At 49.1% G+C, this 57,671-nt stretch carries 52 protein-coding genes and 1 pseudogene (1 of these 53 only partly in view); 38 read left to right on the plus strand and 15 right to left on the minus strand.

Annotated elements, in window-relative coordinates:
• Window positions 1-1,091: 1,091 nt before the first annotated feature.
• The 5 genes from C2M17_RS07460 (at window position 1,092) to C2M17_RS07480 (ending at window position 6,095) form a co-directional block, all read left to right on the plus strand.
• Window positions 1,092-2,348, plus strand: a complete 1,257-nt coding sequence (locus C2M17_RS07460) for an HlyD family efflux transporter periplasmic adaptor subunit (protein WP_105200200.1) — start codon at window positions 1,092-1,094, stop codon at window positions 2,346-2,348.
• A 180-nt stretch (window positions 2,349-2,528) separates the two neighbouring features.
• Window positions 2,529-2,678, plus strand: a complete 150-nt coding sequence (locus C2M17_RS07465; protein WP_105200201.1) for a class IIb bacteriocin, lactobin A/cerein 7B family — start codon at window positions 2,529-2,531, stop codon at window positions 2,676-2,678.
• Window positions 2,679-3,045: 367 nt separating this feature from the next.
• Complete coding sequence (locus C2M17_RS16200) at window positions 3,046-3,492, plus strand: CPBP family intramembrane glutamic endopeptidase (RefSeq protein WP_105200202.1); 447 nt, start codon at window positions 3,046-3,048, stop codon at window positions 3,490-3,492.
• A 33-nt stretch (window positions 3,493-3,525) separates the two neighbouring features.
• Window positions 3,526-5,670, plus strand: a complete 2,145-nt coding sequence (locus C2M17_RS07475) for a peptidase domain-containing ABC transporter (RefSeq protein WP_105200203.1) — start codon at window positions 3,526-3,528, stop codon at window positions 5,668-5,670.
• Between the two features lie 239 nt (window positions 5,671-5,909).
• Window positions 5,910-6,095 carry a hypothetical protein gene (locus tag C2M17_RS07480; RefSeq protein ID WP_105200307.1) on the plus strand — a complete coding sequence of 62 codons (186 nt, stop codon included), beginning with the start codon at window positions 5,910-5,912 and terminating at the stop codon, window positions 6,093-6,095.
• Between the two features lie 2,407 nt (window positions 6,096-8,502).
• Here C2M17_RS07480 and suhB read toward each other — a convergent pair.
• A complete protein-coding gene (gene suhB, locus C2M17_RS07490; protein WP_105200205.1) occupies window positions 8,503-9,306 on the minus strand; it encodes an inositol-1-monophosphatase in 804 nt (267 codons plus the stop codon).
• Between the two features lie 214 nt (window positions 9,307-9,520).
• Here suhB and trmJ point away from each other — a divergent pair, with 214 nt between their 5' ends.
• The 13 genes from trmJ (at window position 9,521) to C2M17_RS07555 (ending at window position 21,439) form a co-directional block, all read left to right on the plus strand.
• On the plus strand, window positions 9,521-10,252 hold the full coding sequence (trmJ, locus tag C2M17_RS07495; protein WP_105200206.1) for a tRNA (cytosine(32)/uridine(32)-2'-O)-methyltransferase TrmJ: 732 nt from the start codon (window positions 9,521-9,523) through the stop codon (window positions 10,250-10,252).
• A 163-nt stretch (window positions 10,253-10,415) separates the two neighbouring features.
• Window positions 10,416-10,907, plus strand: coding sequence for a Fe-S cluster assembly transcriptional regulator IscR (gene iscR, locus C2M17_RS07500; RefSeq protein WP_105200207.1), 492 nt, complete (start codon window positions 10,416-10,418; stop codon window positions 10,905-10,907).
• Between the two features lie 32 nt (window positions 10,908-10,939).
• Window positions 10,940-12,157 carry an IscS subfamily cysteine desulfurase gene (locus C2M17_RS07505; RefSeq protein WP_105200208.1) on the plus strand — a complete coding sequence of 406 codons (1,218 nt, stop codon included), beginning with the start codon at window positions 10,940-10,942 and terminating at the stop codon, window positions 12,155-12,157.
• A 34-nt stretch (window positions 12,158-12,191) separates the two neighbouring features.
• Window positions 12,192-12,575, plus strand: a complete 384-nt coding sequence (gene iscU / locus C2M17_RS07510; protein WP_105200209.1) for a Fe-S cluster assembly scaffold IscU — start codon at window positions 12,192-12,194, stop codon at window positions 12,573-12,575.
• Between the two features lie 9 nt (window positions 12,576-12,584).
• A complete protein-coding gene (gene iscA / locus C2M17_RS07515) occupies window positions 12,585-12,908 on the plus strand; it encodes an iron-sulfur cluster assembly protein IscA (RefSeq protein ID WP_105200210.1) in 324 nt (107 codons plus the stop codon).
• Between the two features lie 92 nt (window positions 12,909-13,000).
• Window positions 13,001-13,528, plus strand: coding sequence for a co-chaperone HscB (hscB, locus tag C2M17_RS07520; protein ID WP_105200211.1), 528 nt, complete (start codon window positions 13,001-13,003; stop codon window positions 13,526-13,528).
• Between the two features lie 39 nt (window positions 13,529-13,567).
• Window positions 13,568-15,430: a Fe-S protein assembly chaperone HscA gene (gene hscA, locus C2M17_RS07525; protein ID WP_105200212.1), complete on the plus strand. Its 1,863-nt coding sequence runs from the start codon at window positions 13,568-13,570 to the stop codon at window positions 15,428-15,430.
• Between the two features lie 3 nt (window positions 15,431-15,433).
• Window positions 15,434-15,772: an ISC system 2Fe-2S type ferredoxin gene (gene fdx / locus C2M17_RS07530; RefSeq protein ID WP_105200213.1), complete on the plus strand. Its 339-nt coding sequence runs from the start codon at window positions 15,434-15,436 to the stop codon at window positions 15,770-15,772.
• A gap of 71 nt (window positions 15,773-15,843) precedes the next feature.
• Complete coding sequence (locus C2M17_RS07535; protein WP_105200214.1) at window positions 15,844-17,277, plus strand: NAD-dependent succinate-semialdehyde dehydrogenase; 1,434 nt, start codon at window positions 15,844-15,846, stop codon at window positions 17,275-17,277.
• Window positions 17,278-17,368: 91 nt separating this feature from the next.
• On the plus strand, window positions 17,369-18,256 hold the full coding sequence (locus C2M17_RS07540) for an NTP transferase domain-containing protein (protein WP_233997933.1): 888 nt from the start codon (window positions 17,369-17,371) through the stop codon (window positions 18,254-18,256).
• 22 nt (window positions 18,257-18,278) lie between these two features.
• Window positions 18,279-19,397, plus strand: a complete 1,119-nt coding sequence (locus C2M17_RS07545; RefSeq protein WP_105200215.1) for a phosphotransferase enzyme family protein — start codon at window positions 18,279-18,281, stop codon at window positions 19,395-19,397.
• Between the two features lie 130 nt (window positions 19,398-19,527).
• Window positions 19,528-20,910 carry a Gfo/Idh/MocA family protein gene (locus C2M17_RS07550; protein WP_105200216.1) on the plus strand — a complete coding sequence of 461 codons (1,383 nt, stop codon included), beginning with the start codon at window positions 19,528-19,530 and terminating at the stop codon, window positions 20,908-20,910.
• A gap of 289 nt (window positions 20,911-21,199) precedes the next feature.
• Entirely contained in the window at window positions 21,200-21,439 is a 240-nt protein-coding gene (locus C2M17_RS07555; RefSeq protein ID WP_105200217.1) for a hypothetical protein, read from the plus strand.
• 13 nt (window positions 21,440-21,452) lie between these two features.
• Here C2M17_RS07555 and C2M17_RS07560 read toward each other — a convergent pair whose 3' ends face one another.
• Entirely contained in the window at window positions 21,453-21,713 is a 261-nt protein-coding gene (locus tag C2M17_RS07560; protein WP_105200309.1) for a YfhL family 4Fe-4S dicluster ferredoxin, read from the minus strand.
• A 265-nt stretch (window positions 21,714-21,978) separates the two neighbouring features.
• Here C2M17_RS07560 and C2M17_RS07565 point away from each other — a divergent pair, with 265 nt between their 5' ends.
• Window positions 21,979-22,848: a kinase gene (locus C2M17_RS07565; protein ID WP_105200218.1), complete on the plus strand. Its 870-nt coding sequence runs from the start codon at window positions 21,979-21,981 to the stop codon at window positions 22,846-22,848.
• Window positions 22,849-22,850: 2 nt separating this feature from the next.
• Here C2M17_RS07565 and trhP read toward each other — a convergent pair whose 3' ends face one another.
• Window positions 22,851-24,203 carry a prephenate-dependent tRNA uridine(34) hydroxylase TrhP gene (gene trhP / locus C2M17_RS07570; RefSeq protein ID WP_199776006.1) on the minus strand — a complete coding sequence of 451 codons (1,353 nt, stop codon included), beginning with the start codon at window positions 24,201-24,203 and terminating at the stop codon, window positions 22,851-22,853.
• 282 nt (window positions 24,204-24,485) lie between these two features.
• Between trhP and ndk the strand changes: the two genes are divergently transcribed.
• The 9 genes from ndk (at window position 24,486) to der (ending at window position 35,279) form a co-directional block, all read left to right on the plus strand.
• Complete coding sequence (gene ndk, locus C2M17_RS07575) at window positions 24,486-24,917, plus strand: nucleoside-diphosphate kinase (RefSeq protein WP_105200219.1); 432 nt, start codon at window positions 24,486-24,488, stop codon at window positions 24,915-24,917.
• A gap of 168 nt (window positions 24,918-25,085) precedes the next feature.
• Complete coding sequence (locus tag C2M17_RS07580; protein ID WP_105200220.1) at window positions 25,086-26,216, plus strand: bifunctional tRNA (adenosine(37)-C2)-methyltransferase TrmG/ribosomal RNA large subunit methyltransferase RlmN; 1,131 nt, start codon at window positions 25,086-25,088, stop codon at window positions 26,214-26,216.
• A gap of 92 nt (window positions 26,217-26,308) precedes the next feature.
• The gene (gene pilW, locus C2M17_RS07585; protein ID WP_105200221.1) at window positions 26,309-28,426 is read left to right on the plus strand and encodes a type IV pilus biogenesis/stability protein PilW; all 2,118 of its coding nucleotides are present in this window, start codon (window positions 26,309-26,311) and stop codon (window positions 28,424-28,426) included.
• Window positions 28,423-29,364 (plus strand): RodZ domain-containing protein, encoded by a 942-nt coding sequence (locus C2M17_RS07590; protein WP_105200222.1) that lies wholly within the window; start codon window positions 28,423-28,425, stop codon window positions 29,362-29,364. Before pilW ends, C2M17_RS07590 begins: the two co-directional genes overlap by 4 nt.
• Before the next feature lie 5 nt (window positions 29,365-29,369).
• Window positions 29,370-30,488: a flavodoxin-dependent (E)-4-hydroxy-3-methylbut-2-enyl-diphosphate synthase gene (gene ispG / locus C2M17_RS07595; RefSeq protein WP_105200223.1), complete on the plus strand. Its 1,119-nt coding sequence runs from the start codon at window positions 29,370-29,372 to the stop codon at window positions 30,486-30,488.
• Between the two features lie 110 nt (window positions 30,489-30,598).
• Window positions 30,599-31,873 (plus strand): histidine--tRNA ligase, encoded by a 1,275-nt coding sequence (gene hisS / locus C2M17_RS07600; protein ID WP_105200224.1) that lies wholly within the window; start codon window positions 30,599-30,601, stop codon window positions 31,871-31,873.
• Window positions 31,874-31,894: 21 nt separating this feature from the next.
• Entirely contained in the window at window positions 31,895-32,530 is a 636-nt protein-coding gene (locus C2M17_RS07605; RefSeq protein ID WP_105200225.1) for a YfgM family protein, read from the plus strand.
• An 11-nt stretch (window positions 32,531-32,541) separates the two neighbouring features.
• The gene (bamB, locus tag C2M17_RS07610; protein WP_105200226.1) at window positions 32,542-33,714 is read left to right on the plus strand and encodes an outer membrane protein assembly factor BamB; all 1,173 of its coding nucleotides are present in this window, start codon (window positions 32,542-32,544) and stop codon (window positions 33,712-33,714) included.
• A gap of 89 nt (window positions 33,715-33,803) precedes the next feature.
• A complete protein-coding gene (der, locus tag C2M17_RS07615; protein WP_105200227.1) occupies window positions 33,804-35,279 on the plus strand; it encodes a ribosome biogenesis GTPase Der in 1,476 nt (491 codons plus the stop codon).
• Window positions 35,280-35,351: 72 nt separating this feature from the next.
• On the opposite strand, the gene C2M17_RS07620 is transcribed toward der, so the two are convergent.
• The 4 genes and pseudogenes from C2M17_RS07620 to C2M17_RS07635 form a co-directional block, all read right to left on the minus strand.
• Window positions 35,352-35,609 carry a hypothetical protein gene (locus C2M17_RS07620; protein ID WP_158683993.1) on the minus strand — a complete coding sequence of 86 codons (258 nt, stop codon included), beginning with the start codon at window positions 35,607-35,609 and terminating at the stop codon, window positions 35,352-35,354.
• 98 nt (window positions 35,610-35,707) lie between these two features.
• Window positions 35,708-35,950 (minus strand): annotated as a pseudogene (locus tag C2M17_RS16205) (glycosyltransferase family 25 protein); the annotation flags it as partial.
• Window positions 35,946-36,236: a glycosyltransferase family 25 protein gene (locus C2M17_RS16210; RefSeq protein WP_105200230.1), complete on the minus strand. Its 291-nt coding sequence runs from the start codon at window positions 36,234-36,236 to the stop codon at window positions 35,946-35,948. The gene C2M17_RS16210 and the pseudogene C2M17_RS16205, both read right to left, overlap by 5 nt.
• A 56-nt stretch (window positions 36,237-36,292) precedes the next feature.
• Window positions 36,293-37,984, minus strand: a complete 1,692-nt coding sequence (locus C2M17_RS07635; protein ID WP_105200231.1) for a dipeptidyl-peptidase 3 family protein — start codon at window positions 37,982-37,984, stop codon at window positions 36,293-36,295.
• 327 nt (window positions 37,985-38,311) lie between these two features.
• Here C2M17_RS07635 and C2M17_RS07640 point away from each other — a divergent pair, with 327 nt between their 5' ends.
• Window positions 38,312-39,151 (plus strand): HDOD domain-containing protein, encoded by an 840-nt coding sequence (locus C2M17_RS07640; protein ID WP_105200232.1) that lies wholly within the window; start codon window positions 38,312-38,314, stop codon window positions 39,149-39,151.
• A gap of 150 nt (window positions 39,152-39,301) precedes the next feature.
• Here the strand turns inward: C2M17_RS07640 and rdgC are convergent, their stop codons facing one another.
• Entirely contained in the window at window positions 39,302-40,210 is a 909-nt protein-coding gene (rdgC, locus tag C2M17_RS07645) for a recombination-associated protein RdgC (protein WP_105200233.1), read from the minus strand.
• A 67-nt stretch (window positions 40,211-40,277) separates the two neighbouring features.
• Window positions 40,278-42,038: a sensor histidine kinase gene (locus C2M17_RS07650; protein WP_105200234.1), complete on the minus strand. Its 1,761-nt coding sequence runs from the start codon at window positions 42,036-42,038 to the stop codon at window positions 40,278-40,280.
• Window positions 42,039-42,612: 574 nt separating this feature from the next.
• On the opposite strand from C2M17_RS07650, the gene thrA reads away from it, so the two are divergent.
• The 4 genes from thrA (at window position 42,613) to ung (ending at window position 48,026) form a co-directional block, all read left to right on the plus strand.
• Window positions 42,613-45,030, plus strand: a complete 2,418-nt coding sequence (gene thrA, locus C2M17_RS07655; RefSeq protein ID WP_105200235.1) for a bifunctional aspartate kinase/homoserine dehydrogenase I — start codon at window positions 42,613-42,615, stop codon at window positions 45,028-45,030.
• 9 nt (window positions 45,031-45,039) lie between these two features.
• Window positions 45,040-45,981, plus strand: a complete 942-nt coding sequence (gene thrB, locus C2M17_RS07660) for a homoserine kinase (RefSeq protein ID WP_105200236.1) — start codon at window positions 45,040-45,042, stop codon at window positions 45,979-45,981.
• Complete coding sequence (gene thrC / locus C2M17_RS07665) at window positions 45,981-47,264, plus strand: threonine synthase (protein WP_105200237.1); 1,284 nt, start codon at window positions 45,981-45,983, stop codon at window positions 47,262-47,264. The genes thrB and thrC overlap by 1 nt, the downstream gene beginning before the upstream one ends.
• Before the next feature lie 96 nt (window positions 47,265-47,360).
• A complete protein-coding gene (ung, locus tag C2M17_RS07670; RefSeq protein WP_105200238.1) occupies window positions 47,361-48,026 on the plus strand; it encodes a uracil-DNA glycosylase in 666 nt (221 codons plus the stop codon).
• A 52-nt stretch (window positions 48,027-48,078) separates the two neighbouring features.
• Here ung and C2M17_RS07675 read toward each other — a convergent pair whose 3' ends face one another.
• Both C2M17_RS07675 and tal read right to left on the minus strand, forming a co-directional pair.
• Window positions 48,079-48,264, minus strand: coding sequence for a DUF3545 family protein (locus C2M17_RS07675; protein WP_105200239.1), 186 nt, complete (start codon window positions 48,262-48,264; stop codon window positions 48,079-48,081).
• A gap of 159 nt (window positions 48,265-48,423) precedes the next feature.
• Complete coding sequence (gene tal / locus C2M17_RS07680) at window positions 48,424-49,374, minus strand: transaldolase (protein ID WP_105200240.1); 951 nt, start codon at window positions 49,372-49,374, stop codon at window positions 48,424-48,426.
• A gap of 306 nt (window positions 49,375-49,680) precedes the next feature.
• Between tal and yaaA the strand changes: the two genes are divergently transcribed.
• The gene (gene yaaA, locus C2M17_RS07685) at window positions 49,681-50,460 is read left to right on the plus strand and encodes a peroxide stress protein YaaA (RefSeq protein ID WP_105200241.1); all 780 of its coding nucleotides are present in this window, start codon (window positions 49,681-49,683) and stop codon (window positions 50,458-50,460) included.
• A gap of 80 nt (window positions 50,461-50,540) precedes the next feature.
• Here the strand turns inward: yaaA and C2M17_RS07690 are convergent, their stop codons facing one another.
• Both C2M17_RS07690 and C2M17_RS07695 read right to left on the minus strand, forming a co-directional pair.
• Entirely contained in the window at window positions 50,541-50,777 is a 237-nt protein-coding gene (locus C2M17_RS07690; RefSeq protein WP_105200242.1) for an EF-hand domain-containing protein, read from the minus strand.
• A gap of 88 nt (window positions 50,778-50,865) precedes the next feature.
• Window positions 50,866-51,117, minus strand: a complete 252-nt coding sequence (locus C2M17_RS07695) for a hypothetical protein (RefSeq protein WP_105200243.1) — start codon at window positions 51,115-51,117, stop codon at window positions 50,866-50,868.
• Between the two features lie 253 nt (window positions 51,118-51,370).
• Here C2M17_RS07695 and C2M17_RS07700 point away from each other — a divergent pair, with 253 nt between their 5' ends.
• From C2M17_RS07700 to C2M17_RS07715, 4 genes are read left to right on the plus strand one after another with little or no spacing between them, the layout of a single operon-like run.
• The gene (locus tag C2M17_RS07700) at window positions 51,371-52,789 is read left to right on the plus strand and encodes a sensor histidine kinase (RefSeq protein ID WP_105200244.1); all 1,419 of its coding nucleotides are present in this window, start codon (window positions 51,371-51,373) and stop codon (window positions 52,787-52,789) included.
• Window positions 52,790-52,799: 10 nt separating this feature from the next.
• Complete coding sequence (locus tag C2M17_RS07705) at window positions 52,800-53,351, plus strand: hypothetical protein (RefSeq protein ID WP_105200245.1); 552 nt, start codon at window positions 52,800-52,802, stop codon at window positions 53,349-53,351.
• On the plus strand, window positions 53,341-54,690 hold the full coding sequence (locus C2M17_RS07710; RefSeq protein WP_105200246.1) for a sigma 54-interacting transcriptional regulator: 1,350 nt from the start codon (window positions 53,341-53,343) through the stop codon (window positions 54,688-54,690). Before C2M17_RS07705 ends, C2M17_RS07710 begins: the two co-directional genes overlap by 11 nt.
• Before the next feature lie 43 nt (window positions 54,691-54,733).
• Window positions 54,734-55,234: a DUF1543 domain-containing protein gene (locus C2M17_RS07715; protein WP_105200247.1), complete on the plus strand. Its 501-nt coding sequence runs from the start codon at window positions 54,734-54,736 to the stop codon at window positions 55,232-55,234.
• 16 nt (window positions 55,235-55,250) lie between these two features.
• Here the strand turns inward: C2M17_RS07715 and C2M17_RS07720 are convergent, their stop codons facing one another.
• Window positions 55,251-55,463, minus strand: coding sequence for a hypothetical protein (locus C2M17_RS07720; protein WP_105200311.1), 213 nt, complete (start codon window positions 55,461-55,463; stop codon window positions 55,251-55,253).
• Between the two features lie 218 nt (window positions 55,464-55,681).
• Window positions 55,682-57,671, minus strand: the 3' portion of a protein-coding gene (pdsS, locus tag C2M17_RS07725; protein WP_105200248.1) for a proteobacterial dedicated sortase system histidine kinase. Its footprint extends 143 nt past the window's final position; 1,990 of the gene's 2,133 nt are visible here — the last part of the coding sequence; its start codon lies beyond the right edge, outside the window; its stop codon occupies window positions 55,682-55,684.

Here is a 57,671-nt window from a genome sequence, read left to right on the forward strand (position 1 = left end):
ATGGCGCATAATTTATCGGGATAAAATCCCGACCTACAGGGCAATATGCTCCTGCATTGCATTGGTCATTTGTAGGTCGGAGCTCTGCGCCGACATGGTGAGAATGGCGCATAATTTGTCGGGATAAAATCCCGACCTACAGGGCAATATGCTCCTGCATTGCATTGGTCATTTGTAGGTCGGTGCTCTGCGCCGACATGGTGAGAGTGGCGCATAATTTATCGGGATAAAATCCCGACCTACAGGGCAATGTGTTCCTGCATTGCATTGGTCATTTGTAGGTCGGTGCTCTGCGCCGACATGGTGAGAGTGGCGCATAATTTATCGGGATATAATCCCGATCCTCACAGCAAAAGCTGGGTTAGAAATAAACACCAATGTATCAGCCCAATCCCCTTACATTGCACCCGAAACGCGCTACGAGAAGTGTAATCGCCAGCACGATGCTGGCGAAAACATGCTCAGTGCAAGAACGCACTGTGCATGTTGGTTACCTTCATTTCTCGTAGGGCGCTGAGGAAAAAGTGCAATGTTGGAGTACGGGGGGATTTAAAAGGGGGAATCGTATCATTCCCCCCTTTTAGTGCCGTCGTCACCACGACAACCAAAGAGGGGTAAATTAACTTGGGTGCTAATAATTCATCCATGAAGCCGTGATCCTTGTCGGCATCCATGCCTCCACCGCCCGGCCTTGCGCAGTGCTTAAGGCGTTCGCTTACTAAAAATAGTCCACTGGACTATTTTCTAAACGTGCTTACCCTCGTGCTGCGACGATTATCAATCGTCGGTCACCCGTCGCCCTCGCTATCAACAACACACTCCACAACAAAAGCCGAGATCGAAAGCGCGAATCAAAACGGGGAGGGGTATACCTGCGAGTTTGATGAGGCTCGGTTGGAAAGCTCTGCTGTAATTTTTTGCAAGTATTATGATGGATAGCTTTTTGCCTTGTCCTGATTTCGCTCGCGACGTTTTAAACGCCTTAGAGAAACGTTAATTTTTTTATCAATGTCGTAACAATGAGTTGACATCCCCCCCCCCTATTACCTGAAAATGGAACGGTTGTTAAATAATTTACTATGGAATGGTAAATGCCGTTATTTAGAAAGGAAGCAGTCTCTCACCAAAGTGAGCGTTTAACCGGGGCGATCACCCTTGCTCAGCCCTTGTCTATTAAGCTAACAGTCGTAATCTTAGTTGCTATTGCCATCGCAATTATCGCTTTTTTATTTACTGCCGAATATTCTCGCAAAGAAACCGTTCGTGGCTTTTTAATGCCCAATAAAGGGGTTATCAAAAGTTTTGCCACTCAAGGTGGCACGATAGACAGCCTATTCGTAAAAGAAGGCGATGTTGTTAAAAAAGGTCAAGCCTTGGCGACTGTGATCATCCATCAAAATAGTGCCGATGGTTTAAGCTTAAGTAGCCAGTTACAAAAGCAACTAACCTCACAGCTAACGTTACTTGATGAAGAGATAAACCAATACCAGTCTATTCAAGCAAAAGAAAAGCAAAACTTAGAAAACAAAGCCTCAGCGTTAAAGAGTGAAAAAATAGCCCTAGAGAGCCAACTTACGCTTGCGAACGAAAAACTGAAATTATTATTGGCTCAACAAAAAGATGTTGAACTGTTAAATAGCAACGGCTTTATTTCAAAATTTGAGAAAGAAAGCCAGCAACAAGCGCTGTTAGAAGCACAGCAAGAAAAACAAAATATTGCGCGTTTGCTGCTGCAGCAAAACAACCAAATCAATCAAACTGCTTTTGATACAGCGAACTTACCTCAACAATATACACTGCGCATTAATAGCTTATTGCGTGAAAAAGCGGATATTGAAAACCAACTAGCGCAAGTTCAAAACAGCCATAGTTACAGGGTAACAGCCAGTCATGCTGGCACAGTGACTGGCATTCAAGTAGTTGAAGGTGAAACACTTTCCCCTTCAAAAGCACAATCAAAACCGTTATTACACATTTTGCCTGAGGGTTCTGAATTAGTTGCAGAGCTGCTGTTACCGACTCGCAGCGCCGGCTTTATCGCCAAAGGGCAAGTCTCTCGGCTACGTTTTGATGCCTTTCCTTATCAGCGTTTCGGGTTTATCGAGAGTGAAATTACCCGAATAGATCGAGCGCTTATCGCCCCAAATGAAGTGCAACTGCCAATTGCCTTACAAGAGCCCGTTTATCGCTTACGAGCCAAATTGACCAAACAGCAAATGCAAGCTTATGGTCAAGCATTTGAACTAAAAAGCGGCATGTTATTCGAGGCCGATATTATGCTTGAGCAACGTACGCTGATTGAGTGGTTATTAGAGCCAATTTACAGCCTAAAAGGGCGTGTGAGTTAGCGTTAGTCCAGTTAAAAAGAGTTTTGATTACGGGTGTTGTCACCCGTGAACAAAAAGGAGGCCAACGTTAGTCAACTTTAGCCGGAAAACTAACGTTAGCTAATTAACAGCTCACATGTTGTGAGCATATTAATCACCCATAAACTTTTAACAGAATATGGGCACAAGGAGTATAACAAAATGCGTGAACTAAACGTAAATGAAATTGAAGAAGTAAATGGCGGTAATCCCGCCGCTGTCGTTATTGCCGTCTGCGGGGCAATTTCTGCTGCCGAAATGGTTTTTGATTTTATGGCTGGTGTTGATGAAGGTCTGCGAGGAGACGCATAAGGAGAGAATTAAGTTTACTAGAGATTAACTCTGTAGAGGGTGGAAGTATTGCCAGAGAAGCAGGGCAAGCCGTAGGTGGGGCAATTCGAGATCTTGGGGAAGCACTTGCTGATGCGGCGGAGAGTGTTATTGAATGGTGGCTACCAATAGCTCAGGAAATTAACGAACATACAAGGTAATAGTATATAGGTGGCGAAAGCCACCTATATGTTGGAGTTTTTATGGTTAAACTGGTTTTAGAAAGTTTGTTTGTCGTTTTTTTATCTTTCCTTGGTGTCTTTGTTGTTTATTTATTAAAACCAGATGCTCACGATTATTTTTATTCATCCGCTATGTATTTTTCTATGTCTGTTTTTATATTTTTTAAATGGGCCGAGTAAAAATTCTTGGGTGGGGTGAGTCCCCTTTTAATTTTGAAGGCTTCAAGTGGTTAGTAATTTGTTTATTTTCCTTGTTATTTATAGATTCATTTTATAACAAGTCTTGTTACTTTTTTGAATTGGCTTGCTCTATTAATGATAGTGGCGGTGAGGTTCTTGGTCTTATTTTTACACTAATTCTGGCCCCAGTAGTCGAAGAGCTACTTTTTAGGGGGGTTATTTTTAACCACTTTAAAAGCAGCGTTGGCATCGTTAAATCAGCAACTGTAAGCTCTCTTTCATTTTCAATCATTCACTTTGGGATGGGAGCATATGAATTGATGGTAATGTTCTTTAGTGGATTTGTTTTTTGTTATTTAGTGGGCAGGTTTAGAAATGGAATATATTACTCTATTACACTTCACTTTCTTATTAATTTTATAAGCTTATTTTAGTTCTTTGGGTTTATAAAAATTACAATGAGCAGAATGCGAGAAAATACATTGAATTTTGGTTTCAATTCAACAACTCCTTTAATCCTCCAATCCGAAATAGCTGAATGTGGCCTTGCTGCAATGGCGATGATCGCAAGTTATCACGGCCATAAACTTGATATGCCCGCGATGCGCAAGCGCTTTTCAGCCAACCTTAAAGGCATGAACCTTCAGCAGCTTATTGAACTGGGTGATAGTTTAGGGTTAGCCAGCCGTGCTTTACAATGCCCGCTTGATGAAATACATAAACTAAAAACACCCTGTATTCTGCATTGGGATATGAATCACTTTGTTGTGTTGACAAAGGTTTCAGGTAAAGGCGCTAGGGCCAAGTTTGCAATCAATGATCCTGCCGTGGGAAAGCGTACATTAACGGCTGAAGAGTTTAGCAAGCACTTTACTGGCATTTGTTTAGAGCTTACGCCAACCAGCAAATTTGAAGTAAAAGAAGAAAAAGCCAAAATGAAGTTCACGCAATTGTGGTCTTCAATGTCGGGTTTAAAAACAGGGCTGGTAAAGCTGATAGGGCTATCGCTTGTTCTCCAATTATTCGCCTTAATGACCCCTTATTATATGCAGTGGGTGGTGGATGAAGTCTTAATCAGTTTTGATAAGCCACTCCTTACCGTATTAGCGATAGGTTTTGCCTTAATAGCCATTATTTCAGTGGTGACTAATGCCGTGCGAAGCTGGTTGATATTAAGGCTTTCCAGCTTGCTCAATATGCAAATGGGTGTCAATCTGCTTCGTCATTTATTGCGTTTGCCCATGAATTATTTTGAGTCGCGGCATGTGGGCGATATTGTGTCCCGTTTTGGCTCACTTGCGCAAATACGTGAACGCATTACCACTGGCTTTGTTGAAACTTTAGTCGATGGGGTGATGGCAATAACCGTGCTGGTGATGATGGCACTTTATTCTATCAAGCTAACAGCAGTGGTTCTTGGCGCAATAGTGCTTTATACCTTAGTGCGACTAGTCTTGTATCGTCCGCTACATCAAGCGACCGAAGAAATGATTCAAGCCTCAGCTAAAGAGCAATCAAACTTTTTAGAAAATATTCGTGGTATGCAAACCATTAAGCTTTTTGGTAATGAGTCGCAAAGACAGGGAATATGGCAAAACCGTTATGCGGAAGTGATCAACAGTGAAATTCGTTTGGGGCGCTTAAAGATAAGTTTTGATTCATTTAATAAGTTACTGTTTGGCTTGGAAAATGTACTTGTTATTTATCTTGCTGCCCAGTTAGTGATGAATAATAGCTTGTCTGTGGGTATGGTTTTAGCTTTTATCGCCTATAAAAATCAACTCACACAGCGTTTTGCCAATTTAATAGAGCAGATTATTCAATTTAAGATGATGCGGCTGCATCTTGACCGTATTGCCGATATTGCACTCACTGAACAAGAGGCGAATCGAGAAGGTGAGATGGCATATTCTTCAGGAATAGAAAACAAGAAGAAAGGCCAACTTACGCTTGAAAATATTAGCTTTAGTTACGGTGAAGAGCGGACGCCGATATTGACAGACATAAACCTTTCGCTTGATGCTGGTGATTCGATAGCGATCACCGGGCCATCAGGGGCGGGTAAAACCACCTTGATGAAAATTATGCTTGGGCTATTGCAACCTGACTCGGGAAAGGTGTTGTTAGATGGTAGGGATATTACCCAGCTAGGGCTAAAGAACTACCGTAAGCAAATTGCTGCTGTGATGCAAGATGATACTCTGCTTGCTGGTTCTATTGCTGACAACATCAGTTTTTTTGACCCGCAACCGAACTACTTAAAAATAGAGCAATGTGCGCATTTAGCGGCTATTCACGATGATATTACTCAAATGACCATGGGCTATAACTCCTTGGTTGGGGATATGGGCTCAAACCTATCGGGTGGTCAAATCCAACGATTGCTGCTTGCTCGCGCCTTGTATCAGTCGCCATGCGTGCTCTATATGGATGAAGCCACAAGCCACTTGGATAAAGGCAATGAAGCCAAGATCAGTGAGCAAATACAGCACCTACCAATAACGCGAATTATGATAGCTCACCGCCAAGAGACCATTAATATGGCTGACAAGGTGTGTGAGCTTAAAAATGGTGGGTTGGTCGATATGCAAGTAGATAAAGAAAGTGCTTGAGCCAATTTACAGCTTAAAAGGCCGAGTAAGCTAATAATTTATCTGAATTAAAAGAATTTTTCTTGCAAGATCAATATCGAAGGTCTTGCTTGGAAATAAAGCGGCTGACTTTAGTCAACTTTAGCGAGAACAACTAAAGCCAGCCTAATTAACTGCTCCTTCTCATGCTGAGATTGAGCGAACTAATCACCCGACACGCTTGACTAAAAAGAAAGGTCGGATAAATGGAGTACAGCATTATGCGTGAACTAAACGTAAATGAAATTGAAGAAGTAAATGGTGGTTGTGCAGAGCATTGCTGGGGGGATTTTTCATCAGAAGATTTTTCTTCAGCAATATCAGCAGGTAGTTTGTTAGGCGCTAGAGGGGCACTTGTTGCAGGTGCTGTATATTTAGCAGCAGTAGCTTGGTTTGATCTAAAATAGTGAGATATAAAGTATTTTTAATGCAAATTATTGTGACTTTTTTTATATGGTTTTCTCTTAACTGGCTATATGAAAATTTTATCAACTTTGCAGATGAATTATATGAGTTTGTTTATTATATGATCATAGCCTTAATTGTTGTTTACTTTAATGTAAAGCTGAGATCTCACTTTTTGAAAGATAAACAATAATAGTTTTAATATGATGGCTTATAGGGACTTAAGCTCATCATATTTTTAATTAGTTTGGAATTAATACTTAGTATAAATATGTCTATTGGTTTTAATTTTGTAATGATGTTAAAGAAGAGGAAACAGACACGCTGCCAACGCTGTTGTTTATCATATGATAACTCATTGCCTAAATGCCCGCATTGTTTCCACTTGGAGGATAATCAACTATCGGAAAACAGGTCTAAAAATCAAAAAAAAATTCATAATATGGGTAAGCTTTTCATTGTTTTCTCACTTTTATTATTTTTTTTCTTACTAATATCTTTTTGTTTTTAAGGATAAAAAATCAACAAACATCAGTTTTTTGACCCGCAACCGAACTACTTGCGAATTCAACTCCGAAGTGCACCACTCCCATAACTAGGCAGCCTGCGTAGCTCTTTAAACACAACAGTGCATAAAGTGGTCAGGCCTTGTTTTTTGCACATTGTGCATATTGCACAGTTCAAGACCTGGCCTTTAGACTCAGCTTATAGAGCAAATCTAGCGTTTCGAAATAGCGTCAATCAAGCTGGACACTGGGCCGTAAGTACAATCGCGGGTGGTTATTTTTGGGATAAAGCAAAAGAATATACAGCGGCGGTTCCTTAGCAAGGTTGGTTTGACAGCTCAGTCACAAAAGTGACCGAGCAAAAAAGAAGGGTTTCCTTATGGTTTATAAGTTTGGCTTTTTGTTATTGTGTTTTCTTTTTGGTTTTTATTTTAGAAGCTATGGATTAGATATTTTTAGCGTGGGAGTGGTGTCTTTTTTTTGTGCTCTAGGAGTAAAGCTTTTCGTAGAGAAGATAGACTTCTGGATTAGGAAAATATTAGGCTGATTATTTCGTACAACATTCTTGTTTTTTTTAAATTATAATTTCCAATTAAGTTAATATTGCATAAAGTAGTCAGGCCTTTTTTTGCACATTGTGCACATTGTGCAGTTCAAGTCCTGACTCCTTAGACTGTTCGCTGGATTAGCACTAACTGTAAATGTGTAGGTGGCTGGGCTTTTTTAGTTTCAGTTGCTGTAACTGATTTTTATATAATGGAAAATTAATAAATGCGGTGCGTTCCTTTCCCAATTTTGGAGCTAGTATGTTTGTAAAAAGAAAAGGTGTCTCTCAACCAAGTAGTAGCACGTATCTGTTTATTGGCTGTTGTTTTGGTATTTCTATCGGAATCATGATTGGCATGATTATTTTTTCATAATTTAAACTCTGCTTTAATGCGGATAGCATTGACTAGAGCATAAAGGGGTCATAGTACCCTCTTTAATTCTGATAGTTGAAGAGGGTTATAAAGAGATATAAATATGAATGATTTAATTTCAACGATTCTCTTCCTTGTAGGCTTTTCTTTAGTTTTTAATGTCTTTATCAACCTAGACTGGAGTGCAAAGTTGAACTCCGACTTTATAAGGGTCGCGGGTGCGAACTTGAATTCTGTGGACATTAGGCGAGGCTTATGGGGCCAATTTTTATTAATTTTTTCGTTAATTATAGGCGACCCAAGCCTGCTTTAATAGGCATATAGGAATCACCTATAGCACACGACCAGTGCTTGAACCGCAAGGGCAACCTGGTTGCTTCCACCATGCAAGAAGGGGTGATGCGTGAAAGGTAATGGCTCTTGTCGAACCGCCGACTGTAGCGTTTTTGTAGGTGATCTACGCCGACAAGGGTGAGAATGGCGCATATTTGTCGGGATAAAATCCCGACCTACAGGGCAATATGCTCCTGCATTGCATTGGTCATTTGTAGGTCGGTGCTGTGCGCCGACATGGTGAGAGTGGCGCATAATTTGTCGGGATAAAATCCCGACCTACAGGGCAATGTGTTCCTGCATTGCATTGGTCATTTGTAGGTCGGTGCTCTGCGCCGACATGGTGAGAGTGGCGCATAATTTGTCGGGATAAAATCCCGACCTACAGGGCAATATGCTCCTGCATTGCATTGGTCATTTGTAGGTCGGTGCTGTGCGCCGACAAGGTGAGATTGATTGAGGATTTTGTCGGGATTATCGGCAATGTGCTACGCATTGCTAATTGTCGGCCTAGAAGACCGACCTACAACCATGGCGGTAAAATCCCGACTTACAGGGCAATTGCTCCTGCATTGCTAATTGTCGGCGGCAAAGGCCGACCTACAAGGCCGACCTACAAGGTTGGTGCTTGGCACCGACAAAGCACATCATTATTTCAATAATGACTCGGTTAGTACCGGGCGAATTTCTTTTATAAGGGCTTGAGCTAGTTTTGGAGAGCCACAGACTATGTTACCGCTCTTCTCAAAGTTTGCACCACCGGCGAAGTCCATCACCAAACCACCTGCTTCTTTAACAAGTAGCTGACCTGCGGCTGTATCCCAAGGTTTCAAACCAATTTCGAAGAAGCCATCAACGCGACCGGCAGCTACGTAGGCCATATCCAGCGCTGCAGAGCCCGCGCGACGAATATCAGAGGTGTGTACGAATAGGGCTTTAAAGGCTTCCATATAGGCATCCATATGGTGCTTGTGCTTGAACGGGAAACCTGTTGCCAGCACGGTACCAGACAAGTCTTTGGCGTTGCTTACACGGATACGCTTGCTGTTAAGCTGGGCGCCTTGACCACGGCTGGCGGTGAAAAGCTCACCACGGATTGGGTCATAAACAACCGCTTGTTCGATGCGACCTTTTACCTTAAGGGCAATCGATACACAGAAATGCGGGATATCTTGGATAAAGTTAGTGGTGCCGTCGAGAGGATCGACAACCCATAGGTAATCTGCGTCAGAACCTTCAAGTTGACCTAGTTCTTCACCCACAATGCTGTGGTTTGGGTACGCTTTTAAGATGGTTTCGCGAATAACGGCTTCAGCCTCTTTGTCGACGTTAGTCACAAAGTCGTTGTTGCCTTTTTGAGTGGCTTCAACTTTTGATAAATCTTCACAGGCGCGCAAAATCACCTTACCTGCGTTTCGCGCAGCGCGAATCGCAATGTTTAACATTGGATGCATAGCATTACCTTTGGGTTGTAAAAGAACAATATTTTGAGCCGGCGTATTCTAACGATTTTACTGACAAAGTAAATAAAGTTCGTAAAAATAATTGCTGTTTTTTTAACCGCAATGCATCTTTGGGGGTAAAGATGGAGGAAATTTCAACTCCTGCTGGCAAGGCTTATGATAAACTAGCGCGCAAATTGGTTATTGAAAGCATAAGCACATCACTATGGCGTTAGAGAATATTCGCATTGTATTAGTTAACACCTCACATTCGGGCAATATCGGCTCCGCCGCACGGGCGATGAAAACCATGGGCTTTAGCAGCCTGTATCTGGTCGACCCGGCCTGTGAAATCGACAGTCATGCCAGTGCCTTGGCGGCCGGTGCCACGGATATTCTTGGCACTGCAACCACAGTCTCGACCTTAGAAGAAGCTCTTGAAGGCTGTAGTCTGGCGATTGGCACCAGTGCGCGCTCACGCACCCTGAGCTGGCCCATGGTTGACCCTCGTGGCTGTGGCGAAAAGCTGGTTAGTGAGTCTCAGCAAGGCCCTGTGGCCCTGGTCTTTGGTCGTGAAAACAGCGGTCTCAGTAATGATGAACTGCAACTGTGTAATTTTCATGTTTGTATTCCCGCGAACCCAGAGTACAGCTCACTGAACTTGGCTATGGCGGTGCAAACCCTGTGCTATGAAACCCGCATGCAGTTCCTTGATAGGCAAGAGCAGGTGGTTGAAGAAGATGAAGCCGAATACCCGAGCAACGAGCAGATGCAGCGCTTTTATGAGCATCTGGAAAAAACCTTTGGCGACACCGGCTTTATCATTAAGCAGCACCCGGGTCAGGTTATGACCAAGCTAAAACGCTTGTTTAACCGAGCGCGTCCAGAGCAACAGGAGCTGAACATTTTGCGTGGCATGTTGACCTCGGTCGACAAGCAGATGAAAGACCCTAAATAAAGGGTCAAATCCATACTTTTCAAAGCGGATAAATACTTGACTAAATCACTCAGGTATTTACAATGTGAATGAATACCCGAGTATTTCACTCAAGTACTAGTAAATACTTGACTCTAATACTCAGGTAATTAAAATTCACACTCTTGATGAGTATGGGGGCGTTATGAAGTTAACATCTAAAGGCAGATATGCGGTTACCGCTATGCTCGATGTTGCGCTACACACAGATGTTGGGCCCGTTCCCCTTGCCGACATTTCCGAGCGGCAAGAAATCTCCTTGTCTTATCTGGAGCAATTATTCGCGCGTTTGCGTAAGCAAGGTTTGGTGACCTCGGTACGAGGCCCTGGCGGCGGTTATTTGCTCGGCAAAGAGGCCAGTGCCATTTCCGTGGGTGATGTGATTAGCGCCGTAAATGAGTCGGTGGATGCCACTCGTTGTCATGGTGCTGAGGGCGGCTGCCAAAGTGGTATGCGTTGCCTTACCCACACCCTGTGGACTGAGTTAAGTCAGCGCATTGAAGAATTTTTACATGGCATCACGTTAGCCGAGTTGGTCAATAAGTCCGACATTAAAGAAGTGGCCCAGCGCCAGGATAAAAGCCTAAGTGATGCCCTGAGCAAGTTAGAGAATATAGAAGTCAGCTGTCAATTGTGAGCAACTCCAGGGTTGCCGTGAGCGGAGAAAGTATGAAGTTACCAATTTATTTAGATTATGCAGCAACAACGCCAGTGGACTCGCGCGTTGCCGAAGAAATGATGCAATGCCTGACAATGGAAGGTAATTTTGGTAACCCAGCATCACGTTCGCACCGCTTTGGTTGGCAGGCCGAGGAGGCAATCGATCAGGCGCGTCACGATATCGCTGAGCTGATTAATGCCGATCCACGCGAAATCGTATTTACTTCGGGTGCCACAGAGTCAAATAACTTGGCCATCAAAGGTGCCGCTAACTTCTACAAGAAGAAAGGCCAGCACATTATTACCGTGCGCACCGAGCATAAAGCGGTAATCGACACTTGTCGTGAGCTTGAGCGTCAAGGTTTTGAAGTAACCTATATGGACGTGGAAGCTAACGGTCTGCTTGATCTGAAAAAGCTTGAAGCCGCCATGCGCGATGACACCATCCTAGTAAGCGTAATGCACGTAAACAACGAGCTAGGTGTGATTCAAGACATCGCCACCATCGGTGAGATGTGCCGAGAGCGCAAGATCATGTTCCATGTTGATGCTGCACAAAGCGCTGGCAAGGTGAAAATTGACCTGCAAGAGCTGAAAGTTGATTTCATGTCCTTCTCTGGCCACAAGGTCTATGGTCCTAAGGGTATTGGTGCCCTTTACGTGCGTCGTAAGCCACGTGCTCGCCTAGAAGCGCAAATGCACGGCGGTGGTCACGAGCGCGGTATGCGTTCGGGCACTCTAGCCACGCACCAGATCGTCGGCATGGGTGCGGCTTTCCGCATCGCTAAACAAGATTTCGATAAAGATCACGCCCATATCAGTGCCTTACGCACTCGTCTAATCGACGGCATTATGAAGGATATGGACGAAGTATACTTCAACGGTGCACCAGAGCACTCTGTGCCTGGCATAGTCAATATCAGCTTCAACTTCGTTGAAGGTGAGTCGCTGCTAATGGCAGTTAAAGACATTGCGGTTTCTTCAGGTTCAGCCTGTACATCGGCCAGCCTTGAGCCTTCATACGTATTGCGTGCCCTAGGTCGTAACGATGAGTTGGCGCACAGTTCAATCCGTTTCAGCATTGGTCGCTTTACCACCGAAGAAGAAATCGACTACACCGTTAAACTTATTAAAGAGTCTATTAGCCGACTTCGTGAGATGTCTCCACTTTGGGAGATGCATCAGGAAGGGATTGATTTAGAGTCGGTTGAGTGGGCACATCATTAAGCCTTGGCAGTAACAAGGTAGCGAGGTAAAAGTTATGGCATACAGTGATAAAGTAATAGATCACGTAGAGAATCCACGTAACGTTGGCTCTCTTGACAAAAATGATCCAAGCGTAGCGACGGGCATGGTTGGTGCACCGGCGTGTGGTGACGTAATGAAGCTACAAATCAAGGTTTCTGAGCAAGGCGTTATTGAAGACGCGAAGTTTAAAACTTACGGTTGTGGTAGTGCCATTGCATCATCATCATTGGTAACCGAGTGGGTTAAGGGCAAGACTCTTGACGAAGCTGCGGAAATCAAAAACACCGACATCAGCGCCGAGCTTGAGTTGCCACCGGTGAAAATCCACTGTTCAATTCTGGCAGAAGATGCGATCCAGGCAGCGATTAAAGATTACAAGAGTAAACACGGCAAATAAGGCAGTAGTATGGCAATCACCTTAACAGATGCAGCGGCGGAGCGCGTAAAATCCTTTCTAGACAATCGTGGTAAAGGATTGGGTCTGCGTGTGGGCATTAAAACCACAGGCTGTTCAGGGCTTGCCTACGTTCTTGAGTTTGTTGATGAACTTAGCGAAGGTGATGAAACCTTCGAACACAAGGGCGTAACGGTCGTTGTCGACGCAAAGAGCCTGGTATACATAGATGGTACCGAGCTGGACTTCACCAAAGAAGGTTTAAACGAAGGGTTTAAATTCAATAACCCGAACCAAAATGGTGAATGTGGTTGCGGCGAGAGCTTTACCGTATAACGGCACTTATTGGGCAAGGCGTTGCTCAGGATCAGGTATTGTATTCGCTTAAGCCCTACCTTATGTAGGGCTTTTCGTTATAAAGGTTTTTCATGCGTTATTTTGAATTGTTTTCGATCCCGGTAAATTATGACGTCGATCTGCAAGTGATCGGCGCCCGCTATTTAGATTTGCAACGGGCGGCGCATCCGGACCGACACAGTGGCGGCAGTGAGCGAGAAAAGCTGCTGGCGGTGCAAAAAACGGCGGAAATTAACGATGCCCTGCAAACCCTTAAGCACCCCCTTAAACGCGCCGAATATATGCTGGCCGAGTTAGGTCTGGAAATTCGTGGCGAGCAGCAAACCCTGCAAGATCCTATGTTCTTGATGCAGCAAATGGAGCTGCGTGAAGAGCTTGAAGAGGTCAAGACAAGCGATGACCCAGATGCGGCGATTGCCAAGCTAGAGCAGCACATTAAAGAGTTGAACAACGAATACAGCAATGAGCTGCAAAGTCTATTAGCCAGCCAGGATGAAAATGATTGGCAAAAAGCGGCGGATAACGTGCGAAAACTCAAGTTTGTTTTTAAATTAAAAGACGAGCTGGAGCGCATTGAAGATGAATTATTTGACGACTAGTGACTAATCAGCATTGAGTAAAAAGGTTTTATAACACACATGGCATTACTGCAAATTGCTGAGCCGGGGCAAAGCACGGCACCTCATGAACATAAACTCGCGGTAGGTATCGATCTAGGTACCACCAACTCCTTGGTGGCCACGGTGCAAAGCGGCGAGGCCAGAACCCTCACCGATGAGCTGGGTAACGCCATGTTGCCTTCCGTTGTGCGCTATTTAGAGCAAGGCCATGTGGTTGGCCAAGAAGCTGCGGTTCATGCCGCAGACGACCCGCATAATACCCTGATTTCAGTTAAGCGTTTCCTAGGTAAAACCCAGGCGGAAATAGAAAGTAGCTATGGTCAATTGCCCTATGAATTCAGCGATGACAACGGCAGTTTGCATATTCGTACCCGCCAAGGCAATATCAGCCCGGTACAGGCATCGAGCGATATCTTAAACGCCCTGCGTGAGCGTGCCGAGCAAAGCTTCGGTGGCGATACCATTACCGGCGCGGTGATCACTGTTCCTGCCTATTTTGATGATGCCCAGCGTCACAGTACCAAGGATGCGGCGCAACTGGCCGGCATCAAGGTGCTGCGCCTATTGAACGAGCCAACCGCCGCGGCGGTAGCCTATGGCCTGGACTCGGGCCAGGAAGGGGTAATCGCCGTGTATGACCTGGGCGGTGGAACCTTTGATATTTCTATCCTGCGCCTCAATAAAGGGGTCTTTGAAGTGCTGGCTACCGGTGGTGACTCAGCCCTCGGCGGTGATGATTTCGATGCGTTATTAGTTGAATACTTTAAGCAGCAAACTTCAGCTCAAAACCTATCGGCCAATACCCTGCGTTTATTTATCAATAAAGCGAAAGCCTGTAAGGAAGCACTTACAAACTACGCCAAAGTCAATGTTGGCCTGGAGTTCGATGGACAAACGCATACAGTTGAAGTCACGCGTGAATTATTCGCCGAACTGGCTCTGCCCCTGGTGAAGAAAACCCTGCGTAGCTGTCGTCGTGCCCTAAAAGATGCCGGAATAGGCACCGATGAGGTACTAGAGGTAGTAATGGTGGGCGGCTCGACCCGCATGCCTATCGTGCGTGAGCAGGTGGGTGAGTTCTTTGCTAAAGAGCCGTTAACCAGCATAGACCCGGATCGCGTTGTGGCCATTGGTGCCGCCATTCAGGCGGATATCCTGGTAGGCAACAAGCCGGAAGCGGATATGTTGCTGTTGGACGTATTACCCCTGTCTCTTGGTTTGGAAACCATGGGTGGCCTGGTCGAGAAGATCATTCCTCGCAATACCACCATTCCGGTAGCGCGCGCGCAGGAATTTACCACCTTTAAAGACGGGCAAACGGCCATGTCACTGCATGTGCTGCAAGGCGAGCGTGAACTGGTTGACGATTGTCGCTCTTTGGCTAAATTCAGTCTTAAAGGTATTCCGCCTATGGCCGCCGGTGCGGCGCATATTCGCGTGACTTTTAATGTGGATGCCGACGGTCTGCTAAGCGTGACTGCGATGGAGAAATCCACCGGCGTACAGGCGGAAATTCAGGTGAAACCTTCATTTGGCTTATCCGATGATCAGGTAGCCGAGATGCTTAAGTCCTCGATGAGCAACGCCAAAGAAGATATGCAGGCGCGTATGCTCAAAGAGCAACAGGTAGAAGTCTTACGCGTACATGAAGCTTTGGAAGCATCGCTTGCCACCGACAGCCACTTACTGGACGAGCAAGAACTGGCGACGCTACGTGAAGCCATGGCAGAGATGCAGGCGATCAGTGCCAGCACCACAGAGCCACAAAAGATTAAAGACGCCATCGAAAAGGTGGATGCGGCGAGTAGCGAATTTGCCGCCCGTCGTATGGATGCATCAATTAAAAAGGCCTTGAAAGGCCAATCAGTAGATGAGGTATAAGCAATGCCACAAATTATCTTTTTACCCAATGAAGAGCTATGCCCAGAGGGCGCAGCCATCGAAGCCAAGGCCGGTGAGACGGTATTGGATGTGGCGCTTAAAAATGGCATCAGCATTCCTCATGCCTGCGAAAAGTCCTGTGCCTGTACTACCTGCCATGTGATTATTCGTGAGGGCTTTGACTCCTTGGAAGAAAGCGATGAGCTTGAAGATGACATGCTGGATAAAGCCTGGGGGCTAGAGTCTGAGTCGCGCCTGGGTTGCCAGGCCAGAGTAGCCGACGAGGATTTGGTGGTTGAGATCCCCAAATACAACCTCAATATAGTGAATGAAGAGCATTAAGCTTTCACGCATGTAAATTAGAAAAAGCCGCTGTATCATAGAATCAGCGGCTTTTTTATTGGGAGACTTATATGAGTACGGCCTTGTTATTTACCCAGTCCTTTATCGATGGCCAGTGGCTAGAGGGAGAGGGGGAGTTTGATGTATTTAATCCCGCCGATAACAGTGTTTTGACCAGCGTATCCCGGGTAACAGCGGCTCAAGTCGAGCAAGCCATTGGTGCCGCCGAGCGGGCCTTTAGCAGTTTAAAAAATACCAGTTGTGAGCATCGTGCCCAGGTGCTTGAGCGTTGGTATGACTTGGTGATCGCTAACCAGCAGGCACTGGCCGAGCTGATGACCAAGGAGCATGGCAAGCCCTTGGCGGAAGCGCTTGGGGAGGTTAAATATGGGGCCGACTATATAAAATGGTATGCCGAGCAGGCCAGGCGAAGCTATGGTGAGCTTATTCCCGCCAGCAATGACAAGCATAGAATTTCGGTTATTAAGCAAGGCGTGGGCGTGGTGGCCGGCATCACTCCGTGGAATTTTCCTATCGCCATGATCACCCGCAAGGTGGCACCGGCTTATGCCGCCGGGTGCAGCTTTATTTTAAAACCCTCCGAGCATACGCCTTTATCTGCCTTGGCCCTGGCGCACTTAGCCCATGAAGCCGGCTTCGAACCGGGCGCTTTTAATGTGCTGCTGAGCGATCGCGCCAAGGAAGTGGGAGAGCAGCTCTGTGCTTCAGAGGTGGTGCGCAAATTCACCTTTACCGGCTCCACCGCCGTGGGCAGGCAATTACTGGCCCAGTGTGCCCCAACGATAAAACGCACCTCCATGGAGCTTGGCGGTAACGCACCCCTGCTGGTGTTTGCCAGCGCCGATCTGGATAAGGCTGCCGATGGCATTATTGCCAGCAAATTTCGCAATGCCGGACAAACCTGTGTCTGTGTAAACCGAGTCTTGGTGGATGAGAGCGTCGCTGAGGACTTAACCGTCAAACTGGCCGAACGAGTCCAGGCCTTAAGGGTGGGTGATGGCTTTAGTGCCGGGGTGGATATTGGTCCCTTGATTTACCCTGCCGCCAAAGACAAGGTGTTGCAACTGGTAGAAGACGCGCTTGAACAAGGTGCCAAACAGGTTAACCAGGCTGCTTCCTTAGACGGTAACTATGTGGCGCCGCTGTTGCTTACCAATGTAAATGCCGAGATGCGCATCAGTCAGGAAGAGATCTTTGGTCCCGTGCTTACCGTCGCCACCTTTAGCGATGAGGCCGAGGCGATTACTCAGGCCAATGCCGTTCCTTATGGTTTGGCGGCTTATTTTTACAGTCAGGACATAAGCCAGATTTACCGTGTCGGCGAGGCGCTGGAATACGGTATGGTGGGGATCAACGAAGGGCTTATTTCCAACCCGGTCGCCCCCTTTGGCGGCGTAAAGCAATCGGGCCTGGGACGCGAAGGCGGCCATCAGGGACTGGACGAGTATCTGGAAGAAAAGTACCTGTGCTTAAATATCGGTTAGCGGCATTTAAACGGGTATGCTAACCCAGATATTTGCAGTGCCGGGACGCTAGTCGTTACACTCTCATTTTTGCAGTAATGGATAAGTGCTTGTGAATCCTCATATTAGTTTGGTCGTGTTGGCGGGCGGATTAGGCAGTCGTTTTGGCGGCGCCAAGCAAATCGCCCCGCTGCCTGGAGTCAATCGCACCATAATGGAATTGAGCATTGAAGATGCCTATCACGCCGGTATTCGCCATCTGGTGCTGGTGATCAACGCTGCCGTGCGCGCTTATATTGAGCAAGAGATATTGCCTAAGCTGCCCGCCGATCTGGAAGTCACCCTGGTTGAGCAGCGCCTTGAAGATGTTCCCGCCGAGTACGCACAGCGTGCAGCACAGCGGCAAAAGCCCTGGGGCACGGGTCATGCACTGTTATGCGCGAAAGAGGCGGTTATCGACAAGGCCATAGTGATCACCGCCGATGATTATTACGGCAGCCAGGCCTATAAACAACTGGTGCAACACTTTAAGCGCAGCAGCAACTGGGCCTGTGTGCCCTATCCACTGCAACAAACCTTGTCGGAGCAAGGAGGAGTTAATCGCGGTATTTGTGCCCTTAATGAGCTGCAGCAACTCGTGCGTGTGGATGAAGTGCTCAATATCCAATACCAGGAAGATGGCACCTTAGTTGGCCTCAACGACAAGGGACAGGCGAGAGCTTTGGCTTCGGATGTCCTTGCGTCCATGACCTTTTGGGGGATAGACAAGCGACTCTTTACGATTTTGGCAGAAAACTTTGCTGACTTCCTTGGTCACCATGACAAGGGCAACGCAAAGGAGTATTATCTTCCCGATCAAATCCAATACGGCATTGACCAGCACTTAGCTGTGGTCGAGGTATACGCCGCCAAGCAGGCTTGGATGGGGATGACCTATAAAGATGAATTGCCCCTACTGGCTCGGAATATCGCCGCGCTTAAGGGATTAAGCCATAAGTAACGGGGCTGCCAAACATACACCTATGAATACAGATTATTATGCGCAGCTGTTAGCGCAGCAATACGGCTTTGCGCCACCACTGAGCTTAAAGGCCATAGGCAACGGCCATATCAATACCACCATGTTGTTAGGACATCGCGATGGCAGTGTGGTGGTACAGAAACTCAATACCCAAGTCTTTCCTGAGCCCGAAAAACTAGTCGCCAATGCCCGTAAAATTGAGCAGCACCTGATGCAAAAACATCAGGCAAGCCAGTATGATCTTGAAGTGATCAAGCATGTGCCCACCCTGGAGGGGAGCTATTTGCCGAGCATTGATGGTGAGTATTGGCGGGCCCTGGAATTTATCGGTAACAGCCGCAGTGAAGAGGTGGTGCAGTCGCCCTTGCAGGCTCAGGTTGCTGCCAGTGCCTTTGGTCGCTTTGCCGCCGCGCTGCAGGATTTCGACGCGGAGTCCTTGTATCCGGTGATCAAGGATTTTCATAATCTCGCCATGCGCATGGACATGCTGGAGCAGGCTGTGCAAGCCGATAAACTCGGTCGTGTTAAGGACGTACAGCAGCAGTTGGATTTTTGTCGCGAGCAAGCTTTCCTAATAGATGAAGTGGTGACGGTTACTGCGCAAATACCTTTGCGTCCTTGTCATAACGACACCAAAATCAACAATATGCTGTTTAGCGACAAGCAGTGTGCGTCAGAGCCAAAGGCTGCGCCTGCGGCAGCGCCCGCGGCTGCACCCGCGGCCAAAGCGGTGATCGATCTGGACACCTGCATGCCCGGTTATTGGTTATTCGATTTTGGCGACATGGTGCGCACCTTCTGCTCGCCGGAAGAAGAAGACAGTATTAACCTGGCGAATGTGCGGGTGCGTGAAGAAATCTTTGCCGCCCTGGTTAAGGGCTACATTGAGCCTTTAAAGGCGCACATTACCGCCGAGGAAAAGGCCAGCTTCTGGCTTGGCGCCAGGGTGATGCCCTTTATGATCGGGGTGCGTTTTCTTACCGACTATATCGACGGCGACCATTATTTCAGCATTAAGCATGGCCGCCATAATCTCGACAGAGCCAATAATCAGTTTGCCCTGTATCGCAGCGTACTGGCGCAACAAGAAAGGCTTAAGTCGCTGATTGATAATGCTTAAACTACAGACCCAGCAAATAGCTGGGTTTTTTATCGCTTTCATTTGCCATTAATCTCGTTCCTTTTGCCTGCCTTGGTGCTTTACGCTAGCTTGCTAGAAAAGCCTGGAAAGGCAAGACTGAGGAACGAGCATGAAACAATTCAACAGACGCGATTTTTTAAAGGCGGCGGGAGCGGTGGCCGGTGCCGCCGCAACGGCGTCGATGGCGGGCTGCGCCGGAACTGCCGCTGGTACTGCGGCTACACCAAAGGCTCAGGGCCAGTCGGTGATCGGATTAATCGCCCCAAAAATGGATGTGGTGCGGGTCGGCTTTATCGGTGTGGGTCAGCGTGGCTATGGCCATGTAAAACGCATGAGCTACATTGAGGGCGCCGAAATCAAAGCCATTTGTGATACTCACCAAGAGGTGCTGGATCGCGCCGTAGACTTCCTGGTTAAAGAAGGCAAGGAAAAACCCACCGCCTACGGTGACAGCGAGCTGGCCTATAAAGACATGTTGGCCCGCGATGATATAGACATAGTGATTATTTCCACGCCCTGGCGCTGGCATGCGCCCATGGCCATCGACACCATGAACAGTGGCAAGCACGCCTTTGTCGAGGTGCCACTGGCGCTGACGGTTGAAGAAATGTGGGAGATAGTCGACACCGCCGAGCGCACCCAGAAAAACTGCATGATGATGGAAAACGTCAACTACGGCCGTGACGAATTGATGGTATTGAACATGGTGCGCCAGGGTGTCTTCGGCGAGTTACTTCACGGTGAGGCGGCCTATATTCATGAGCTGCGCTGGCAGATGAAAGAAATCGAGCACAAGACAGGCTCGTGGCGTACCGCCTGGCATACGCGCCGTGATGGCAACCTTTACCCCACGCACGGTTTGGGCCCGGTTTCCCAGTATATGAATATCAACCGGGGTGATCGTTTTGATTACCTCACCTCCATGAGCTCGCCTGCTCTGGGCCGTGCCGCCTACGCTCAGCGTGAATTCCCGGCGGAGCACGGGCGTAATCAACTTAAGTATATTGCCGGGGACATGAATACCACGCTGATCAAAACCGTTAACGGCCGCAGTATCATGGTGCAACACGATACCACCACGCCGCGCCCCTATAGTCGTCACAACCTGATCCAGGGCACCAATGGAGTTTTCGCCGGTTTCCCCAATCGTATTGCCTTGGAGCATGGCGGCAACAAGAGTTTCCACGAATGGGAATACGATATGCAGCCCTGGTACGATAAATATGATCACCCCTTGTGGCAGAAAATGGGCGCTGAAGCCGAGCGCAATGGTGGTCACGGCGGTATGGATTTCTTGATGTTCTGGCGCATGATCTATTGCCTGCGCAATGCTGAGCCTTTGGATCAGGATGTCTATGACGGCGCCGCCTGGTCGGTGATTTCGCCACTGTCGGCGCAATCGGTAGCCAATCGCAGTGAGTCCATCACTATTCCAGACTTTACCCGCGGTGCCTGGCGCAGCGCCACACCCCTGGGCATAGTCGGCGCATAACACAGCCCTAGATGTAGGCCGACTTTGTAGGTCGGTCTTTTAGGCCGACAAAAATGCCCTTCTGTAGCAATGTCGGCACAGCGCGCCGACCCACAAAATCATATTTCTAGATGGATGACGATAAGTGTCCGGCCTTGGACACAGAGTTGTCCGGTCGCGGACGCTATTTGTATGGTGAAAATAGAATACTATGTACAGGTTGTTGAATTTTATGGTTATTTTATTTTGGCACGGTCGTTGAAAGTAACTAAGGGACATTTACTTACTAGCTTGAACCAAGGATACCATTATGAAATACCTACATGCAGCCATAGTTTCCGGTCTACTGTTAATGAGTTCACTGACCCATGCCAATACCCTGGTGCAGGAAGTGGAGCAGGCCATTAAGCAGACCACGCAAGAGGCGTTGGCCCAGTTAGTGGCGGCGCAGAAAAAGGCCATACAAGACTCGCTCACCCAGATGTTGTTGCAGCCAACGAAGGCGCTGCCGAGTGACAAACAAACTGATGTAACGCCTGCCAAGGATTAATCCATGCGGGTGGTTAGTTGGGCTCGTCGCCTTGTGTTAGCTGTACATACTTATCGGCGAGCTCAGCGAGTGTTTCCTTATGCTCGGGGTCGGGCTTGATACAGTCGATAGGGCATACGCTCACACAGGTTGGGTTATCATAATGGCCGACGCATTCGGTGCATTTACTCGGCTCTATTTGATAAATCTCCGCACCCATATAAATGGCACCATTTGGGCACTCGGGTTCGCACATATCGCAGTTAATGCATTTGTCGTTGATCAGTAATGCCATTTTTTTACCCCATAAACGCAGGTGCGCGATGGTACATAAAATTCCCCTGTGACTCACTAGCCAAGGTGAGGCTAATTCGCCTTGTTTTGATCTAAAACAAAAAATGCTTGAGGTGTAAATGTCGCTCGGTTGGGCTTCTTGTTGCACCAAACTGGTGCCACTCTTCAAGGTGGAGTAAATAAGCCACTGTTTTATAATGTACTTATATGTTGGCCCAGGGTATGCACTGAGGCTAGACAGGGTAACAAAAGGGCAGAGCGCTAAGATGGATACAGCGGCATTTTTATCTCGTCATAAACTGACAGCTCAGTATGGGGCACAGATCACGGACTATTTTGCGCCCTTGGCGCAGCAAATTAGTGCCACCAAAAAGCCAAGGGCAGCACTGTTTGTGACTATCAACGGCGCGCAAGGCTCGGGCAAAAGCACTCTGGCGGATTATCTCGCCTGCCACCTGCGGGAAGAAGGCGGACTTAATGTCTGCGCCTGCTCCTTGGATGACTTTTACTACTCCCAGGCGCAGCGTTATGAATTGGCGCAGCAGGTGCATCCCTTATTGGTGACCCGGGGCGTGCCCGGAACACATGATATCGCCCGCTTGCATAAGCTGGTGGACGCTGTGCGTGAGGGGCAAGCACCGCTGAGCGTGCCACGCTTCAATAAAGCGATGGACGAGCCCTGTGACCCCGGGGAGTGGCAGCACTTCTCGCGCCCCATCGACGTGCTTATTATTGAAGGCTGGTGTGTGGGCACACCAGCGCAAAGCGAAGAAGCCTTGCTGGTGCCCATTAATGCCCTTGAGCAAGAGCAAGATGCGGATGGCCGCTGGCGGCGCTATGTGAATACTTGCCTGGCACAGCATTATCAGCCGGTATTTGCCGATGCCGATATCAGTATAATGTTGAAGGCGCCAAGCTTCGATGCGGTGCTGGCCTGGCGCTGGCAGCAGGAGCAAAAACTGATTGCCCGCGTCGGTCATACGGCCCACACCATGAGTAAGACGCAAGTCGCTGATTTTATAAGCTACTTTGAGCGCCTTACCCGTCATGCCTTAACTCAGTTACCACACCGCACTCAGGTGGTGCTGGAACTGGATTTAGAGCGCCGTATTACCGCCTATCACAATGCCTTGTAGTCTCACCCTTGGGTAGGGAAGGGGTTACGAGTGTCCTGACCCGGCGCTAGGTTGCGCAGCAGGATGGCTTTATCCAGGTCCAGATCTTCCGGCAATGGAATACGAACTATATGCCCCGAGCCCTTAGCATCGTCTATGCTTTCGCCCTTTTTATTTTCCATATGCTCAAGGTTAAAGTTGATATTGCCCTGTGGCGTCATCAGCTCTAACGAATGGCCGGTACAGAATTTGTTTTTCACATCGATTTCCACCAGGCCATTGTTGGTGCGTCCTAACACTTCACCGACAAACTGCTGCGAGTCGGAGACCGAATGGCCATAGTCATAATTTTGGTAGTCCTGATGTGCATGGCGCTTTAAGAAGCCTTCGGTATAGCCACGGTGTGCCAGATGCTCCAGGCTCTTCATCAGTGTCGGGTCGAAGGGCTTGCCGGCCACCGCATCGTCGATGGCGCGACGATAAACCTGAGCGGTGCGTGCCACGTAATAGAAGGATTTGGTGCGGCCTTCTATCTTCAAGCTGTGCACACCCATACGCGTCAGCGCATCCACATATTGCACCGCGCGCAGGTCCTTGGAATTCATGATGTAGGTGCCGTGCTCGTCTTCGAATGCAGGCATGTATTCCCCCGGACGACCCTGCTCTTCGAGCATAAAGACTTCCTTGGTTGGCTCACCCAGGCCCAGGGTCGGATCGATCTTGTGCACCAGGTCACCGGTTTCTGTTTCTTCGCCGGGTTTGACATCATAGCTCCAGCGACAGGCGTTGGTGCAGGTGCCTTGGTTCGGGTCGCGCTTGTTGATATAACCGCTGAGCAGGCAACGCCCAGAATAGGCCATACACAGGGCGCCGTGCACAAACACTTCTAACTCGGTGTTAGGGCAAAGCTCGCGGATTTCACCGATTTCTTCCAGTGACAATTCCCGGGATAAAATAACCCGCTCTATGCCTTGCTTAGCCCAGAACAGCACGCTGGCATAGTTCACCGCATTGGCCTGCACGCTCAAATGAATGGGCATATCCGGCCATTTTTCTTTTACCAGCATGATCAGACCCGGATCGGACATGATCAGCGCATCCGGTTTCATGGCAATAACCGGCTCGATATCACGCAAATAGGTTTTTACCTTGGCATTATGCGGAGCGATGTTAGACACCACGTAAAGCTTTTTATTTTGCGCATGGGCTTCGTTGATACCCAGCTCTAAGTTGGCGAGATTAAATTCGTTGTTGCGCACCCGTAAACTGTATCTGGGTTGTCCGGCATAAACTGCATCGGCGCCATAAGCAAAGGCGTAGCGCATGTTTTTTAAGCTGCCCGCCGGGCTAAGTAATTCAGGAGTAAAGATAGACATGGTTAATTCCTTGGCTGAGTCCGAGTCAACTGAGGTAAAAAATAGCGGCGGATTCTAGCGCGTGTGCCCGCTGAGGATTTTGATTTGGATCAGGGTTTGGGTGAGCTGGTGGAGCTGCATCCGGTCTATGGCCCGGGTTCCGTGAGGCCCATTAGTCAAAGCGTCACAAAAATTTGTTAGTCTTGCCCGGGTCACAATGTAGTAGGATTTTCATGCTAAAGCGCGTATAATTCGCGCCCGGTAAAGTTTAACACTTAAATTTAACGTTATTTGGAGCAACACATGGCTTTAGAGCGCACTTTCTCTATCGTTAAGCCTGATGCGGTAGCTAAAAACCACATCGGTGCAATCTACAACCGTTTCGAGTCTGCTGGTCTTAAGATCGTAGCATCTAAAATGGTTCACCTTTCACAAGAGCAAGCTGAAGGCTTCTACGCTGAGCACAAAGAGCGTCCTTTCTTTGGTGCCCTTGTTTCTTTCATGACTTCTGGCCCAGTAATGGTTCAGGTTCTTGAAGGTGAAGATGCAGTACGTAAAAACCGCGAAATCATGGGTGCTACTAACCCAGCTGAAGCGGCTGCTGGTACTCTACGTGCTGACTATGCTGACAGCATCGACGAGAACGCGGTACACGGTTCAGACGCTCCTGAGTCTGCTGCTCGCGAAATCGCTTACTTCTTCGCTGAAGAAGAAATCTGCCCACGTACTCGTTAATTTCGAGTTGTAAGCAGAACCAGGGAAGGGCCTTCAGGCCCTTTTCTTGTCTCATGCAATTCCTTAGTTTATTTGCTCTGCGCTGAGTGAACTAAGAAATTGCTATAATGGTTAAATTGTGTACAATTGCCGTCTTCGTTTTATCCGTCACCTGATAGAGGTTTATTCATGGCCACGACTGAGAAAAAAATCAATTTACTCGATTTTAATCGCCAAGGTATGCGCGACTATTTTGCATCCATTGGTGAAAAGCCGTTTCGTGCCGATCAGGTGATGAAGTGGATCTATCATTTCGGCATCGATAACTTCGAAGAAATGAGCAATCTGAATAAGAAGCTGAAGGCTCGCCTGCAAGCCGAATGTGAAATTCGTGCGCCGGAGATCACGGTTAAACAACCTTCTAGCGACGGTACTATCAAGTACGCACTTATCCTTGATGGTGGCCAGGAAGTAGAAACCGTGTGGATCCCGGAAAAAGACCGCGCTACCTTGTGTGTGTCTTCTCAGGTTGGCTGTGCCCTTGAATGTACCTTCTGCTCGACCGCGCAGCAGGGCTTTAACCGTAACCTTAAGGTGTCGGAAATCATAGGTCAGGTGTGGCGTGTGGCCAAAGATATCGGCCTGCATGGCGATAGCACCCGTCGTCCTATTACCAATGTGGTCATGATGGGCATGGGTGAGCCTTTGCTAAACCTTAAAAACGTCGTGCCTGCGATGGAACTGATGATGGACGATTGGGCCTTTGGCCTGTCGAAACGTCGCGTTACCCTAAGTACCTCTGGCGTGGTGCCGGCCCTTGATTTGCTTAAAGAGCAAATCGACGTGGCTCTGGCTATTTCTTTGCACGCACCGAACAATCCATTGCGTGACGAGTTGGTACCAATTAACAAGAAGTACCCGATCGAAGAGTTCCTGGCCGCTTGTCGTCGTTATATCGACGGGTCTAAAGCGAATAAGGAAGTGACGGTAGAATACGTGATGCTGCAGGAAGTAAACGATAGCACGGATCATGCCCATGAGTTGGTGCAAACCCTAAAAGGCACGCCTTCTAAGGTGAACTTGATCCCATTCAACCCCTTCCCGGGCAATGAATATGGTCGTTCCAGCAACTCACGCATCGACCGTTTCTCCAAGGTACTGCAAGCCGCCGGCATCACCACCATAGTCAGACGTACCCGAGGCGATGATATCGATGCCGCTTGTGGTCAGCTGGTGGGTGATGTAGTCGATAGAACCAAGCGACTGGCCAAACGCCAGGAGCGAGAAAAGAACGCAATCGCGGTAAATGTCTCTCAGTAACATAAAAATAAGCCCTTTTTTCAAATAATTGATGAAACAAAAGGGCTTTTCAGTAATGATAGGTGAAATAACGGAATAAACGAGGCTAAGCCATGCGCAAGCTGTTAGTGACCAGTATAAGCTTACTCGCCCTTGGTGGGTGTGTAACCGAAAGTACATATGTGGGCAGTGACAAGCCCGTTGTTGAAAAGAAAATCAATAACGTAGAAGCCGCCCGCACCCGAATCTCCCTTGCCTTAAATTACCTTTCCCAAGGCGATAGCACGCAAGCCAAATATAACCTAGAACGTGCTGCTAAATTCGCCCCGGAACTGCCAGAGGTACATTACTCCATTGCTTATTACTACCAGCAGGTTGGTGAGAAGCAACGAGCCAAAGACGCTTATGAAAAGGCACTCAGTCTAGAGCCGAACGATCCTAACACCCTAAACAACTACGGGGTGTTTTTATGTGATATCGGTGAGTATGATCTAGCGGTCGATAAGTTTATGGCTGCCATTGAGGTTCCGAGTTACCTGCGCGTAGCGGAAAGTTATGAAAACCTGGCGCTGTGCGCGCTGGAATTTGATAAGTTTGATGCTGCCGAAACCTTCTTAGAAGACTCCCTGCAGCACAGCTCGTTACGCCCATCAAGCCTAATCAACCTGGCTGCGGTAAAGTATGCTAAAAGTGACTTTTATAATGCTCAGCAGGTGTTAAATCGCTACCAGCGCACCGGTCGTATCTCGTCACGTTCCCTTTTACTTGGTTACTTGATCCATGACCGTATGGGTCATATTGAAGATGCCCGTAAGTTGGCCGAAACCATTACCGTCACTTACCCCTCGTCGATAGAAGCGCGCATTATTCGCGAACAGCGCTACAGCGCCAGTGAATTTGAACAATTGCGTGAACAGTACCGTCGTCACAAGCTCACCGAGCTGCAAGACAGCATGGAAGGCAATCAAATCGTTGCCAAACCTAAGATTAAGGTTGTGAAGAAAAAGACCGGTGCTGAATCAGAAGCCAGTGCTGAGGTCTTAACTGCGGCCGCACCAGCGGCAGAATTTGTTGAGACCTCGGTTGCGACCGTAGCAGCCAAGACAGCTGTGGAAGTGGCTGCCGAAGCAGTAGACACAGTGGCGGAGCAAATTGATGTTAAGGCGGAAGTTGAGCCTTCAGCCGAGCCTTCAGCCGAGCCTTCGGCAGAGCCTTCAGCCGAGTCAGCAGTTGAGCTTTCTGCCGAGACAGTCGAGACGGCAACCGACACCATGCTTGAAACAGCGGATGAACTGGGAGAAGAAGCTTCGGCCGAAGCTATCGCCGTCGAGAATCAGGCCAGCGAACAAATGGCTGCTGTTGAAACGGCAACCGAGCAAACAACTGAAGCGGCCAATGACTTAGCATCTGAGCTTACGGCATCGGCTAAGAGTGCAGAGCAAGAGCTGGTATCTGAGGTTAAGTCTTCGACTGAGCTGTCAGCCGAGCCGTCAACCAAGCCTTCGGCAGTGCCTAATGCCGAAGCCGCGACGAAATCTCTAGACGCAGCAAAGAGCAAGGCTGAAGAAAAAGCTAAAGCAGAGCCTTCGACTGAGACCTCGAATGAGTCCTCGACTGAGTCTTCGACCCAGAAGCCTGACGAATCTAGCGTTACTACCCTGGCCGAGCAAAAGGATCAATTACAGTCAGAATTGGCGCGTGAGTTTGCTTCCTTGCAGTTGGCTGCGGATGTAACTGCAGAAGATAAGCCGGAGGCTGAGGATGTGACCGAGCAGCTTGCTGCTAACAGTGCACAGCTTGAAGAAGTCGCTGAATCTCAGGATCAGGTCGAAGATGTAAGCCCTGCAGCCGAGGTGGTGACGCCAAAGGCCAAGGTGGTTGAGCAAATGGCCATTGCCAATACTGCGGGTAAAAAAGAAATCCCTTTCCATGTGATGCAAAAGGGTGAAAACCTGTTTAATGTTTCGACCCGCTATAATATCCGTCTAAGCACCTTACGTAAGTGGAATAACCTCGTCAGTGCCGATCATGTGCAAGTTGGCCGCAAGATTTACTTACAGCAACCGTATAATTATCATACCGTGGCTGAGGGTGATACCTTGTTTGAAATTTCCAGGAAATACAATGTGCGCATGGAAAAGCTTTTGGAGTGGAACCAGATTGAAGAAAACAGCAAATTGGTTCCGGGCGATAAAGTATATATAGCAGATCCTAAGAATTATCGATTATGAGTGACAGTGGTGAAGTAGCACAGCAGGCTGAGGAGGAATCAGCCGCTATTGCCATAGGCAAGCAGTTAGCCGGTGCTAGGGAACAACAAGGGTTAAGCCAGGAGCAACTGGCGCGCAAGCTAAATTTGACGGTGCGCAAGCTCGATGATTTAGAGCAAGGGCGTTTCGCCGGTCTGGGCGCCACTATTTTTGTGCGTGGCTATATCAAGGCTTATTGCAAGGTGCTGGCTTTGGACTCGGCTCCCTTGTTGGCCGCTATTAAGCCAGAGCCTCAGGCACAAGAACAGGCAAGCATGCAGAGCTTCTCGCGACGCACCGAAAAGGAAGCGCACGACAATCGTTTGATGCTTTTCAGTTATGCCATCCTCGCTATTATTCTAGGTTCATCCCTGTTCTGGTGGTGGCAAGACAGTGACGAGCAGGTTGTGGAAACAACGCCCTTGGCCGCGGATATAGTGGCGGCTCCGGCACCAGAGCCTGAACAGCCTGGTCTTATTGATGCGGGCCCTGGGACTTTGCAAGAGTCTGAGCAAGCTCAACAGGTAAATCCGCAACAAGGCGTCGCCGAGTTGCCTGATAAAGTTGATAACCTCCAACCTAACCTGGGTGTAGTGCAAATCGACAAGGGCGAAACTGCCGAAGAAATGCCCCCAGAGGAGGTGCCCCTGGCTAAAGCGCCCCTGGCCGCCGGTGAGCAAAGAGTGATTATGCGCTTTAGCGGTGAATGCTGGGTTGAAGTGCAGGATGCCAAGGGAAAGCGCTTGGCCTATGACATTAAACAAGCGGGGCAAGAGTTAGAGCTAGTAGGTTTGGCCCCCTTTGCGGTCACCCTGGGCAAGCATGATGTGGTTAGCGTCAGCGTCAATGGGGAAGCCGTGGATATTTCGCATTTTCCACCAAACCGTTTAGCTAAATTTTCATTACCGTTAACAGAGTAAGTAGTATGTTTTCAGAGTCACCAATCAAGCGCCGCAAGTCTACGCGTATTTATGTTGGCGATGTGCCGATTGGCGATGGTGCGCCCATTGCCGTGCAATCCATGACCAATACCGACACCATGGATGTCGATGCCACGGTGAAGCAAATTCAGGATATCGCCCAGGCTGGTGCCGATATCGTGCGAGTGTCCGTACCCACCATGGCGGCCGCTGAAGCATTTAAAAGCATAAAAGAGCAGGTCGATATTCCCCTGGTCACAGATATTCACTTCGACTACCGCATTGCCCTGAAAGTGGCGGAATATGGCGCCGATTGTTTGCGCATTAACCCGGGTAATATCGGCAGCGAAGACAGGATCCGTGCCGTGGTTGATGCCGCCGGCGCGCGCAATATTCCTATCCGTATCGGTGTCAACGGTGGCTCCTTAGAGCGTGACTTGCAGGAAAAATATGGTGAGCCAACGCCCGAGGCGCTGTTGGAATCGGCCATGCGTCACGTGGAAATTCTCCAGCGTCTTAACTTCGACCAGTTTAAGGTATCGGTTAAGGCCTCCGACGTATTCCTAGCGGTAGGCGCCTATCGCCTGCTGGCTAAAGAGATAGATCAACCTCTGCACCTGGGCATTACCGAAGCCGGCGGTTTCCGCTCCGGTTCGGTGAAATCCGCGGTGGGTCTTGGCATGTTATTGGCCGAGGGCATTGGCGATACCTTACGCGTATCCCTTGCCGCCGATCCTGTGCAAGAGATCAAAGTGGGTTTCGATATCCTAAAATCCCTGCGTATTCGTTCGCGCGGCATTAACTTTATTGCCTGCCCGAGCTGCTCTCGTCAGGAGTTTGATGTGGTCAGCACCATGAACCAGCTGGAAGAGCGTTTGGAAGATGTGATCACACCAATGACGGTGTCGGTGATCGGTTGTGTTGTGAATGGCCCAGGCGAAGCCCTGGTCAGCGATATCGGCCTGGCCGGTGCCAACCGTCGTTCTGGCTTGTATATCAATGGTGAGCGTCAAAAGACCCGCATCGACAACGATCATATCGTTGAGCAGCTGGAGCAGCACGTGCGCGAATACCTTGCCAAGCAGGAACAACAGCAGCCAATTGACATTAAATTAGTTGATTAAGGCCGGCGCCGGTACTTGGTGGTAGCGGCGCAATCAGGCTATAATAGCGCGCTTTATCGACGCGTTTTCACGGGCTCAGCGCAGCCTACAACAGAATTTTGGGATTATCAGTGGCAAAACAAATTCAAGCAGTTCGCGGCATGAACGACACCCTTCCGGGCGACACCCAAGTATGGCAAAAAGTGGAAGACACTTTGCGTCAGTGTGTGGCTTCATTTGGTTATCAAGAAATCCGTTTCCCCATTGTTGAGTCAACCGACCTGTTTAAGCGTTCTATCGGTGAAGTAACCGATATCGTTGAAAAAGAAATGTATACCTTTGAGGATCGCAACGGCGACAGCCTGACATTGCGCCCAGAGGGTACGGCCGTGTGTGTACGTGCCGGTAACGAAAATGGCCTGCTGTACAACCAGGAACAGCGCCTTTGGTATATGGGCCCCATGTTCCGTCACGAACGTCCGCAAAAAGGCCGCTACCGTCAGTTCCACCAGTTCGGTCTGGAAGTGTTTGGTATTGCCAGCGCCGATATTGATGCCGAAGTGATCATGTTGACGGCGCAGCTGTGGCAGCAATTCGGTATTAGCGAGCATGTGCGCCTGGAGCTGAACTCATTAGGTTCAAACGAAGCGCGCGCCGCCTACCGTGATGCCTTGGTGGCCTATCTTGAGCTGCATGAAGACAAGCTGGATGAAGACTCCAAGCGTCGTATGCACTCAAATCCGCTGCGCGTTTTGGACAGCAAAAATCCGGACGTACAAGCCATCCTGGTAGATGCGCCTAAGCTGTCCGAGCACCTGGATGAAGAATCACGTGCTCATTTTGCTAATTTGTGTGAACGATTAGACGCTGCGGGTATCGAATACCAGGTTAACGAAAAGTTGGTTCGTGGTCTGGATTATTATAACCGTACCGTGTTTGAATGGGTCACCGAGAGCCTGGGCGCTCAGGGTACCGTTTGTGCCGGTGGTCGTTACGACGGTCTGGTTGAGCAACTAGGCGGCAAGGCCACCCCTGCAGTTGGTTTTGCCATGGGTATGGAGCGCTTGGTGTTGCTACTTCAGGCTCTTGACTGTGTTGGCGAAATACGCCGCAACGCCGATGTGTATGTAGCGGCCATGGGTGAGCAGGCCAGCATTCAAGCCCCTGTGATCGCCTCTAAGCTGCGCGCCGACGTACCTGGCTTACGTGTCTTGGTACATGCCGGTGGCGGCAACTTTAAGAAACAATTAAAACGTGCTGATAAAAGCGGTGCCGAAGTGGCACTGATTTTAGGCGAAGATGAACTCAACCAAGGTGTGGTAACTGTGAAATACCTACGCGAAGAAAAACCACAGTTAACATTGGCCTTGGATGAAATTACCCAGCTGTTGGCTGACATGATTTAGACCCAAGTCTAAGAGGTAATGATGGAAATTTATTCAACAGAAGAACAACAAGCAGAAGCGATTAAAGGCTTTTTTAAAGAACACGGCGTATCAATCGCCCTTGGTATCGTTATCGGCCTGGGTGGCTTGTACGGCTGGAAAGCCTATAACCAGCACCAGATCACCAGCGCCGAAGCAGCTTCGGATGCATTTAATCAGGTAGCACAAAGCACAGAAGTTGAAGGTGCCGATGTGATCGCGCAAAGCGAAACCCTGATGCAGCAGCATGAAGGTTCAAGCTACGCCGTATTGGCCGCCTTTGTTGCCGCCAAAGAAGCGGTAGATGCGCAGCAACTTGATGTAGCCGCAGAGAAACTGACCTGGGCACAACAACATGCACCGACTAAAGAGCTTAAAGCCATTGCCACCACGCGTTTAGCGCGAGTGCAATTGGCACAGCAAAACTATGATGCTGCCTTAGCAACCCTGGGCACCGAGTTACCGGCAAGCTATGAAGCCGCTGTTGCCGAATTAAAAGGTGATATATACCTGGCTCAAGGCGATAAAGAGCAGGCTCGCATCGCTTATCAAAGCGCGGCGGATAAAGGTGGCTTAGAAAGCAACCCGCTATTGCAAGTTAAATTGGACGATTTGGCAGCGCAAACGCCAGCTGCGTAGGGAGCGGGTTGATGAAAAAGGTTACTCTTGCAGGGATTGCCTTATGTATGGCGACCTTGGCGGGTTGTTCGTCGAACGACGAAGAAGAGTTGGTATTACCGGAAATTAATAACCAGTTCGAAACCCAGGTAGTGTGGCAAGAAACGGTAGGCGATGGCGTTGAGCATTATTTCTCACGTTTGCAGCCAGCCTTTTATAAAGACAGAGTATTTGTGGCCGCGCGCAACGGTGAGGTTGAAGCCTTATCTTTAGCCGATGGCGATACCCTGTGGCAAACGGATGTGCGTGACGACTCAGGCTTCTGGCCTTGGTCAAGCGAAGAAAGCGCTAAGCTTTCCGGCGGTATTCTGCAGGCTTACGGCAAGATCTTTATCGGTTCTGAACATGGTCAGGTGGTGGCGCTGGATCGCGAAACAGGTGAGTTGATTTGGCGTAAAAGCGTACCCGGTGAGGCGCTATCCCGCCCAGCAGCTGGCGACGGTTTAATCTATGTAAACCTGGGTTCAGGCCGCTTGTTAGCCTTGCACCCGGATACTGGTGAAGAGCGCTGGCGCTATGAGCAAGAAGTGCCGCCGCTAACACTGCGTGGTTTAAGCTCACCAACGGTTGCCAATGGTGGTGTGCTGGTAGGTGAAGAAACCGGTAAATTGACCGTGTTAATCGCCGACAGTGGCTTTGCCGCCTGGCAAGCCGAAGTGGCGCAGCCTAAAGGTGCCTCAGAGTTTGAGCGTTTGGTTGATGTTGATACCGAGCCAAAGGTCAGTGGCGCCATGGTTTATACCCTGGCCTACAATGGTAACCTGGCGGCGGTGGATATCCGCTCCGGCAACGTGGTATGGAAACGTGAATACAGCAGCTATCGCGAATTCAGCATTGTTGGCGACACCATTTATGTGGTCGACAGCGACGGTGTTATCTATGCTTTGGATAAGAGCTCGGGCATTGAACGCTGGTCGCAAGCGGCTTTACGCGGTTGGTATATTACCGGCCCTGCGGTATTAGGCAACTACCTGGCAGTAGGCGACCAAGAAGGTAACCTGCACTGGATTGACCGCAATAGCGGTGAGTTGGTAGCGCGTCATGAATTTGATGACTCGGGCTTTTATGTTGAGCCTATCCTTGCCGATGACCGCTTGATTGTTATCACTCGCGACGGTGAAGTCAGCGCCATTAAAGCGCAATAATTTAGTTAATTAGGCTATGTCCTAAGATAGGCTTCGCCTTAGGCCAGATGGCTACGGCGGAGCTTTTTTGTTATTTGAAGAGGTACATTATGCTTCCTGTGATCGCCTTAGTTGGGCGACCTAATGTCGGTAAATCGACATTGTTCAACCGCTTAACTCGCACCCGCGACGCACTTGTTGCGGACTTCCCGGGCCTTACTCGTGATCGTAAATACGGCCAGGCGAGCTATGACGGCTTTGACTTTATCGTTGTTGATACCGGCGGTATTGATGGCTCCGAAGAGGGTATCGAAACCGAAATGGCCGAGCAGTCTCTGCTGGCGATCGAAGAAGCGGATGTGGTGCTGTTCCTTGTGGATGCCCGTGCCGGTATGACGGTGGCCGATCAGGCCATTGCCCAGCACCTGCGCAAGCAAGAGAAAAAGGTGTTTGTGGTTGCCAACAAAACTGATGGCATCGACGCCGACTCAAACTGTGCCGAGTTTTATCAACTGGCCATGGGTGAGGTATACCAGATAGCCGCTGCTCATGGTCGTGGTATCACAGGTCTGCTAAACAGCGCCTTACAGCCGGTGATCGAAGAGCTTGCCAAAGAGCGCCAACTGCTGATCGAAGAAGACCCGTTTGCCGCCTATGACGACGAGCATCAGCCTCAGGGCGAAGGCGAAGAAGGTGAGCAGGAAGAGCTTGCCGATAAGGCCATTAAACTCGCTATTATCGGTCGCCCGAACGTGGGTAAATCAACGCTGACCAACCGTATTCTCGGTGAAGAGCGGGTGATAGTGTACGATATGCCGGGCACCACCCGGGACTCTATTTACATCCCTATGACCCGTAACGACCGCGAGTATGTGCTGATCGACACCGCCGGTGTTCGCAAGCGTAAAAAGGTCAGTGATGTGGTCGAGAAGTTCTCGGTGATCAAGACCCTTAAAGCTATTGAAGACGCCAATGTGGTGCTTTTGGTGATCGATGCCCGCACAGGTATTTCGGATCAGGATCTTAGCCTGCTGGGCTTCGCCCTCAATGCCGGCCGTTCTTTGGTATTGGCGGTAAACAAATGGGATGGCCTGGACAGCGATGTGAAGGACCGTATTAAGTCTGAGCTTGACCGTCGTTTAGGCTTTGTTGACTTTGCCCGTATTCACTTTATCTCTGCCTTGCATGGCACCGGGGTAGGCCACCTGTTCGAGTCGGTTGAAGAAGCCTATGACTCGGCCACCAAGCGTATCAGCACCGCCATGTTACGTCGTATCATGGATATGGCTCAGGCCGATCACCAGCCGCCGCTGGTACGTGGTCGCCGCGTTAAGCTCAAATATGCTCACGCCGGTGGTTATAACCCACCACGTATCGTGATCCACGGTAACCAGGTGCACGAGCTGCCGGACAGTTATAAGCGTTACCTGATGAACTATTACCGCAAGGCGCTGAATATTATGGGTACGCCAATTAAGATCGAGTTCCGTGAAGGGGATAACCCTTATGCCGGTCGCAGCAATAAGATGACCCTGTCGCAGCGTCGTCGTATTAGAAAAATTGGCCAGGAGAGCAAGGACAAGTAAGTTCTTCTCCCTGCTGGCAAAAGGCGCTCATTGAGCGCCTTTTTTGTGCAGCTTGAAAAATCGCAGCTAAGTTTATTTGGTAAACTGCTCTAGTACACTAAAGTCCGGTTTGGCCATTAATCGCTGCCATTCAAATCGTGTACGGTGGCGCAATCGTTTGCTGGTGCTGTAGTGCGTTGATTTGCGAGGAGCTAGCTTATCTATCTCACTGTCACAGCCATAAGGAGTAACTAGGTTATTCTTACTGACTAAAATATTCAGATTGTGCAGCCACCAAGATTGAAGGCTAATATCAGCGGGCATATAAAAGCCTTCATACATACAGAGCATCTTTTGCGCGCCAGCTTTCGTTACTAATTGTGCCAATGTTGAGTTAGGCACTTTCTTTGGGTAACACAGGGCATGTTGTTTATCTAACCAAGCTGTTTTTAGAGCTGGCTTGGGCTTTTTGCCATTGTATAGCTTGATAAGGTGCCAATGCGATTTACTGCATACGGGCTTAAGAAAGGAATGAATTGTGGGGTCAGCTCAGCATCGTCCTCTAATAAAAATAAAAAATCAGCATCTGAAAGTAAAAATTTCTGCAGGGCTTTCTTGTGCGACAAAACGCAGGCAATTTCACCATTACTTAAAGGTTTGTAATAAAGCCTTTTGTTTCTCAGTTGATCATATTCTGCTGTGCTGTGCTGTGCTGTGCTGTGCTGTGTCTATTTCCGCACCATCGACCGCTTTTATTATCTCAAAGTCCAAAGCTAACTTGCTTAGGTGTTTGCTTATGCGCTGTCGGCGCTCTGTACAGCGATCAAGATTGATTACATAGGTGGCAATACGCAAATTTGGCTCCTTGCTCGCGCTTTTTATTGAAAAGTTTTGGCTGTTAATTTTTAGTAACAAACGTTGAAGGTTAGTCTCTGTTTTTTGTGATCTTGTGTCAATAAAGGGCTTTGTTCTTGTCATGATAAAGACAAAAAAAATAGCGCCCTTTGGCGCTATTTCTGAAGTTAAACTCTGGCTTATTCCAGACCCAACACTTTTTTACCTTGAGTAAAGTCAACGTCTACCGGGATATTGGCCTGACTTAGTTTTTCCAGGTCGGCGGCAAGCTCTGGTTTGATATCGCCCATAGAGGCAACCAGTTGATCCACCTTTTGATAATCGCCGTTACCTTGTAGGGTTAAGATCAGGCTAGAAAGCTTGGCCATGGCCGCGCCCATCTTATCCATATTAACGCGGTAGAGGCCGTTAGCGTCTTTAGAGAAAGCGCCTTCCTGTTTAAAGAAGTTAAAGCGGATCATGTTCGCCTTACCATGAGCGCTTGAAGCACCGAAACGAACCGAGCGGAAAATGCCGGCCATAAAGGTGACATAGTAGTCTTCCAGCGTGCCTTCGGTGATCTCGCCTTTTTTCAGCAACTGTTCAACCATGTACAGACCAAGGATATCCGCCTTGCCTTCTTCCAGGGCGCTGGCATGCTCTTGCAGTGATTGACGTACCGTTCCCTTGTCGGTGATGGTATTTTTAATGCCCAGGCCGTGCGCCACTTCGTGGAACATGGTGTTGGCAAAGAAGGCATCGAAGGTGATGTGCTTACGCTGCTCTGGGACGATAAGCTCGGCGGCGATCGGCATCAAAATCTTATCGAACTTGGCGCGCATGGCGTTTTTCAGTTGCAGGCGACGGGTGCCTTTTTCCAACTGGACCTGCTCATCGTTCGGCAGGTTGATGGCGATGGTTTTGCTGCCGGCATTTGAGTGGCCTGCGTAGTAGATCACATCGTAGGCGTTAAGGTCGGCATCCGACCCCGGTACTTCTTGCTTGTACTCGTCGGCAACCGGCAGGCCTTTTTGCAGCTCAGGCAGGAACTGGGCAAACTTGGCCAGGCGCTCACTCCAGGCCATGTCTTTTACCAATACATAAGACTCGAACGCAGCGCGGTAACCGAACAGCTGATCTTCATAGGTTTCAATGGGGCCAATCACCACGTCGATGGGATTATTTTTCATATCCATCCAGGCGAAATCTGAGGCTTGGTAGTCGTCGCTTAACAGGGCGTCGGCACGCATACTCAGGTAGTTGGCGAATTCTTTGTCTTCGGCAAGTTCACTGGCTTCGCGCAGCAACTTGGCGGCGGCCTCTAGTTCGGTTGCATATTCTTGCGAATAGGCGACGCTGTATAGCTTGCCTTCGGCATCGCGTTTGATCACAGAGTAAAGGCCGGTTTTATCGGCAAGATCGCTATTCTCTAGCTCTTCTTTGCTCATATCCGCAGGATAGAATTGGGCGCCGGCCGATTTAGCTTCGAAACCCGAGAGGAATAGCTGATCGCCATTGAGACGATCCCAAGGGCCATAGTTGATCTTGGCAAAGTGACGAACTTTTTCATCGCTTAGGCTGTTTAGGAACTCGGCTTGGTCACCGCCGAAAGCCTGTTGCCAGAAGAGCTCGTCCATAATTTTTGAGGCATCGATCAGCTTGGCCAGCATTTTCTTCTGGTTGCCGCTTAGGTGCGTTAGATCTGTATTCAGTTCGAAGTCGGTATAGATATTCAAACGGCTCGGAGCGATATTGATTAACTCTACGGCTGCATTGCTAGGTGCTTGTTCGGCAACGGTTTCGCTGCTGCTTTGCGGCTGTTTTGAACAACCACTAAGGGCAACTAAGCCACCGAGCAGCATGGCTTGAGAGATTTTCGACAGTTTACGCATAAGAGTCCTCGTTGAGTAATTATGAGTCTTGTGGTGCCGGATAAGACTCACAAAATTAGTGAATGCCGGGCTAAGAAGGTGATCCATACCGAGCATGCCTTATATTGGCGATGATGCCTTCTGGATGCTTTTTGGCCGCCAGAGGCACTGATTTTTGTAGTCTTATTTAACCAATTCGTTGTTGTGCTGACAACGGTAAAAAACAGGATAAGGGCGACAAATTTCTAAAATTAATGGTTTTTTGTGCTATCACTTTTAAAACTTTCTCGCTAACTTATAAACAGAAACAAGAAGAGCGTTCGCGTTGCTGAGAAAGGATACCGGATAATGTCTACCGAAAATGCCTTGTTTACCATCTTGGTTGATCGCATCAACAGCGAGACCCTGATACTACCTTCCCTGCCCGAAGTGGCCTTAAAAGTACGTGCCAGTGCCGATGATCCGGATATTTCCTCGCACGCCATGGCCGATATGATTGCCACAGATCCAGCCTTGGCAGCGCGCATCATTAAGCTCGCCAACAGTAATTTAATGAACAGCTCGGTGAAGGTGACTGGGGTTAATCAGGCGGTGACATGTGTCGGCTTAGGGCCAATTAAGAATATCGCTACGGCGATGGCCATGGAGCAGTTGTTTGTGTCGCAAAACCCCGTGATCAAGGGGTATATGGATACGGCCTGGCAGAAGACCAATAAGGCTGCTTGTCATGCCATGGTGCTGGTGCAGCAATTTCGTGAGCAGCAGCAACACGCTCGCATTAACGCAGACACCATCACTCTGGCGGCGCTCACATACAACATAGGGATTGTGCCGATTTTAACCGAAGCGGAAAAACACCCAGAGGTGTTTGCGAACCCTTGCTTTCTCGCTCATGCCATTCAAAAACTGGCCGGTTGCATCGGTGCCGCTACCTTAACAGCATGGGGTTTTTCCGAGGAGTTTGTTGAGCTTGCTAAGCTGTGGTGCGATCCAAACTATCGCCCAGAGGACATAGAGTTTGTTGACTTTGTGCGTCTGGGAGCGATTCTTGAAGGCATTTTGCAGGTCTCAGATAAAACGGCGGCACTGCAGGTGTATGTGGATAAGGGCATTATTCCATCGCATGCACTGTTTGCCGAGGACGAGTATCAGGAGTTAGTCAAAGATACCTATGAGGTGTTTTTATAGCTTGGCCTTGCCGCCGTGCTTGTAGGTCGGCCTTTGCCGCCATAGTTGTAGGTCGGTCTTTCAGGCCGACAAAAAGCCACATGGTTAAACTTGTCGGCGCAAAGCACCGACCTACACTATTTGTCGGCGCAAAGCACCGACATTTAAGCCTTACAGATCTTTGGCGTCGCCGAGCTCTTTGGTTAAGGCTTCAAGTAATTCCTTGATTTCTTCCGATGCCAGAATAATGTCGGCATCCAGTTTCACCGCCATATCTTCTTTTGGAATATCGGCATTTTCTTCTTTTAATACCTCGGCATAGTTTACGCGTTTAATCGAACCGTCGTTTTGCAGCATAAACTTGATGCGTTCATGGTATTCCAATGCCAGCTTGGTGACTTCCTTGCCATTGTCCAAATGGTTTTTCACCTCGTCAGTGGCCAGGTCATGGCCCTTAAGCTTGACTTGGGCGCCATTGTCATCCGGATCCTGCAACTCGGCGTCAAGGCCGATGGCAAAGCCTTCCGGGGCATTAAAGTCTTTTAACCAGGAAGTAAGGAATAAACCCAGGTCATAGTTGGCAAAGGCGGGCACCACGGGCAAGGTGCCCAATGATTTACGTAGCAGCGCCAGTAGCTCTTCGGCCTTGTTAAAGCTGCCGCTATTGACGACTACCCAACCATTTTCCATATCGATAAAGGCATATTGCAGGCTCGACTTTTTAAAGGCCTGAGGCAGCAGGGTATTAAGGATATTCTCTTTAAGCTCATCCTTTTCCTTTTTGTTTACTCGGCGGTTTTCCTGTACTTCCAGTTGTTCTACCTTTTCCTGCAGCATGTCGTTAACGACCGCAGCCGGTAGTACTTTTTCTTCGCGCTTGGCGCATACCAGAATCGAGTTTTTAGAAAAGTGGCTTAATGTTTGGCCATGCTTGCCCAGGGCCTTGGTCCAACCGAAGGTGTGCAGATCCTGACTGCCACAGGGGCGGAATAAATCCTGCTCCAGAGCCTTGTCAAAGTCTTCTTGCTGATAGCTGATCTCTTGCTTAAAACGATAGCAAATTAGGTTACTAAACCACATAAATATACTTCCATGGAGCGCCAAAGGCGCAAATTTATAGTGCCGCCATCATAACGGAGTGGCGTCGCTAATTAAACATTAGCATGGGTTTTGGCAGGTCTTTCGGGAGCGAGATGAAATACTGCAACCCCTGATTAGGTGTGCTGCTGACTGATATCTCGCCGCACAGGGTTTGTTTTACCAGGTTAAAGGTAATATGGGTGCCCAAGCCGCTGCCGCCCTGGTCCCGCTTAGTGGTGAAGTAGGGGTTGAATAGCTGTTCCAGTTGCATCGCATTGACGCCGCAACCATCGTCTCTGTATTCGATTAATACCCGCTCATCCTGTTCTCGGATCAGTATATCTATATGACCGTGCTTGGTTTGTTCAAAGCCATGGATCAGCGAGTTCATAATTAAATTGGTAAAAATCTGGCTAATGGCACCGGCGGGTAAGTTAAGGATAAGGTCATCCGGGCACTGAATATTGATTTTATGTTCTGTATTTTTCAGTTTTGGATGCAAGGAGCGGATCACCTCGCCAAGGTATTCTTTTAAGTTAATGGTGCGCACCGCTTCGCTGGCTTGATCTATGGCGATTTGCTTAAAGCTGGCAATCAGCTCGTTAGCGCGGGCAAGATTATTGCCAAGCAACTCGGTACTTTGTTTTGCCTCGCCAATAAATTGCGCCAATTCGGCTGGCGTCAGAGTTTGTTTTTCGTGCGCCTGTTCCAGCTCATTAAGGCGTTCTTGTAAAAATGAGGTGGCGGTGATCCCTATGCCTACGGGAGTATTGATGTCGTGGGTAATGCCGGCAACCAGGCCGCCAAGAGCTGCCATTTTCTCCGAGCCGAGTAAGCGCTCCTGCGTGTTGTTAAGCTCATCCATATAGCGCAGCATTTCTCTTTGTTTGGCAAGCAGCTCCTGTTCGGTCTGGCGCCTCAGTTCAATTTCTTCGGTAAGATTAAGCTTTTGTTTTTCCAGCTCATATTTTTGTTGTTGCAGATCCATCATGGCCTGGCTGAGATTAGAGGTCTTACGGGCTACTTCTTGCTCGAGCTCAATATTCTGTTGGTCGAGTTTTTCGTTGCTCTTGAGCAATTCTTTTTGCGTGTATTTTAGCTTGTTGCGGTATTCGACCACCTTGGCTATCAGGTTATTAAAGGCCTGTGCCATGACGTGGAGTTCGTTTTGCTTATGGGTATCGAGTTTAATCCGGGTGTCTTCGATGGCATCCGGCTCAACCTCTTCGATTTGCTCCGTCAATTGCTGCAAAGGCAAGGTCAGGTGTTTTCTAAAAGCCAGTAAAAACAGCAGGATCAAAAAGGTGGTTTTGATCATGGCGTTACCCACGAGCAGATAAATGGAAACCATAATTCGGCTGACCACCACGTCACGACTGGAAAACAAGGTGACATCGCCAACCTGGGTTTCACGGCCGGAAAATTCGAATACCAGAGGAAAGGTATAGCCAAACAGGCCTGACGGCGTATCTTCAATCATAACAGTGTCTTGCGCCAGAGGTTTAGCTTTGCGTTCACGGCTATCTAAGGAGCGACCGAGTTGCGAGATCACCTCGCCGCTGTCGTCACGCACTATGATGCCCTCAACCATGGGAATGGCAATAAGGCCCTCGGCTATGGTGACGCTTTGATCTGTATTGAGCTCCCAGATGGCACGGGTCAAGCTGCCGCTAAAGGTTTGTTGCAAAATCTGCAATTCGCTGCGGATATAGCTTTTAGTGTTGAAGTATTCGGCATATATCTGTGCGCAGGTCACCACAAAGGTCAGCACAAAGTAAACGGATAAAACACTGGTAAGGAGTTTTTTCGACAGACTGTTACGCAACATGTTTGAACTTGGCCCTGTGCAACTAAAAAAAGGCGGTGACAAAACTCCGATGTTGAGTTTGTATTTGGTGCCGCTATATCCTCGCAGAAATAGCGCTAAGGATTTTAAAAAACATACAAAATAATAGCTTATTGACAGGCGTTTAACAAAAGCAAATATTTTCGCGGCGCGGTTTTGCGCCCAGGGCAAACTTGTACTTTGTATTCTAAGTTAACAGCACAAGGTGAGGTCGTTGCGTTTGCCTGTCATAGCAAGATGCTCAAGCACTTTACAACTTCGGCCGCCAATTTGCATAAGTATTTCTACGTATTGTTTTGGATATAAGAAAAAAGCATATTATTTGTTAAATATTGCTGTTGACAGAAATAGTCATTTTCGGGCAGTCTAAAAGCATGAATACAAATTACGCAACACTGACCATCATTATTACCACCACCATCCGTAGCGGATAGTGGCATGGGTCGGTGCGCGAAGAAAAAAAGGCCTATGCTCTATTGCATGGGCCTTTTTTTTTTGGGGTCCTAAAAGGGCGTCATCAGCAGAATAATTGCAGTTAAACGGGAATGAGGAAGTTATGCAGGTATTGAAATTTGGCGGGTCATCACTGGCCGATGCGGATTGCTTAGCTCGGGTTAGCGCCATAGTGCGCGCCGAGCTGAAGGAGCAAATGTTACTGGTATTGTCGGCACCAGGAGGCATGACAGATGCTCTGGTGACCTTAAGCGAACTGGCGCAGTCCGGGCAGGATTACAGTATTCCCTGGCAGGCCCTGTGCGCCCGTGCCGAGGGGTTAAAATCTGAGGTTACAGCACTGGCTCAGGCGCCCGATTCATGGCCCGACTTTCAGGAGCTGAAGCGCCGCCTTGACGGCATTGCTCTGTTGGGGGAATGTCCGGATGCGGTGCACAGTTATATCATCAGCTTTGGCGAACGTATCAGTGTGGCCTTGATGCAGGCCCTGCTGGCCGACCTCGGAGCCCACTGCGTACCCGCGGATCAGGTGGTGCGCTCACATGGTGGCTTTATGGATGCGGAAGTGGATCTCGATGTATCAAAACAGCTGATGCAGCAGTATTTGCATGCCAACCCGGCAAAAGTATACATAATGCCAGGCTTTACCGGCGCCGATGAGCAGGGGCGATTAACTACGCTGGGGCGCAATGGCTCGGATTATTCAGCGGCGGTGGCGGCGGCTTGTTTGGAGGCTGAGGTTTGCCAAATTTGGACCGATGTGGATGGTGTTTACAGCGCTGATCCCCGTTATATCAAGGGCGCCACTAAGGTTGATCATCTCTCTTATAAAGAGGCCATGGAGCTCTCTTATTTCGGCGCTAAGGTGTTGCACCCCAAGACCATAATGCCCTGTGCCAAAGCAGGCGTGCCCTGTGAGATTAAAAATACCCATGCACCTTCGCTTCCAGGTTCGCTGATCAGCGATGAGGCGCGTTCTTCTGAGCCTGTGAAAGCCATTTCCAGTTTACAGGACCTGGCCATGCTGACTGTGTCTGGCCCGGGTATGAAGGGCAAGGTGGGTATGGCGGCCAAGGTGTTTACCGCACTGGCGATGGATAATGTTTCCATCGTGCTTATCACCCAATCGAGCTGTGAGTTCAGCATTAGTTTTTGTGTGTACCAGCAGGACCTTGCTCTTGCACTAAGGGCGCTTGAGCAGGCCTTTGAGCTTGAAGCCAAGGCCGGGCTTATCGAGCCGGTGCAGGTACAGCGCCACCTCGCCATTGTGACACTGGTGGGTGACAATATGCGTGCTCATAAGGGCTTGGCTGCCAAGTTTTTTGCTTCCTTAGCGCAGGCACAAGTGAATATAGTGGCCATTGCCCAGGACTCCACGGAAAGCTCGATCTCTGCGGTGATCGATGGCGAGCTGTGTAACGATGCGGTGAAGGTGTGCCATGAAAACTTCTTTACTCATATGCCGTCCATTGATGTTTTCCTGTTAGGTTGTGGCCTGGTGGGCAGCGAATTGTTGAGCCAGGTAGAGAAGCAGCAAGAGTGGCTGAACGCGCGCAATATCAAGTTAAAGGTGCGCGGCATAGCCAACTCAAGGCAGATGCTGCTAAACGGTGAGGGGATAGATTTGCAGCAATGGCCAACGCAGTTGCAGCAAACGGCACAGGAGTTTGACCTGAAATATCTGGAACAATTCGTAAAACAGCATCACCTAATCAACCCGGTGATCGTCGATTGCAGTTCAGCGGCGGCGCTGGCGGATCAATACGTTGTTTTCTTAAATGCCGGTTTCCATGTGGTCGCCGCCAATAAAAAGGCCAATACCAGCTCGCAAGCCTATTATTGGCAGTTAAAAGAAGCGGCGCAGCGCAATAACCGACGCTTCCTTTATGAAACCAATGTCGGTGCCGGTTTACCCGTACTCGATAATCTTCAGTCTTTGTTTGGCGCCGGCGACCAGCTGTTGCACTTTAGCGGCATTCTGTCTGGTTCCTTGTCTTATATGTTTGGGGTGCTGAGCGATGGCTTAAGCTTGTCCGAGGCGACCATCAAGGCGAAAGAAAGTGGCTTTACCGAGCCGGATCCCCGTGATGATTTGTCCGGTACCGATGTTGCCCGCAAGTTGTTGATCATTGCCCGTGAAGCCGGATTGGAACTCGAACTTGAAGATATAGAAGTTGAGTCTGTCTTGCCGCTAGGCTTTGCTAATGGTCTCAGTGTCGATGAGTTTATGGCTAAGCTGCCCGAGCTCGACAGCGATTTTGCCGACAAGGTGTCCTCCGCCAAGGCTGAGGGTAAGGTGCTGCGTTATGTCGGCAGCATAGACAAGGGGCGCTGCAAGGTTGGCATTGAAGCGGTGGATAGCAATCATGCCTTATTCGATATTCGTGATGGCGAAAATGCGCTGGCCATTTTGAGTCAGTATTATCAGCCAAGACCCTTTGTGATCCGTGGCTATGGGGCCGGTGCCGAAGTTACGGCGGCGGGGGTTTTCGCCGATATTCTTAAAACATTACCGCGATAAGGACATCTGATGATTCAAGTATATGCTCCGGCTTCCATAGGTAATTTTGCCGTGGGTTTTGATGCCCTTGGCGCCGCCATTGCGCCAATTGACGGCAGTTTGCTCGGTGATCTGGTCAAGGTCAGTGCCAGCACGACCACTGAGTTTGTCTGCTCCGGGCTTTATGCCCATAAGCTACCGGCACAGGCAGAGCAAAACCTGGCCTATATGTGTTTGCAGCATTTTAAACAGGCGGTGGCTCCGGATATGCCGGCGGTGCGTTTAGAGCTGGTAAAAAACCTGCCCGTAGGTTCAGGATTGGGCTCCAGTGCCTGCTCTGTGGTGGCAACTATTGCTGCATTGGATAAGTTTGCCGGCACCGGGCTCAGTGATGAGGCTCTGATCGAGCTGATGGCCGACTTTGAGGCCAAGGTCAGCGGCGGCCGCCATTACGACAATATCACCCCTTGTTATTTGGGTGGCCTGCAACTGACGGCGGAGCTTATTCCAGGTAAGTCTCTGGCCATTATGACCCCGGATAACTGGTATCCGGTGGTGGCTTTTCCCGGGTTTACGCTTAACACCGCCAAGGCGCGTGCGGTGCTGCCAAAGCAGCTGGATATGCACCACAGTGTTGAATTTGCTCAGCGCCTTAGCGCTTTTTGTACTTTGATGCTGCAACAGCGCAGCGAAGAGGCGCTGTCGATCATGATAGATACTGTGGCCGAGCCACATAGGGCGCAATTGATCGAAGGCTTTAGCGCGGCGCAACAGGCGCTGTTACAGCTAGGCGCCAAAGCGGTCAGTATTTCTGGCGCCGGGCCGACACTGTTTGCGCTATGCGACAACCTCGCCAGCGCCGAGCTGTGCCAGCAGTGGCTCAGCGACCACTATATTAATGAACAAGGTTTTAGCCATATTTGCCAACTCGATTGGGCCGGCACCAGAGAATTGAATGAGGAACTAGGGTAATGCAGTTATATAATTTGCAAGATAATGAGCAGGTGGTGTCTTTTGTTGAGGCGGTAAAAACTGGCCTAGGTCGCAATCAAGGGGTGTTTTTCCCTACCGAGCTGACGCCCTTGGCGGATGTTGATGCCTTACTGGAACTCGACTTTGTTACCCGCAGTGCCAAGGTATTGCGTCATCTGTTAGGGGATGAATTGAGCGATGACACCCTGGCGCACATGGTCGCGGGGGCCTTTACCTTCCCTGCGCCCTTGGTCAAGGTCGCCGATAACCTCCATTGTTTAGAGCTGTTTCACGGTCCGACTCTGGCCTTTAAAGACTTTGGCGGACGCTATATGGCCCAATGTCTGGCGCAGTTTAGTCAGGGCGAGAAGGTTACTATTTTAACCGCCACCAGTGGCGATACCGGAGCCGCCGTGGCTCATGCCTTTTATGGTAAAGAGAATGTCGATGTGGTGATCCTCTATCCCGAGGGCAAGATCTCCGAGGCACAACAAAAGCTGTTTACCACCCTTGGCGGCAATGTACATTGTTACAGCGTTAAAGGCTCCTTCGATGATTGCCAGGCCATGGTCAAGCAGGGCTTTTTGGATGAAGAGCTGAAATCGCGACTTGGCCTTAACTCGGCCAACTCTATCAATATCAGCCGACTATTGGCGCAGGTCTGCTACTACTTTGAGGCAGTGGCGCAACTGCCGAAAGAGCAAAGAGCGAGCGCACATATTTCCGTGCCCAGTGGTAACTTCGGTAACGTCTGTGCGGCCATGATAGCGGCGGTGATCGGCTTGCCTATCAGCAAGTTGTCGGCCACCACTAACCAAAACGATACCGTACCGCGTTACCTTGAGTCCAAACAATGGCAGCCCAATGAGACTTTGGAGTCCCTGTCTAATGCCATGGATGTGAGTCGGCCAAATAACTGGCCGCGGGTGCAGGTGATGCTCGACAGTGGCCAGTTTAGCTATAACGACTTTTTCTCTCATGGTGTGGACGAAGCAACCACTGCGGCGGCAATGCGCGAGTTGCAGCAGCTAGGCTATCTGGCCGAGCCGCACACCGCGATTGCCTATCAGGGATTAAAGACGGATTTGGCCCCGGGCGAGCAGGGGATCTTTTTGGCCACCGCTCATCCGGCAAAGTTTAAAGACAGTGTGGAAGAGATTTTGGGTGTTTCATTAGAAATGCCCAAGGCCCTGGCCGATGCCCTTGCTAAGCCCTGCTTAGCCGAACCCATGAGCGCCGACTATACGCAGTTGCGTGAAGCTATGCTGGCGAAACTCGGTTAATTTGGTAAGCTAGCTTTAGCTTTAACAAGATTAGTATTAACAAGACTAGTATTAACAAGACGGCTTCGGAGCCGTCTTTTTTATTCGAGAGCTTATATGACATCCTGGTCCGATTTATTGGCAGCGCAAAAAAAGCAGGCCTATTTTCAAGAGACATTAGATTATGTGCAGCAGCGTCGCGATGCGGGTGTTGCCGTGTATCCGCCCAAAGAGCAGGTTTTTGACGCATTTCGCGCCACCGAGTTTAACGATGTAAAGGTGGTGATCTTGGGTCAGGACCCATACCATGGTCCAAATCAGGCCCATGGTCTGTGTTTTTCCGTATTGCCTGGGGTTAAGGCGCCGCCTTCGCTGGCTAATATGTATAAGGAGTTGGCACAGGATATTCCCGATTTTGCCATCCCCAATCATGGTTATCTGCAGTCCTGGGCCGAGCAGGGGGTGTTATTGCTTAATACCGTGCTGACGGTGGAGCAGGGCGAGGCTCATTCCCACAAGCATCTTGGTTGGGAGCATTTTACCGATCAGGTGATTGCCGCACTAAATGAGCAAGGTGAGGGTATTGTCTTTTTACTCTGGGGCGCGCATGCGCAAAAGAAGGGCAAGCATATAGATACCACTAAGCATTTTGTGCTTAAGGCGCCGCACCCGTCTCCCTTGTCGGCACACCGAGGCTTTTTTGGTTGTGGTCACTTTTCAAAGGCCAATAAGCTGCTCACAGAGCAAGGAAAACAACCCATAGACTGGCGCTTGCCCAGCTAAGCTAATGCCATAAAAAGCCATAAAAAAAGGAGCAATAAATGCTCCTTTTTTACTAGAAATCTAGTTCTTCTAAGGCGATGGTATCGCTGAATAGATCGAGTTCTTGTAGTTCTTTACGTAAACGTTGTTTATCTTTCAGTGCTTCGATTTCGCGCCACTTTCGTTTTTTATTACGACCGGAATTCTTTCTCGCCTCTGGACCTTCTATTATTTTTAGTAGTTCGTTCAGACTATCCATGACACTCTCCTGTATAACTAACGCAATCAATCTATACCATAGAAAGTACAAAAATAAAACGAAATTGTTTATTTTAAGTTACAGGAAAGTGATGTTTTTATTACCGGGTAATTGTGTGAGAACGCCAGCCTGTCGCTGGCGTTATATTTTGGAAGAAAATTAGAGGGAAGAGAAGCGGCGTTCGAGCGCCACTTGCGCTTCGGCGAAGGCGCGTATGCCTTCAGAGAGCTTCTCGGTGGCCATGGCGTCCTGGTTATGCAACCAACGGAATTCGCTCTCGCTTAGGGCTGCTGGTTTAGCTGCTACACTGGCCGGTGATGTCAGCTGATATTCCGTATTCGCCGGTAATTGAGCCAACTCTTCAAGTAGCGCCGGGCTTATGGTCAGGCGATCGCAGCCGGTTAAAGCCAGGATCTCACCGGTATTTCTAAAGCTGGCACCCATGACTATGGTTTCATAACCATGGCCTTTGTAGAATTCATAGATGCTGCGTACCGATTGCACCCCGGGATCCGCCAGCGGATCGCTTGGCTTTTCCATGCCATTGGCCACATGCCAGTCAAGAATACGGCCAACAAAGGGAGAGATAAGGTACACATTAGCATCGGCACAGGCGCGGGCCTGGGCTTCACTGAACAGCAGCGTTAGGTTGCAACGAATGCCTTCCTTTTCTAGCTGCTCGGCGGCTTTAATGCCTTCCCAGGTCGATGCGATTTTAATTAAAATCTTGTCGCGGCTAACCCCTTCAAGGTCGTACAGGGCCAGCAGTTGTTTTGCTTTCGCTATGCTTGCTTGGGTATCGAATGACAGACGCGCATCGACTTCGGTAGAAATATAACCGGGAACGATATCGGCGATTTCCTTGCCGATCAGTACGGCGAAGTAATCGCAAGCCAGTGCCAACTGGGCGCTGGTGTCATCACTTTGGCTGCGCGCATATTGCCAGGCCTTATCAAGATAGGGCTGGTAGGCAGGGATTTCGCTGGCCTTAAGTAAGAGTGATGGATTGGTGGTGGCATCCTGGGGTTGATGCTTACGTATTGCTTCAATATCGCCGGTATCGGCAACAATCGTTGAATGCTGCTTCAACTCTTGTAGTGCTGTAGTCATGTGCTTTCCTCATTCCAAGCATAGAGCGTCTACTGGGTTTATCGTCTGTGCCTATAGCAAATAGATAAACACTTATAGGTTATGTAGTTAATGTTGCACCTTAGTGACAACCATGGGGAGGTCAATTGTCCGTGCCAGGGGATTGATGCCATGTAAATAACATCAAAATGAACCGGTCGCCGCCGTTTTGGCGAGAGCGTATGGCACGCAGACCGATTAAGGGTCATGAACCCTCTAATAAAGCGTGATCTTTGCTTTATTTAATGTTGAAATTGACACTATTGTAGAGCCAAGTCAACAGCATTTATGATCACAGTTATTTCCCCAGCAAAAAACCTTGATTATGAGACTGCCGCTCCGGTAGCAACTCACAGTCAACCTGAATTACTCGCCTACAGTGAAGAATTGATTTCTGTATGCCGCGACTTAACGCCGCAGCAAATCGGCAGCCTGATGAAAATAAGCGATAAGCTCGCCGGTTTAAATGCCGCCCGCTTTAGCGAATGGTCTCAGCCTTTTAACAGCGATAATGCCAAGCAAGCTATTTTTGCCTTTAACGGTGATGTGTATACCGGGCTTGAAGCGAGTACATTAAGTGCAGATGCACTGGATTATGCGCAAGGACATTTGCGTATTCTTTCCGGTTTATACGGAGTACTTAAGCCGCTCGATCTAATGCAGGCCTACCGCTTGGAAATGGGGACTAAATTAGAAAACCCAAAAGGTACCAACTTATACCAGTTCTGGGGCAGTATTATTGCCGAAAAGCTCAATGAAGTTTTGGCTCAAAGTGGTGCCAAGCAATTGATTAATCTTGCTTCGAATGAGTATTTTAAAGCGGTGGATAAGAAGGCACTGAACGCCGACATTATTACGCCGGTATTTAAAGACTGCAAAAATGGTCAATATAAGGTGATCAGCTTCTACGCGAAAAAGGCGCGTGGCATGATGGCCCGTTATATTATGGAAAATAAGGTTGAGACCCTGGCGCAGCTTAAGGAGTTTACAACAGCGGGTTATTACTTTAGTGCCGAAGCTACGGTTAAGGAAAATGAGCCGGTATTTTTGCGTGAAGAACAGGGATAAGAATGCCCGAACAATAAAAAAAGCGCCCTCGGCGCTTTTTTTATTGTCTAACTGCAGGTCACAGCTCAGCGCGACACGCCTTACTGACGAGCGTAATTGGTAAACTCGCGCAACGACAGTTTACCGTCTTTATCTTGATCATAACTGCTAAAGCGAGACCACAAGGCCGGCTCTTGCGCCGCTTCCGACTTGCTGATAGCGCCGTCACGGTTTCGGTCTAATTCTTTAAAGCGCGACTCGATACTGCTGGCCTGCACCGAAGTGGTGACAAAGGCAAGCATCAAGGTGCTTAAAACTAATGCTGCAATTTTATTCATGTAAAAATCCTAGCGTACAGGTTACGCATATTATGCTGTTAGCCTAACCAAATTTGTGAACCTGGCCAAATGGAATAAGATTAATCGCCTAATTGCTGAGATTAAGTTGGCCACTTAGGCCGTCGTCTGCCAATTCAAAGACATGCTCACCGATTTGTTTGGGGTCCAGCTGCAAATTATGCGGCATTGTTTGTTGCGGACTTGCCAACTGATTAAACGATGGGCTCGCTGACTGCACTGCTGCTGGCTGATTCGTCGCGGAGTGAGACTCCGAAGGTTGTTTAGCGCTTACCAGGGTAACACATAAAATTAAGGCTACGACCAATACTACACGTCGCACGGTATTCTCCAATTCATAGTGGCTTAATTGAAACTCATTTATAAATGTAAGTGAAGGTCTTTAGACCGCAGGGTGGCTCTCCTAACAAATTCAATGCCAGTTTTTTAAAATTCATATTTTTCAGTTGGTTATATTTTTAAGGTGAGGGTTGAGCTGAATAGTTTGTAGCTATTTTGCAACAGCTTATGGTTTCTTTAAATTTTTCTACTAAATTTCAAATAGTTAGTTTTTCTCTTTTTGGCAACAAGGAGTCATGGTGATTTTTCGCATGCTGCACTGGCGCCCCAGCCTGTTCGCCCAATTCTTTATCGGCGTGGCCATACTGCTAGTGCCTTTGGCCTTAGTTGTGGTGGTATTTTTACAGGCCCTGGACCAGCATATGGTCAATACCCAGCAGATGGTATTAAGCAGTTACCAGAAGAATGAACAATTCAATGAGTTTAAGCAGCTGTTTCAATCCCTGGAGCGGGCAACGCTACAAAATTGGGTATTAAAAAGCGAGCAACTTAGTAAGGCGGTGAATGAGCAATGGCATAAGGCCGATGCGCTTTTGACGCAGCAGGCCAAGGCGGCCACCTCGGCTGGTGAGCTGGTTCGTTGGCAGCAATTGCAGGCGGATTTTGTCGCCAGCCGAGAAAATATAGAGCAGCAGGAGCAGGCCAATGCCGAGTTGTTTTCACCGCTGCGCCAACAAATCAACAGCCATGGTAATTGGTTGCACACTCATACCAAGGAACAGATCGACCTGGCGCAACAGGCGCTTACAGATCTACAACAGAGCTTTATTAACTGGCTGGTGGCCCTGGTGCCCATAGTGTTGTTGCTCGGTGGTGGTTATTTATGGCGCCTAAGCAGCAATCTCGGGTATTTATCTCGAGTGATAAGTCAGCTAGGTAAGGGCGATTGGGATGTGGATATTCAACTGACCGGTGCCAAAGAGCTGCGAGATCTGGGGCAAAAACTTAACTGGATGCAGCAGCAATTACAAAGCCTGGAGCAGCAAAAAGATACCTTTTTACGCCATGTGACCCATGAGTTAAAAACGCCCTTGGCCTCCATGGTGGAAGGCTGTGATTTATTGCAGGAGCAGCTGGTGGGCCCCATCAATGAGCAGCAGCAAGATGTACTGCAATTGATCAGCCAAAGCACAGATCGTCTTCATGGCATGATCACAAACCTGCTAAATTATAACGCCATCAAGGCACGGACCCTGAGTAATAAAGGCTGCCAACTCGATACGTTAAAGGCTCAGGTACAGGAGCACTTTGCCGAGCGCCTGCGGTTGGGTCAGCAAACCTTGGTATGGCGCTGCCCGGCGGAGCTTAAAGAGTTGCCCCTTGATGGTGAATTGTTACAAATGATCTTGGTGCAACTGGTTTCCAATGCCATTAAGTTTTCACCCAATGGGGCGCAGATAGAGATAAAAATCGAGCGTTATAAGCAAGAGCTGGAGATAGCCGTAGTCGATCAGGGACCGGGTATAAAGGAGTCAGAGCGCGAGCGTTTATTCGATGCCTTCTATCAGGGGCTGGCTGCCAAGCGCAACGCCGTGGCCGGCAGTGGTTTGGGGTTATCCATAGTCAAGGAATGTGTTAACCAACTCAATGGCGAGGTGCAGATCCATTCAGGCTCACCTCAGGGCAGTTGTTTTAGGCTTAAATTTAGTTGCTAATGGAGTCAAGATGTTGAAATTTGCCAAGTGTGTTGCCGTGTTACTGGTGCCCATCTTGAGTGCGGGCTGTCAGTTGCCGGGCCCAAGAACGGCGGGAGAGACTAGTCACCTAGGTGAGCTTGAAAAGCAGGCTCCCAACCCTAAACCCAGGCCTAAGCAACAACCCATCTACCCCAGTGCCGAGCAGTTGGTGCAATGGCATGCACAGCAATGCGGCGGTTTTACCTCGGCCACCGAGTTACAGGAATATGTGGCGGCGCCGAGGCTGAAGCAATTTTTTGCCCGCCTCTGCTTACGGGGCCAATCAAACCCGGACGAGCTACTAAGCGACCTTGAGGTGATCAGCGGTCAATATTACTGGCCCGAGTCCAGCGCCCGTTATTTCTGGTTGCTTAAGCAGCAGCTTCAGGCCAATGCCCAACAACAACAGCAACTTGCTAAGCTGCGCCAAGAGCAGCAGCAAATGCAGGAAAAAATGGAAAAGACCTTGTCGTCGCTGGCGGCCATAGAGCAGCAATTGCTGCAACGTGCGTCCCAGCAGGAGGATAATAATGAGTTCTAAAGCACGGGTTTTACTTGTTGATGATGATGTCAGTTTATTAAAACTACTGACCATAAGGCTGATGGCCAATAACTACGAAGTGACCACGGCCAACAGCGCCCCTCAAGCCTTGAGTGAGTTGCAGCAGCAAACCTTTGACGTGGTGCTGACCGATTTGCGCATGGACGATATCGACGGTTTGCAACTGGCCGAACAAATTCAGCAGCTTTATCCTAGCTTACCCGTGGTAATGATGACGGCGCACGGCTCTATTCCCGATGCGGTACGTGCCACCAAGCAGGGTATTTTTGCGTTTTTGACCAAACCCATAGATAAGGATGAGTTGATCGACACCCTGGCTAAAGCCGTGCGTCTGCATGGTCAAGGGCAGGGGCACGCTCAGCAAGTAAGTCACCCCTATATAGTGACTCGCAGTGCCACCATGTATCACCTGTTAGAGCAAGTGCGTATGGTGGGAGCCACGGATGTGAATGTATTGATTTCCGGCGCCAGCGGTACGGGTAAAGAGCTGCTAGCCAGAGCCGTGCATGAGAGCAGTGCGGTTAGCACCGGCCCTTTTGTTGCCATTAACTGCGGCGCTGTGCCCGCCGAGCTCTTGGAATCCCAGTTGTTCGGCCATAAAAAGGGTTCCTTTACCGGTGCGACCGCCGACCATGTGGGGCTCTTTTCCGAAGCCCAAAATGGCACCTTGTTTCTTGATGAAATAGGGGATATGCCGTTGAATTTACAGGTTAAGCTTTTGCGCGTTCTGCAAGAGAAAAAAATCCGCCCGGTTGGTCATAGCGAGGAAATTCCGGTTAATGTCAGAGTGGTGTCGGCCACCCACAAGGATTTGCCTGCGGCAATCCGTGATAACAGTTTCCGCGAGGATCTCTACTATCGCTTAAATGTGGTGAACCTGCGTTTACCAGCCTTGAGCGAACGCCGAGAGGATATCTCCCTGTTGGCGCATCACTTTTGTGAGCAAATTGCCGCTCGTCAGCAGCAAGGGGTGAAACGTTTCAGCGATGATGCCATGGACTTGCTTTTGCGCCACGACTGGCCCGGTAATATTCGCCAGCTGCAAAACGTAGTGGAGCAGGTGGTGGCATTGAGCCCTGGGGTGCTGATCAGTGCCCAGCAGGTGGCCATGGCCTTGCAGTGTGAGCTCGAAGCCAGCTCGCCCATTGCCTTAAACGAGGCTAAGCGCCAGTTTGAGCGCCAGTATTTGATTAATGTATTGAAAATGGTGGATGGCAATGTCGCTCAGGCAGCCAAATTGGCCAAGCGTAACCGCAGCGACTTCTATAAACTGATCAAGAAGCATGAGATCGATGTGGAGCAATTCAGCCGCGACTGATTAACCGTTATAATGCCGCCACACAAGGCCAAAGGAGTGAGTGATGCAATTATTTATGGTTTACCTGGGCGGTCGCATTGAAGGCTGTCATATTGAAATGCACGATGTGCGCTTTGTCGTTGGTGAGCGTATTGAAGATTGTTACGGCAAGCTTAAAGCCCAATGGGTGGGCAATAAAAACAGCGTGCATATGGACAGTTATATGGCGGTGCACCATATCGACGGCTATGCGGTGAGCCTGGGTGATGCGCCGCAACAGCGCAGTGAACGCCTCTATTTCGTTAATTTAGGCGCCTATCGTGCCGATCAACTTGTCGAACAACATGCTTTTACTTTGACCGTGGCGACCAGCGCCGAGCAGGCCAAACAACGGGTGAAGCAGGGTTTACTTACCGGCATGAGTCATCAGCATAAAGACGATTTACATGAGGTGGATGACTGCTTTGCCCTGGATCTGATCGATGCCCAGTATCATATCCATCTTACTCCCAGCAACCAGGCGCAAGCCATGCATCCGGACTGGTTTGGCTACCATGTGCTTTAGGGCGTGGCTTTGAAGCTTAGTCGTCGTTTTCTTCTTGCTTGATTGCGATGCGGATGGCGAGGATCACCAAGGCGAATAAGGCAAATGGCAGGGCCGCCAAGGAATATTCCACCAAATTGCTATCTTGATAGTTAGGTTGTAAAACGAAATGCCCGCCGACACACAAGGCGATGGCGATAAATAAAATGGGTAGCAGGGCGAGCTCTTTTTTTGCCTGATGTTTTTTCACAAGTGATTTCACGTGAGGATAAAGGCAGCTATTGTAATTAAGCCTGGTCTCGTGATTCAAGCTTTATCCTTGTTGCGCTGCTGTCATCTTGCTCGCGAAACAGCGCCCTACTATATCCAGTTTTTGCGGTCATAGTATCTAGCCTTGAACCTCTAACTGTGTAAGTAATTACCAACTTATTACGCAGGCTAGATGCTCTTTAATTAATCGATTTTGAATCAGGACAAGGGTATATCAACAAGGATGGTCACACCGCGACCATCTTCGCGGTTGCTGGCGCGTATCTGGCCGTGATGAAAATCAACAATCAGACGAGCGATATACAGGCCCAAACCCAGATGCGGCTGTTGCTGCTTATCCTGAGCGCGCACCGACACCATGGAGTCGAAAATATGTTTACCTATGTCCTTGGGTAGCGATGGCCCTAGATTGCTAATGCTGAGTTGAGCTTGGTTGTTTTCTCGTGCCAAGGTGACCAATATTTCACTCTCAGGCTCAGCAAATTCCAGGGCGTTGTTGATCAGCTTATCAAGCAACTGCGCGAAAAAGTCGGCGGCCCCTTGCACAGGAAGCGCCTCTTGGGTGATATCCAGGGCAAAGCGTGCCTGTGGATAAGCCAACTGATAGCCCTGCATACAGCCTTGCAGCACCTGGGTGAGATCATAATGCTCCCGCGCCGAGGTATTAATGCTCTGTTCCAACCGAGTCGCCTCGCTCATGGTGGTGATAAGCTTATTCAAGCGGGCGACCCCTTCTTGAGCCCGGGTCAGGTATTTTTGTTGCTGCGGTTCGTGGGCGATCAATTGCAGATTTTCCAGCGAGCTGCGTACCACGGCCACCGGCGTTCGCAATTCGTGAGAAAGGCGCGACGACATATTTTCCAGATAATGGGTATAGCCGCCAAGGCGATTAACTATATTAGCGAAGCTGCGCGAGAGGTCGCCTATTTCGTCACTGTCGTTACTCACGCTCAGTTGCGCCCGTACTCGGCCCTGTTCATCAATGGCCTGCTCGGCACTGTCGCGTAAGCGGCGAATACGTGAGGAAATGCGCGAGGCAAAGAAAAACAATGAGATGGTGCCCACCAGCATCACCGCAATAATCACATTAAAGAGCTTTTCCAGCGCCTTGTTGCGCAGAGTGCGCACGCCATTGGTGGTTTCTTCGGCGATAACAGCGCCCAGCACCTGCTCATTACTCCAAATGGGGTAGGCGGCGGAGAGGATCACCGCTTTGCTGTCTGGCGTCAGGCGCCAGTTCGAGGCCGGCTCACCGCGTAAGGCACTGGCAATATGACTGCCTTGCAGCGCCGCCACATCATGCAAAATATCGAGAAAGTCACTGGGTGGCTTGGTCAGAATTTGGTAATAGAGCGGGTGCAAAAAACGCTGCTCGAAACGCCGCCACATGCCTTCCTTATCCTGCTCCTGTAAGGAGCTGGCCCAGACTCCGTCAGCATGTTGAATGGTGCCTGATTGCGCCAGTACCCTGTGATGTTTATCCACCACCCAGATACGGCTGCCGCTGTGGCCCATGCCCTTGATAATGCGTTTAATCTCCGGTGAGGGCAGCAGCACAGTGCCAAGTGTATTGGCATCGGTAATATTAGAGGTGGCCATTAAATGACGCTCTTGCTCGCCCGTGTCCCAATCGCTGATGGCAAAGCCGAGCTTGTTGCCAAGCATGGACAGGGGCATACGCAGTTCTATGTTATAGCCTTGCTCGGTCTGGCGAAAATAGCCCTGAATATCCTTATAGGGAGTCAATTCGGGAAGGCTAAAGGCATTTACCCAGCCGTCTTCGCGGGTGGCAATTATGTAATTTTTTAGCTCGCCATTGGGAGACTTAATGGCGATTTTTAAATGATCGTTGCGCTCCAGACTAAGGGCATTTTTTGGGCGCAGACGAACCTGGTTATCCTGTACTGCGAACACCGCATACAGGTGCTGGCCATATTTGCCGACCATGTGTGCGAATGACAGGTCGCTATCATCATGATCCGGGTTTGGAGTTTGCAGGTAGTTACCCTGGTATTGCCACATCAGGCTTTGATAGGGAGCCCAGTCACCAAGCTCGCCATCGAGGCGGATGGCATTGTTGATCTGGTAGGCGTAAAGGTCGCGACCCTTTTCTACCTTGGCGGTAAATTCACTGGCATTTTCAAATAAAGCGGGGCGTTCATGCAGGGCTGTGGCCAGCGCTCTTGTG

Origin of the sequence: Pseudoalteromonas sp. T1lg10, from assembly GCF_002964545.1 — a bacterium.
Classification (GTDB): Bacteria; Pseudomonadota; Gammaproteobacteria; order Enterobacterales; family Alteromonadaceae; genus Pseudoalteromonas.

Bases quoted from the DNA above. Each gene is read 5' to 3' on its own strand.
- C2M17_RS07705 (WP_105200245.1), top strand. From the start codon at position 52,800: ATGTTGAAATTTGCCAAGTGTGTTGCCGTGTTACTGGTGCCCATCTTG.
- thrA (WP_105200235.1), top strand. From the start codon at position 42,613: ATGCAGGTATTGAAATTTGGCGGGTCATCACTGGCCGATGCGGATTGC.
- C2M17_RS07710 (WP_105200246.1), top strand. From the start codon at position 53,341: ATGAGTTCTAAAGCACGGGTTTTACTTGTTGATGATGATGTCAGTTTA.
- trhP (WP_199776006.1), bottom strand. From the start codon at position 24,203: ATGTCTATCTTTACTCCTGAATTACTTAGCCCGGCGGGCAGCTTAAAA.
- iscA (WP_105200210.1), top strand. From the start codon at position 12,585: ATGGCAATCACCTTAACAGATGCAGCGGCGGAGCGCGTAAAATCCTTT.
- C2M17_RS07715 (WP_105200247.1), top strand. From the start codon at position 54,734: ATGCAATTATTTATGGTTTACCTGGGCGGTCGCATTGAAGGCTGTCAT.
- C2M17_RS07635 (WP_105200231.1), bottom strand. From the start codon at position 37,984: ATGCGTAAACTGTCGAAAATCTCTCAAGCCATGCTGCTCGGTGGCTTA.
- C2M17_RS07590 (WP_105200222.1), top strand. From the start codon at position 28,423: ATGAGTGACAGTGGTGAAGTAGCACAGCAGGCTGAGGAGGAATCAGCC.
- iscU (WP_105200209.1), top strand. From the start codon at position 12,192: ATGGCATACAGTGATAAAGTAATAGATCACGTAGAGAATCCACGTAAC.
- C2M17_RS07580 (WP_105200220.1), top strand. From the start codon at position 25,086: ATGGCCACGACTGAGAAAAAAATCAATTTACTCGATTTTAATCGCCAA.
- ispG (WP_105200223.1), top strand. From the start codon at position 29,370: ATGTTTTCAGAGTCACCAATCAAGCGCCGCAAGTCTACGCGTATTTAT.
- C2M17_RS07620 (WP_158683993.1), bottom strand. From the start codon at position 35,609: ATGCTCTGTATGTATGAAGGCTTTTATATGCCCGCTGATATTAGCCTT.
- C2M17_RS07475 (WP_105200203.1), top strand. From the start codon at position 3,526: ATGCGAGAAAATACATTGAATTTTGGTTTCAATTCAACAACTCCTTTA.
- pilW (WP_105200221.1), top strand. From the start codon at position 26,309: ATGCGCAAGCTGTTAGTGACCAGTATAAGCTTACTCGCCCTTGGTGGG.
- C2M17_RS07560 (WP_105200309.1), bottom strand. From the start codon at position 21,713: ATGGCATTACTGATCAACGACAAATGCATTAACTGCGATATGTGCGAA.
- trmJ (WP_105200206.1), top strand. From the start codon at position 9,521: ATGGCGTTAGAGAATATTCGCATTGTATTAGTTAACACCTCACATTCG.
- C2M17_RS07555 (WP_105200217.1), top strand. From the start codon at position 21,200: ATGAAATACCTACATGCAGCCATAGTTTCCGGTCTACTGTTAATGAGT.
- C2M17_RS16210 (WP_105200230.1), bottom strand. From the start codon at position 36,236: ATGACAAGAACAAAGCCCTTTATTGACACAAGATCACAAAAAACAGAG.
- thrB (WP_105200236.1), top strand. From the start codon at position 45,040: ATGATTCAAGTATATGCTCCGGCTTCCATAGGTAATTTTGCCGTGGGT.
- C2M17_RS07700 (WP_105200244.1), top strand. From the start codon at position 51,371: ATGGTGATTTTTCGCATGCTGCACTGGCGCCCCAGCCTGTTCGCCCAA.
- thrC (WP_105200237.1), top strand. From the start codon at position 45,981: ATGCAGTTATATAATTTGCAAGATAATGAGCAGGTGGTGTCTTTTGTT.
- C2M17_RS07535 (WP_105200214.1), top strand. From the start codon at position 15,844: ATGAGTACGGCCTTGTTATTTACCCAGTCCTTTATCGATGGCCAGTGG.
- C2M17_RS16200 (WP_105200202.1), top strand. From the start codon at position 3,046: ATGGGCCGAGTAAAAATTCTTGGGTGGGGTGAGTCCCCTTTTAATTTT.
- C2M17_RS07545 (WP_105200215.1), top strand. From the start codon at position 18,279: ATGAATACAGATTATTATGCGCAGCTGTTAGCGCAGCAATACGGCTTT.
- C2M17_RS07605 (WP_105200225.1), top strand. From the start codon at position 31,895: ATGGAAATTTATTCAACAGAAGAACAACAAGCAGAAGCGATTAAAGGC.
- C2M17_RS07675 (WP_105200239.1), bottom strand. From the start codon at position 48,264: ATGGATAGTCTGAACGAACTACTAAAAATAATAGAAGGTCCAGAGGCG.
- hscA (WP_105200212.1), top strand. From the start codon at position 13,568: ATGGCATTACTGCAAATTGCTGAGCCGGGGCAAAGCACGGCACCTCAT.
- C2M17_RS07690 (WP_105200242.1), bottom strand. From the start codon at position 50,777: ATGAATAAAATTGCAGCATTAGTTTTAAGCACCTTGATGCTTGCCTTT.
- iscR (WP_105200207.1), top strand. From the start codon at position 10,416: ATGAAGTTAACATCTAAAGGCAGATATGCGGTTACCGCTATGCTCGAT.
- hscB (WP_105200211.1), top strand. From the start codon at position 13,001: ATGCGTTATTTTGAATTGTTTTCGATCCCGGTAAATTATGACGTCGAT.
- C2M17_RS07465 (WP_105200201.1), top strand. From the start codon at position 2,529: ATGCGTGAACTAAACGTAAATGAAATTGAAGAAGTAAATGGCGGTAAT.
- C2M17_RS07480 (WP_105200307.1), top strand. From the start codon at position 5,910: ATGCGTGAACTAAACGTAAATGAAATTGAAGAAGTAAATGGTGGTTGT.
- yaaA (WP_105200241.1), top strand. From the start codon at position 49,681: ATGATCACAGTTATTTCCCCAGCAAAAAACCTTGATTATGAGACTGCC.
- C2M17_RS07505 (WP_105200208.1), top strand. From the start codon at position 10,940: ATGAAGTTACCAATTTATTTAGATTATGCAGCAACAACGCCAGTGGAC.
- ndk (WP_105200219.1), top strand. From the start codon at position 24,486: ATGGCTTTAGAGCGCACTTTCTCTATCGTTAAGCCTGATGCGGTAGCT.
- der (WP_105200227.1), top strand. From the start codon at position 33,804: ATGCTTCCTGTGATCGCCTTAGTTGGGCGACCTAATGTCGGTAAATCG.
- bamB (WP_105200226.1), top strand. From the start codon at position 32,542: ATGAAAAAGGTTACTCTTGCAGGGATTGCCTTATGTATGGCGACCTTG.
- fdx (WP_105200213.1), top strand. From the start codon at position 15,434: ATGCCACAAATTATCTTTTTACCCAATGAAGAGCTATGCCCAGAGGGC.
- C2M17_RS07460 (WP_105200200.1), top strand. From the start codon at position 1,092: ATGCCGTTATTTAGAAAGGAAGCAGTCTCTCACCAAAGTGAGCGTTTA.
- C2M17_RS07550 (WP_105200216.1), top strand. From the start codon at position 19,528: ATGAAACAATTCAACAGACGCGATTTTTTAAAGGCGGCGGGAGCGGTG.
- tal (WP_105200240.1), bottom strand. From the start codon at position 49,374: ATGACTACAGCACTACAAGAGTTGAAGCAGCATTCAACGATTGTTGCC.
- rdgC (WP_105200233.1), bottom strand. From the start codon at position 40,210: ATGTGGTTTAGTAACCTAATTTGCTATCGTTTTAAGCAAGAGATCAGC.
- ung (WP_105200238.1), top strand. From the start codon at position 47,361: ATGACATCCTGGTCCGATTTATTGGCAGCGCAAAAAAAGCAGGCCTAT.
- C2M17_RS07640 (WP_105200232.1), top strand. From the start codon at position 38,312: ATGTCTACCGAAAATGCCTTGTTTACCATCTTGGTTGATCGCATCAAC.
- suhB (WP_105200205.1), bottom strand. From the start codon at position 9,306: ATGCATCCAATGTTAAACATTGCGATTCGCGCTGCGCGAAACGCAGGT.
- C2M17_RS07650 (WP_105200234.1), bottom strand. From the start codon at position 42,038: ATGTTGCGTAACAGTCTGTCGAAAAAACTCCTTACCAGTGTTTTATCC.
- C2M17_RS07565 (WP_105200218.1), top strand. From the start codon at position 21,979: ATGGATACAGCGGCATTTTTATCTCGTCATAAACTGACAGCTCAGTAT.